Genomic DNA, 56,959 nt, shown 5'->3' with positions numbered 1-56,959 from the left:
GGGGCACCGGGCGTACGCCGGAAGGGGGGTCGGCCCGTGACTGAGCCAACCGCGCCCGAACCGACCGGGCGAGTCGACCTGGAGCAACTCGCCGCCGAGGCGGGCGAGAAGCTGGAGGAGGCGAGCGCCCTGGAGATCCTCCGGTGGGCCGCCGGCACCTTCGGCACCCGCTTGTGCGTCACCTCCTCCATGGCGGACGCCGTGGTCGCGCACCTCGCCGCGCGCGCGCTGCCCGGCGTGGACGTGGTCTTCCTCGACACCGGCTACCACTTCCCCGAGACCATCGGCACCCGCGACGCGGTGGCGGCGGTGATGGACGTCAACGTCCTGACCCTCACGCCCAAGCAGTCCGTCGCCGAGCAGGACGCGCAGTACGGGCCGAAGCTGCACGACCGCGACCCCGACCTGTGCTGCGCCCTGCGCAAGGTCGAGCCGCTGGAGCGGGCCCTGTCCGGCTACGACGCCTGGGCCACCGGGCTGCGCCGCGACGAGTCCCCGACCAGGGCGAACACCCCGGTCGTCGCCTGGGACGCCCGGCGCCGCAAGGTGAAGCTCGCCCCGATCGCGCGCTGGACGCAGGAGGACGTGGAGCGCTACGTGGCCGAGCACGGGGTGCTGGCCAACCCGCTGCTGACCGACGGCTACGCCTCGGTGGGCTGCGCGCCGTGCACCCGGCGCGTCGCGGCGGGCGAGGACGCGCGGGCCGGGCGCTGGGCCGGGCTGGCCAAGACGGAATGCGGGATACACACATGAGCGCGGCCACCGGAGCCACCGTCTGGCTCACCGGCCTGCCCAGCGCGGGCAAGACCACCCTGGCGCGCGAGCTCGCCGGCCGGCTGGGCGTCCAGGGGCGCCGGGTGGAGGTGCTGGACGGCGACGAGATCCGCGAGTTCCTCTCCGCCGGGCTGGGCTTCACCCGCGAGGACCGGCACACCAACGTCCAGCGCATCGGCTTCGTCGCCGAACTCCTCGCCTCCCACGGCGTGCTGGTGCTGGTGCCGGTCATCGCGCCGTACGCGGACAGCCGCGAGTCCGTACGCAAACGGCACCAGGCGCACGGCACGCCCTATCTGGAGGTGCACGTGGCCACGCCCGTGGAGGTGTGCTCGGTGCGCGACGTGAAGGGGCTCTACGCCCGCCAGGCCGCCGGTGAACTGAGCGGCCTGACCGGTGTGGACGACCCCTACGAGCCGCCCCGGGACCCCGACCTGCGGATCCCGGCGCACGAACAGAGCGTCGCGGACTCCGCCGGGGCGCTCCACCGACTGCTGACGGAGAGGGGCCTGCTGTGAGCACCGTATCGACCGGGACCGCGCTCGCCGAGGAGACCGGCAGCCCGTACGCCCTGACCCACCTCGACGCCCTGGAGTCCGAGGCGGTCCACATCTTCCGCGAGGTGGCGGGGGAGTTCGAGCGGCCGGTGATCCTCTTCTCCGGCGGCAAGGACTCCATCGTGATGCTGCACCTGGCGCTGAAGGCGTTCGCGCCGGCACCGCTGCCGTTCGCGCTGCTGCACGTGGACACCGGGCACAACTTCCCCGAGGTGCTGGCCTACCGGGACCGCGCGGTCGCCGAGCACGGGCTGCGGCTGCACGTGGCGGGCGTGCAGGAGTACATCGACCGCGGCGAGCTGCGCGAGCGCCCCGACGGCACCCGCAACCCGCTGCAGACGGTGCCGCTCACCGACGCCATCCGCGCACTGCGCTTCGACGCCGTCTTCGGCGGCGGGCGGCGCGACGAGGAGAAGGCGCGGGCCAAGGAGCGGGTGTTCTCGCTGCGCGACGAGTTCTCCCAGTGGGACCCGCGCCGCCAGCGCCCCGAGCTGTGGCAGCTCTACAACGGCCGCCACGCGCCCGGCGAGCACGTGCGCGTCTTCCCGCTGTCGAACTGGACCGAGCTGGACGTGTGGCAGTACATCGCCCGCGAGGGCATCGAGCTGCCGGAGATCTACTTCGCCCACGAGCGCGAGGTGTTCCAGCGCTCCGGGATGTGGCTGACGGCGGGCGACTGGGGCGGGCCGCGCGAGGACGAGCCGGTGGAGCGCCGCCTGGTGCGCTACCGCACCGTGGGCGACATGTCCTGCACCGGCGCGGTGGACTCCGACGCCGTCGACCTGGACAGCGTGATCGCCGAGATCGCCGCCTCCCGGCTCACCGAGCGGGGTGCGACGCGCGCCGACGACAAGATGTCCGAGGCCGCCATGGAGGACCGCAAGCGCGAGGGGTACTTCTGATGACGACCGCTGTTTCGGACACGAGCACCACCACGCTGCTGCGCTTCGCCACCGCCGGCTCGGTGGACGACGGCAAGTCGACGCTGGTGGGGCGGCTGCTGCACGACTCCAAGTCGGTGCTGAGCGACCAGTTGGAGGCGGTCTCGCTGGCCTCGCGCAACCGGGGCCAGGACGCCCCGGACCTGGCGCTGCTCACCGACGGGCTGCGCGCGGAGCGCGAGCAGGGCATCACCATCGACGTGGCCTACCGCTACTTCGCCACCGCGCGGCGGCGCTTCATCCTCGCCGACACCCCCGGGCACGTGCAGTACACCCGCAACATGGTCACCGGGGCGTCCACCGCCGAGCTGGCGATCATCCTGGTGGACGCCCGCCACGGCGTGGTCGAGCAGACCCGCCGGCACGCGGCGGTGGCGGCGCTGCTGCGGGTGCCGCACGTGGTGCTGGCCGTCAACAAGATGGACCTGGTGGACTTCGCGGAGCCCCGATTCGCGTCCATCGCCGAGGAGTTCACCTCGTACGCGCTGGGGCTGGGCGTGGCGGAGGTCACCGCGATCCCGATCTCCGCGCTGGGCGGCGACAACGTGGTGGAGCCCTCGGCGCGGATGGACTGGTACGGCGGGCCGACCGTGCTGGAGCACCTGGAGACGGTGCCGGTCAGCCACGACCTCACCGGCTGCCCGGCCCGCTTCCCCGTGCAGTACGTGATCCGCCCGCAGAGCGCCGAGCAGCCCGACTACCGGGGGTACGCGGGGCAGATCGCCTCCGGGATCCTGCGGGTCGGCGAGCAGGTCACCGTACTGCCCTCGGGGCTGACCTCGACCATCGAGGGGATCGACGCGCTGGGGCGGGAGGTCGACGTGGCCTGGGCGCCGCAGTCGGTGACGCTGCGCCTGGCCGACGACCTGGACGTCTCGCGCGGCGACCTGATCGCCCCCTCGGCGGCGGCGCCCCGTACCGGCCGGGACATCGAGGCCACCGTCTGCCACGTCGCGGACCGACCGCTGACGGTGGGCGCGCGGGTGCTGCTCAAGCACGCCACGCGCACGGTGAAGGCGATCGTCGGGGACATCCCCTCGCGGCTGACCCTGGACGACCTCTCCCAGCACCCGGCGCCGGGCTCGCTCGCCGCCAACGACATCGGGCGCGTGGTGATCCGCACCGCGGAGCCGCTGCCCGTGGACGCCTACGCCGACTCGCGGCGTACGGGGTCCTTCCTGCTGATCGACCCGGCGGACGGCACCACGCTGACCGCCGGCATGGCGGGAGACGCCTTCGCCGCGCACAGCGCGCCGGCGCGGGAGACGTCCGCCACCGACGACGAGGGGTGGGATTTCTGATCATGGCCACAGAGGTGTTCTCGGGCTTCGCCAAGGAGGGCGGCCGGGTCGGCAGCGGCCGGCTGGGCAGCGGTTGCGGCGGTACGGGGCGATGTGTGCGCTAACGCCGCGCACCACACGAGTCCGTACCCGAAGCCGTCCGTATCCCAAGATCCGCCCCTGTGAGAGGAACGACCTCCCCATGACCACTTCCCGCCGCCTCCGTGCGTTCAGACGCGCCCTCGTCGCCATCACCGCGCTGCCGGTGCTGAGCGTCGCCGCCTGCGGCTACGGCTCCGACGCGAAGGACGAGCCCAAGGCCCCCGTCGCCGCCAAGGGCGCGAAGCTCTCCGCCGACTCGGTCCGGATCGGCTACTTCCCCAACCTCACCCACGCCACCGCCCTGGTGGGCATCGAGAAGGGCCTGATCCAGAAGGAGTTGGGCGGCACGGTCGTCAAGCCGTCCACCTTCAACGCCGGCCCCTCCGAGATCGAGGCGCTCAACGCCGGCTCCCTCGACATCGGCTTCATCGGCCCCTCCCCGTCGATCAACGGCTACACCAAGTCGGGCGGGAAGAACCTGCGGATCGTCTCCGGCTCGGCCTCCGGCGGCGTGAAGCTGGTCGTGAACCCGAAGAAGATCAAGACCCTGGACGACCTGCGGGGCAAGAAGATCGCCACCCCGCAGCTCGGCAACACCCAGGACGTCGCCTTCCTCAACTGGATCGCGGAGAAGGGCTGGAAGGCCGACGCCCAGTCCGGCAAGGGCGACGTCTCCGTGGTCCGTACGGACAACAAGGTCACCCCCGACGCCTACAAGTCGGGCTCCATCGACGGCGCCTGGGTCCCCGAGCCGACCGCCTCCAAGCTGGTCGCCGAGGGCGGGAAGGTGCTGCTGGACGAGACGACCCTGTGGCCCGACGGGAAGTTCGTCATCACGAACGTGATCGTCTCGCAGAAGTTCCTCGCCGCGCACCCGGACGTGGTCGAGGCCGTGCTGAAGGGCACGGTCGCCACCAACGCGTGGATCAACGCCCACCCCCAGGACGCCAAGGCCGCCGCGAACGCGGCGCTGGAGGAGCTGAGCGGCAAGGCGCTGCCCGCCGAGGTCCTCGACCCGGCGTGGGAGTCCATCGCCATCACCGACGACCCGCTGGCCGCCACCTTGAACACCCAGGCGGAGCACGCGGTCAAGGCGGGGCTGCTGGAGGCGCCCGACCTGGCCGGGATCTACGACCTGCGGCCGCTCAACAAGGTGCTGAAGGCCGCGGGCGGGGCCGAGGTGGCCGACGCCGGCCTCGGCGTGAAGTAACCCCGACCGCGACCGACCCCCAGGAGGTGACGACCATGGTGACAGCGCTCGCCAAGGTGCCCGCGGCCGGCCGGGCCGGCGGCCCGGGCACGGCACAGGACGCAGCGCACGCCGCGCGCATCGAGCACGTCTCGAAGTCCTTCGGCGACCAGCTCGTCCTGGACGACATCAGCCTCGATGTCGCCCCCGGCGAGTTCGTCACCCTCCTGGGGGCCTCGGGCTGCGGCAAGTCCACCCTGCTCAACCTGGTGGCGGGGCTCGACGCCCCGTCCGCCGGGAGCATCGCCACCCCGGGCGGCCGGCCGGCGCTGATGTTCCAGGAGCACGCGCTCTTCCCCTGGCTGACGGCGGGGAGGAACGTCGAACTCGCCCTGAGGCTCCGGGGGGTGGCGCGCGCCGAGCGCCGCACCCGGGCGCAGGAGCTGCTCGAACTCGTCCGGCTGGGCGGCGCGTACGGCAAGCGGGTGCACGAGCTGTCCGGCGGGATGCGCCAGCGCGTCGCCCTGGCCCGCGCCCTCGCCCAGGACAGCCGGCTGCTGCTGATGGACGAGCCCTTCGCGGCACTGGACGCCATCACCCGCGACGTGCTGCACGACGAACTGACCCGGATCTGGGCCGAGACGAGCGTCTCGGTGCTGTTCGTCACCCACAACGTGCGCGAGGCCGTGCGCCTCGCCCAGCGCGTGGTGCTGCTCTCCTCCCGGCCGGGCCGCGTCACCCGGACCTGGGAGGTGGGCATCCCCCAGCCGCGCCGGATCGAGGACGCGGCCGTCGCGGAGCTGTCCGTGGAGATCACCGAGGAACTGCGCAAGGAGATCCGCCGCCATGGCCGCCACTGAGCTGGGGACCGACCCGAAGGACGCCGGCGCCCCGCCCCCCGCGCAGGGCGACGCAGGCCTCGACGCCCTGGAGGCGGGCCTGGACGCGCTGGAGGCCGTACCCGCCGCCGCGCGCCGGCCGGTGCGCGAGGTGCTGCTGCGCAAGGTGCTGCCGCCGCTGACGGCGGTGGCGCTGGTGCTGGGGGTCTGGGAGCTGCTGGTACGGGCCGAGGTGACGGAGGCGTACAAGCTGCCGCCGCCCTCGGCGGTCTGGGACTCGGTCGCCGAACTATGGCTGCGCGGCGAGCTGCTGGAGGTCGTGTGGACCTCCGTCTCGCGCGGTCTGCTGGGCTTCCTGCTGGCGCTGGCCATCGGCACCCCGCTGGGGCTGCTGGTGGCGCGGGTGCGGTTCGTGCGGGCGGCGATCGGGCCGATCCTCTCCGGACTGCAGTCGCTGCCCTCGGTGGCGTGGGTGCCGCCGGCGGTGATCTGGCTGGGTCTCAACAACCAGATGATGTACGCGGTGATCCTGCTCGGCGCGGTGCCGTCCATCGCCAACGGGCTGGTCTCCGGTGTCGACCAGGTCCCGCCGCTCTTCCTGCGGGCCGGGCGCACGATGGGCGCGACCGGCCTGCGGGAGGCCCGCCACGTGGTGATGCCGGCCGCGCTGCCCGGCTACCTGGCGGGGCTGAAGCAGGGCTGGGCGTTCTCCTGGCGCTCCCTGATGGCGGCGGAGATCATCGCCTCCTCGCCCGATCTGGGCGTCGGCCTGGGCCAGTTGCTGGAGAACGGCCGCAACAACGCGGACATGGCGGGGGTGTTCCTCGCCATCATCCTGATCCTGCTCATCGGCATCGCGATCGACCTCCTCGTCTTCAGCCCGCTGGAGCGCTGGGTGCTGCGCGGGCGCGGGCTGCTGGTGAAGAGCTGATGCGGCCCGTCCGCCACGGGGCCGTCCCGCCCCCGGCCCTCCTGCTCGTCGCCCACGGCAGCCGCGACCCCCGCCACGGGGCGACGGTGGCGGCGCTGGCCGCGCGGGTACGGGCCCGGCTGGCGGGCGTCGCGGTGGCGGTGTCGTACCTGGACTTCGACGCCCCGCGCGTACCGCAGGCGCTGGCGGCGCTCGCGGCGGCCGGGCACCGCCGGGCGGTGGCCGTACCGCTGCTGCTGACGCGGGCGTTCCACGCGAAGTGGGACGTGCCCTCGGTGCTGGCGGCGGCGCGGCCGCCCGGCCTGGAGGTGTGCCAGGCGCCGGTGCTGGGCCCCTCCGCGCTGCTGACCGCGGCGCTGGAGCGCCGGCTGGCGCAGGTCGGCGTACGGACGGCGGACGCCCCCTCGACCGGCATCGTGCTCGCCGCGGCGGGCTCCTCGGACCCGGAGGCGATCGCGGGGATCGCACACGTCGCGCGGGAGTGGCGGCGCAGGTCGGGTTGGTGCGCCGTGCGCCCCGCCTTCGCCTCCGCGGCGCTGCCCACCCCGGCGGAGGCCGTACGCGCCCTGCGCGCCGACGGCGTCCGCCGGGTGGCGGTGGCCCCGTACGTCCTCGCCCCCGGCCGCCTCCCGGACCGCGTCGCGGCGGGCGCGGCGGAGACGGGAGCGCTGCTCGCACCCGTGCTGGGCGCGGCGCCGGAGGTTGCGGAACTGGTCGTTTCGCGCTATTCGGAATTCCTTCCGAAGGAAATCCGGGACGGTTTTACTGCGGGCTCTTTTGCCACGGGCTCATTTGTTACGGGCTCACTGCACGCCCGTGAATACGCGGTTTCACTGCCGACTGTCGCACTCTGAGGTCTTTGACCTGCACGTATAGATCCAATTGACGACGGTTGAATTCCCTGCGAGGGTGAACACATGCCTCACGGACAACAGCTGCACGCCCGACTGCACGTGGACCTGGTCCGCACCGCAGCCGCGCTGTGTCGGAGTCGCGAAAGCCGCGCCCCCGACCCCTTCGCAGCCCCGATGAGGACCCATGACGACCACCGCACCGGCCCCCCTTGCCCCGCTGACCCTCACGATGCTCGCCGACCGCGTGCGCCGCATCGCCCGCACCCCCGCGCTCTGGCGCGAGAAGGTGCGCTTCGATGCGGAGCAGCGCTGGTTCACCAGGCTGGAGCAGTCCGAGGCGTACGAGATCTGGCTGCTGAGCTGGCTCCCCGGGCAGGGCACCGAGGTGCATGACCACGGCGGTTCCCGCGGCGCCTTCGCGGTGGCCGCCGGGCAGTTGAGCGAGCGGACGTACGCGGCGGGGCGCCCGGCGATCCCGCGCCCGGCGCCCTGGCACCTGCCGACGGGCGCGATCCGGGGCTTCGGCCCCCGGCACGTGCACGAGGTGGCGAACCGGGGCAGCCGCCCGGCCGTCAGCGTGCACGCGTACTCCCCCGCGCTGACCTCGATGTCCTATTACACCGAGCAGTCCGGCGGCGGACTGCTGCGCGTCCGTACCGACCTGGTGGAGGAGTAGAGCGCATGTCGATCGACGACAAGCTCGATGCGGCCCGGCGGACCCTGGACCGGGTGCACCCGGTCCAGGCGGCGGCCGAGGCCGTGCGGGGCGCGGTGCTGGTGGACACCCGCCCCGAGTCGATGCGCCGGGCCGACGGGACGATCCCGGGCGCGCTGATCGTCGAGCGCAACCACCTGGAGTGGCGCTGCGACCCCGACTGCGAGGCGCGCCTCCCGCAGGCCGTCGACCACGAGGTGCGCTGGATCGTCTTCTGCGACGAGGGCTACGCCTCCTCCCTCGCCGCCGCCTCCCTGCGCTGGATCGGTCTGAACCGGGCGACGGACCTGGTCGGCGGCTTCCAGGCATGGCGGCGGGCGGGCCTGCCGGTGGAGCCGGCGGAGGCGTCGCCGTGGCTCGACTCGCTGTGCGTGTAAGGGACATGTAGGGGCCGGGCCGCCCCGGGTAGGGGACGCACCCCTTCCCGGGGATGAGGGCGCGCCCCTCCCCAGGGGGGAGAGCCCGCCGTCCGGTTCACCGGCCAGCACGATGGGATCGCCCCCTTCCCGCCCCTAGTTTCGAGGGAGTGGGCGGGGACAGCGGGTTCCCGCCGCGGGGACCTCTCGTCCCCGCTGCCGGACGAGGGGGCATTGCCGTGGCGGACCGCCGCTTGGAGTCAAGCCGTACACATGGAGGGGGTGGCCGCTCCGGGCCGCGCGGCCTCGCGGCGCGCATCGGCGGCTGGAGTGTCACGCACCGCTGGGCGGCCGTCGGGATCTGGGTGCTCTTCGTCGTCGGGGCGATGCTCGCGGGCGGGGCGGCGGGGACGGTCGAGGTCCGCCAGAGCGACTCGCTGCCGGGCGAGATGCACGACTCGCTGAAGATCCTGGAGGACGCGGGAATCGAGGAGCCGGCCGGTGAGACCGTGCTGGTGCAGAGCACCGCCTCAGGGCCCAAGGCCACCGCGCCGGAGTTCCGGGCGGCGGTGGACCAGGTCATCAGCGCGGTGCGCGGCACCGGGAAGGTGACCTCGGTCGTCTCGCCGTACGAGGCCGACACCATCTCCCGGGACGGGCGTTCCGCGCTGGTGCAGTTCGCGGTCAAGGGTGATCCGGAGACCGCGCTGGAGCGGGTCGAGCCGGTACTGAAGGCCGTCGAGGGTGTGCAGAAGCAGTACGAGGGCGAGTTGGTGATCGAGGAGATCGGCGCCGCCTCCATGAACAAGACCTTCGAGGACGCCTTCGGCAGCGACTTCAAGAAGGCCGAGTACTCGGCGGTGCCGGTCGCCTTCGGCATTCTGCTGATCGCCTTCGGCGCGCTGGTGGCGGCGCTGCTGCCGGTGGTGCTGGCGATCACCGCGATCATGGCGACCTTCGGTCTGATGGGTGTGGTCAGCCACTTCCAGCCGATGAGCGACACCGCCAACTCGGTGATGCTGCTGGTGGGTCTGGCCGTCGGCGTGGACTACTGCCTGTTCTACCTGCGCCGTGAGCGCGAGGAGCGCCAGAAGGGCCGCGACGCCCGTACGGCGCTGGAGATCGCCGCCGCCACCTCCGGGCGCGCGATCCTCGTCTCCGGTGTCACGGTGATCGTGGCGATGGCGGGGATGCTCTTCACCGGGCTGACGGAGTTCGAGTCGATGGGCGTGGCCTCGCTGGTGGTGGTGGCCGTCGCCATGGTGGGCTCGGTGACCGTGCTGCCGGCGCTGATGTCGCTGCTGGGCGAGCGGGTGGAGAAGGGCCGCGTGCCGTTCCTCAGCCGGCTCAAGGACCGCAACGGCGGCGAGAGCCGGGTGTGGGCCGCGGTGCTCTCGCGGGTGCTGCGCGCACCGAAGACCGCGCTGGCGCTCTCGGCCGGTGCGCTGCTGGCCATCGCGCTGCCGGCGGTGGGGATGAACACCGCCAACCTCACCCTGGACCAGGAGTTCGGCGACTCACTGCCGATCGTGAAGACCTACGAGCGCGTCAACGCGGCCTTCCCCGGCGGCTCGGACCCGGCGCAGGTGGTGGTACGGGCCGGCGACATCGACTCCCCCGAAGTACGGGGCGCCATCGCCGAGTTCAAGGAGCGGGCGCTGAGCAGCGGGGCCTCCAGGGGCCCGGTGGAGATCACCACGCACGCGAAGGAGAACGTCGCGGTCATCGACGTGCCGCTGGTGGGCGGCTCGGACCGGGAGGTGGCGGAGCGGAGCCTGACGCTGCTGCGCGACGAGATCCGCCCGGAGACGCTGGGCACGGTCACGGGCGTCGAGGCGCCGATCGGCGGCCAGGTCGCGGCGTCCAAGGACTTCAACGACAAACTGGTGGGCGCGGTGGTGCCGGTCTTCGCCTTCGTCGTGGTCTTCGCCTTCCTCCTCATGCTGATGTCCTTCCGCTCCCTGACCGTCGCCGTCACCTCCATCGTGCTGAACCTGCTGTCGGTGGGCGCCGCCTACGGCATCCTCACCATCGTCTTCCAGCACGGCTGGGGCGCGGGTCTGGTGGGCGCCGAGGGAGTGGGGGCGATCATCTCCTGGCTGCCGCTCTTCCTCTTCGTGATCCTCTTCGGCCTGTCGATGGACTACCACGTCTTCGTGGTCTCGCGGATCCGCGAGGCCCGGCAGCAGGGCCGCTCCACCCGGGACGCCATCGCCCACGGGGTCATCACCACGGCCGGCGTGGTGACCAGCGCGGCAGTGATCATGGTGGCGGTGTTCGCGATCTTCGGCACCCTGTCCATGCAGTCCATGAAGCAGATGGGGGTGGGCCTGGCGGCAGCGGTGCTCATCGACGCGACGCTCATCCGCGGCGTACTCCTCCCCGCGGTCATGGCCCTGCTGGACGACCGCAACTGGTACCTCCCCCGCTGGCTCGACTGGCTCCCGGACCTGACCCACGACGAGCCGGCGGATCCCGCGGGCCTGGCAAAGCCAACGACCGCGACCACCCACGACGACGACCGCATCCCGGTCTGAGCGTAGGACCGACCGGCAACCAGGGGGGCGGGCCCGTACGGCCGCCCCCCTGCACCCGTAGGAAAGGCCGCGCGGCTACCGCTCCCCCACCGGCTCGCGCAGCGGCCACCCCGCGTCCACGTCATCCCCCGACCGCCCCTGCGACCGCAGCCAGTGCCGATACCCGGCGGCCCAGTCCGCGTACCAGCCCACCTGCCGCCGATGCAGCTCCCAGACCGACGCCCTCGCAACCTCCGGATGCCGCAGGGCAACCGCCCGGGCGACCCGGACCGCGGCCAGCGCGTCCGCCCCCGCCTCGTGCGCGGCGTCCAGCACCACCCCGTACTCCACGCACACCGCCTCCAGCGTGCGCTTGCCCTTTCGGTAGCGGTCCACCGCCCGGTCTATCGTCAGCGGATCGACCACCGGCCCCGGCTCACCGCCGCCCATCCGCTCCCCGAGCGACGGCAGCCCGTACCGCCCCAGCTCGGCGGCCAGCAGACTCAGATCGAAGGCCGCGTTGTACGCCACGACGGGCCGCCCGGCCCGCCAGTGCCGCACCAGCTCCGCCGCGACCTCCTCGACCACCTCCGCCGCCGGCCGGCCCTCAGCGGCGGCCCGCGCGTCCGTGATCCCGTGGATGGCGACCGTCGCCGCGGGGATGGGCACACCCGGGTCGGCCAGCCACTCCCGCCGCGCCGTCGGCTCCCCCGCGCGGGTCTCGATCACGGCGGCCGTGACGATCCGCGCCTCGCGCGGATCCGTCCCCGTCGTCTCCAGGTCGAAGCCGATCAGCTCTCCGGCGTGCCAGCCCATGCGTCCTCCCCATCCGGTGGTACGTCCCCCTCGTGCCTCCACACTCCCACGCGGGTCTGACAATCCCGGAGCAGGAGACCACCGGATCCCCCGTTCAGGAGACCGGCCGGGAGTCCCCCCACGCCTCCTGGAACTCCTCGCGGTAGGTCTCGAAGAGCCCCGGCTCCCCGCCACCGTGCCCGTGCACCAGCTCACGCCCCGCGGAGCGCAGCACCAGCGCGGGTGTCTCCATCGCCCGGGTGCGCCGCAGATAGGTCTGCACCACGCCGACACCGTCCGGCCGGTCGCCGTCGACCAGGTACGCGGTGAAGCGCGGGGTGTCGTCGAAGACCCGTATCTCGAAGGCGCTGCCCGGATCCTGGCCGACGGCCATCCGCACCCGGGAGCGCACCCGGCGCATGTAGCGGATGTTCAGCTCCACCGACCGCGACAACTCGCCCTTGCGCAGCCCCAGTTCGCGCTCGCGGCGGCGCACCGCGCTGCCGGCCGGGTTGAGGAAGAGCAGCCGCACCCGGCAGCCGGCCTCCACCAGGCGCACCAGCCGGCGGCCCGAGTAGTTCTGCACGAGGAGGTTGAGCGAGACGCCCACCGCGTCGATCCGCCGGGCGTCGCTGAAGAGGTCCTCCACCGGCAGCTGCCGCTGCAGGCGCACCCGGTCGGGGTGGACGCCGACCACGTCGGCGTAGCGGTCGCCGGCCATCTCCTCCACGGCGTCGACCGCCAGGCGCCCGGCGGCGGGTATCGCGCCGGCGCCGGGCGCGGTGCCGCCGAGCAGGTCCAGGGCGCGGGCGGCGGCCCGTTCGGCCTGGGCGAGGACGGCCTCGGTGAGGGCCCGGTTGCGGGAGACGACGTTGCGGGCCACCTCCAGCTCGTCCAGGGACAGTTCCAGGGCGCGCCGGTCGGCGAGGAAGGGCTCGAAGCAGGGCCAGTGCTGGACGAGCAGCTCGCGCAGCTGCGGCAGGGTGAGGAAGACGAGGAGCTGGTCGTCGGCGGGGTCCAGGAGGTAGCCCTTGCGCCGGCTCACCTCGTGGACGGCGACGGCCCGTTGGACCCATTCCTGGCCGGCGGGTCCGGCGGCGGCGACCACCCACTCCTCGCCGTGCACGGGCTCGTATATCGGGCGCAGTACCGAGCCGACCACGGAGCGCAGCCGCTGCTCCACGAGGTTGAGCCAGATGTACGCGCGCCCCGCCCGGCTCGCCCGGGTGCGCACCTCGCCCCAGGCCTCCGCACCCCACTGCACCAGGCCCGCCCCTGCTCCCGTCTGCACGGGGCGTACCACGGTGACCGCTCCCGGCGTCGTCCCGCCGCCCGCCTCCCCGCCCCGCGCGCTGCCGCCCGAGGCGCCGGGTGGGAGCTCAAGACCTCCCGGACTCAACGCCGCACCGCCCCTCGACTCCCCCGTCCATACGATCACCGCAGCGTACTGCGCCCCGGGGGTGAGCGCAGCCCGATCCCCCGGTTGGCCACGGCGTCCGCGCCCCGCCGCCGTAGGATGACGCGGGCCGTGGAAGAGGCAGTTGACGGGGAAAGCCATCCAAAGGAAGCAGCCGGGCACAGCAGCCGGGGGGAGGCCGCCATCATGCAGGTCTGGCCGGGTCGGGCGTATCCGCTGGGCGCCGTCTACGACGGGGCGGGGACCAACTTCGCCGTGTTCTCCGAGGCGGCCCGGCGGGTGGAGCTGTGCCTGCTGCACGACGACGGCTCCGAGACGGCGGTGGAGCTGCGGGAGAGCGACGCGTTCGTGCGGCACGCCTATCTGCCGGGGGTGATGCCGGGGCAGCGCTACGGGTTCCGGGTGCACGGTCCGTACGAGCCCGGGCGCGGTCTGCGCTGCAACTCGGCCAAGCTGCTGCTGGATCCGTACGCGAAGGCCGTGAGCGGGGCGATCGCCTGGGACGAGTCGGTGTACGGCTACCACTTCGACCGCCCGGAGGTGCGCAACGACCTGGACTCGGCGCCGCACACGATGGCCTCGGTGGTGGTGAACCCGTACTTCGACTGGGGCGACGACCGCCCGCCGCGCACCGACTACCACGAGACAGTGGTCTACGAGGCGCACGTCAAGGGCCTGACGATGCGGCACCCGCAGCTGCCCGAGGAGGTGCGCGGGACGTACGCCGCGCTCGCGCACCCCGCCGTGCTGGAGCACCTCACCTCGCTGGGCGTCACGGCCGTCGAGTTGATGCCGGTGCACCAGTTCGTCGACGACCACCGGCTCGCGGACCTGGGGCTGCGCAACTACTGGGGCTACAACACGATCGGCTTCTTCGCCCCGCACAACGCCTACGCCTCCTGGGGCGACCGGGGCGAGCAGGTGCTGGAGTTCAAGTCGGCGGTGCGCGCCCTGCACGCGGCCGGCATCGAGGTGATCCTCGACGTCGTCTACAACCACACCGCCGAGGGAAACCACCTGGGCCCCACGCTCTCCTTCCGGGGGCTGGACAACGCCTCGTACTACCGGCTGACCGACGACCGCCGCCACTACATGGACACCACCGGCACCGGCAACTCCCTGCTGATGCGCAGTCCGCACGTCCTCCAGATGATCATGGACTCGCTGCGCTACTGGGTGACGGAGATGCGCGTCGACGGCTTCCGCTTCGATCTGGCGGCCACGCTGGCGCGGCAGTTCCACGAGGTGGACCGGCTCTCGTCGTTCTTCGACCTGGTGCAGCAGGACCCGGTGGTCAGCCAGGTGAAGCTGATCGCCGAGCCCTGGGACCTGGGCGAGGGTGGCTACCAGGTGGGCAACTTCCCGCCGCTGTGGACGGAGTGGAACGGCCGGTACCGCGACACGGTGCGCGACCTGTGGCGGGGCGAGCCGCGCACGCTGGCGGAGTTCGCCTCCCGGCTGACGGGGTCCTCCGACCTCTACCAGGACGACGGGCGCCGGCCGATCGCCTCGGTCAACTTCGTCACCTGCCACGACGGTTTCACGCTGCGCGACCTCGTCAGCTACGACCGCAAGCACAACGAGGCCAACGGGGAGGGCGATCGGGACGGCGAGAGCCACAACCGCTCGTGGAACTGCGGGGTGGAGGGGGACACGGACGAGGCGGCCGTACGGGAGCTGCGGGCCCGGCAGATGCGCAACTTCACGGCCACGCTGCTGCTGTCGCAGGGGGTGCCGATGATCAGCCACGGGGACGAGTTCGCCCGTACGCAGCGGGGCAACAACAACGTCTACTGCCAGGACAACGAGCTGTCGTGGGTGCGCTGGCCCGTCCCCGAGGGCGCCGACGGCTTCGGCGAGGAGGACCGGACGGCGCACGATCTGCACGCCTTCACGCAGGCGATGATCAGGCTGCGGCGCGAGCACCCGGTCTTCCGGCGGCGGCGCTTCTTCCACGGGCGGCCGGTGAGCGGGACGCACGACGAGCTGTCGGACATCGCGTGGTTCACGCCGGAGGGTGCGGAGATGACCGGGGAGGACTGGCAGGCGGCGCAGGCGACGTGCCTGACGGTCTTCCTCAACGGGAGCGCGATCTCCGAGCCGGGGCCGCGGGGGGAGCGGATCACGGACGACCTGTTCCTGCTGATGTTCAACGCGGGCGCGCAGCCGAGGGAGTTCACGGTGCCGGTCGGCCATGGTTCGGGGTGGCAGGTGGTCGTGGACACCGCGCGTCCGGATCCGGTGCCGCCCGGGGAGGGGGCGAAGGTGGCGGCCGGGGAGCGGCTGGTGCTGGTGGACCGGGCGGTGACGGTGCTGCGGCGGCCCGGCGAGGGGTGACTTCCCTGCCCGCATGGGTAGTTGCGTGACATGCCCGCTTCCGTGACCCCTTCGTATCCGGTGCCCACCGCCACCTACCGGCTGCAGCTCCAGCCCGGTTTCGGCTTCGCGGAGGCGGCGGAGGCGGTGCCCTACCTCGCCTCGCTGGGCGTCTCGCACCTGCACCTGTCGCCGGTGCTGGAGGCGGTGCCCGGCTCCACGCACGGCTACGACGTGGTCGACCACACGGCGGTACGGGCCGAGTTGGGCGGCGAGCGGGGGCTGCGCGCGCTGGCCGCCGCGGCGCGGGGGCACGGGCTGGGGCTGGTGGCCGACCTCGTGCCCAACCACATGGCCGTCCCCGCGCCCGAGCGGCTCAACGCGCCGCTGTGGGAGGTGCTGCGGGAGGGGCGCGCCTCGCCGTACGCGCGCTGGTTCGACATCGACTGGTCGCAACACGGCGGCCGGCTGCTGATGCCGGTGCTGGCCGGTCCGCTCGGGGAGGAACTGGAGCGCATCGAGGTCGGCGGGGGCGTACTGCGCTACCACGAGCACGAGTTCCCGCTGCGGGCCGGCACGGAGGGGCTGGCGCTGCCCGCTCTGCTGGCGGCCCAGCACTACCGGCTGTCCTGGTGGCGGCTGGCGCGGACCGAGCTGAACTACCGGCGCTTCTTCACGGTCTCCTCGCTGATCGGCGTGCGGGTGGAGGATCCGGAGGTCTTCGAGGCCACGCACGCCACGATCGTGCGGCTCGTACGGGAGGGGGTGCTGGCGGGCCTGCGGATCGACCACCCGGACGGACTGGCGGACCCGGCGGGCTATCTGGCGCGGCTGCGGGCGGCGACGGGCGGCCGGTGCTGGACGGTCGTGGAGAAGATCCTCGCGGACGGCGAGCGGCTGCCCGGGGACTGGCCGGTGGCGGGGACGACGGGGTACGAGGCGCTGCGGCAGGTGGACGGGGTGCTCGTACCGGCGGCCGGGGCGGCCGAACTGGCCGACCACTACCGGGAGTTCACGGGGGTCGCCCCCGACCGGGGCGGCGCGTGGGATCCGACGCGCCGCCGGGCCGCGTACCGGGTGGTGACGCGGGAGCTGGCGGCGGAGGTCGCCCGGCTGGTGCGTACGGCGGGGCGGATCTGCGCCGGCGACCCCCGGTTGGCGGACCACGCGCCGTGGGCGCTGGAGCGGGCGGTGCGCGAGACGCTGGTACGGCTGCCGGTCTACCGCCCGTACGTGGCACCGGGCGGTGAACCCCGGCCGCAGGACGTGCGGTTGCTGACGGAGGCGGCGGAGGGCGCCCGCGCGGCCTTCCGCGTACCGCAGGAGGCGACGGCGGTGGACGTGGTCCGCGAGGCGGCGCTGGGACGGCTCGGGGACGGCCCCGAACACGCGGACTTCCGCGCCAGGTTCGCCCAGACGGCCTCGGCACTGCGCGCCAAGTCGGTGGAGGACACGGCGTTCTACCGCTACACCCCCCTGCTGTCCGCCTGCGAGGTCGGCGGCTGTCCGCAGGCGCCGGCAATCACGCCGGAGTCCTTCCACGCCCACTGCGCGTACGTCCAGCGGGAGTGGCCGCACACGGGCACGGTGCTCACCACGCACGACACGAAACGCAGCGCGGACGTCCGGGCCCGCACGGCGGTGCTGGCCCAGTACCCGGCGCAGTGGGCCGCCTTCCTCGCCTCGCTGCGGCCCGGCCCCACCCCGCCGCCGGACGCGCACCTGGCCTGGACGGCCTGGCAGACCTCGTACGGCATCGGCTTCCCGCACCCGGACGCGGTGGTGCCGGCGCTGCTGAAGTCCGTACGGGAGGCCGCGCTGCGCACGACGTGGACCGAGCCCGACGCCGCGTACGAGGCGGCGGTGCGCGCGTTCACCGAGGCGGGCCCGTGCGGGCCGGGGGCGTACATGACGTCCTTGTTCGCCAACGAACGCGCGGCGGCGATCGACGCCAACGAACTGGGCGCCGCGCTCCTGCACCTGACGATGCCGGGCATACCGGACCTCTACCAGGGCACGGAGTCGCGCTACCTCGCCCTGGTCGACCCGGACAACCGCCGCATCCCCCACTTCCCCCCGCGCCCCCACGAGCCGGGAGCAGGCCCGCAGGACGGTAAACGCGACCTGACGGCGACGGCGCTGCGACTGCGGCGGACACACCCGGACTGGTTCGACCACCGGGGGACGTACGCGCCCCTCCCCGCCGCAGGCCCGGCAGCGGACCACCTGCTGGCGTTCACCCGCTCCGACGAGGTGATCACCGCGGTCACGCGGCTGGCGGGCGTCCTGGAGCGGGCGGGCGGCTGGCGCGACACGGCGCTCCCCCTCCCGGCGGGCGACTGGCACGACACCCTGCGCCCCGCCGCACCACCACTGCACGGCCGCGTCCGGGCGGCGGAGCTGTTCGCCGGATCACCGGTGGCGCTGCTCGTACGGACCGCGCCCCGGGACCGGCAGCAGGACCGGCCCCAGAACCGGCCCTAGCAGCCCACCGCCCTGCCCGTTTTCCTCTCTCCTGTGCGGGAACGCCGTACGCTGCCCGGCGAAGTGCGGCGAAATCGTGACGGGAGCGCCCACAGCGTTGTCAGTGCCCCGGGTTAGATTGCGCTTGCCCGCGGGGGCGGGTGAGGTACGGGGAAACGGGGTGGGCGGATGCGTTCCGCTGGGAAATGGCTGCTCGGGCTGGTCGTCGTCGCCATGGTGGCGCTGGCCGGGCTGGGGGTCTACAACATCATGGGCGGCCTGGGCGGCTCGTCCGCGTCCGGTTCGGAGCGGCGGACGGGGCCGCTGACGCGCGACGAGGTCGCGGACGCGGCACAGGCGTTCCTCACCGCCTGGTCGAAGGGCGAGCTGCCCAAGGCCGCCGCGCTCACGGACGCGGACGCGGCGGCGCTGACGGGGCTGCGGGGGTACGGCGCGGAGGCCCTGATCAAGAAGCCGGTCTTCACGCCGAAGCCGCCGCAGGGGGCCGAGGTCGCCTTCGGTGTGAAGGCGAAGGTCGTCTACCGCAGGATAAGCAAGCCGCTGTCGTACGAGTCGAAGCTGACGGTCGTACGGGGCTCGGTGACGGGCAGGCCGCTCGTCAAGTGGCAGCCCTCGGTGCTCCACCCCGAGCTGGGCGCCGGCGAGTCGCTGGTGACGGGCGAGGCGCAGGCCCCGCAGGTGGACGCGGTGGACCGCAACGGCCAGTCCCTGGACCCGGCGAAGTACCCCTCGCTGCGGCCGGTGCTGGCGGGGCTGCGGGAGACCTACGCGGGCAAGTTCTCCGGTGAGCCCGGGGTGGAGCTGGGCATCCGGGGCGGGGAGAGCGGCAAGACGCTGCTGACCGTGGCGAAGGGCAGGCCGGCGCGGCTGGAGACGACGCTCGACGCGGGCGTGCAGGCGGCGGCGGAGAAGGCCGTCGGGCGCTACGACGACGCCTCGGTGGCGGCCGTCGACCCGGCCACGGGCCGGGTGCTGGCCGTGGCGAACTCCGGCGACGTCGACTTCAACGCCGCGTTCATGGGCGGGCGGGCGCCGGGGTCGACGTTCAAGATCGTCACGGCGGCGGCGCTCTTCACCGCCTCCCCCTCGACCACGCCGCGCAGCACCACCAAGTGCTTCGACAGCCTGTCCATCAAGAACGGCAAGTCCTTCCGCAACGACGAGGGGCTGGTCGGTATCGACGGGGACTCCACCCTCATGGAGAACTTCGCCCGCTCGTGCAACACCGGGTTCCTCCACTACGCCAACCTCTCCGCCCCCCTCGGCGACAGCGCCCTCTCCGAGACCGCGAGCCGCTACTTCGGGCTGGGGCGCAACGACTGGACCACGGGCATCAAGTCCGCCGACGGAAGCGTTCCGACCGGCAGCGGCGACGCCAAGTGGGCGGCGCTGATCGGCCAGGGCGCCGTCACGATGAACCCGCTCAACATGGCCTCCGTGTCGGCCACCGTCAGCCGGGGCGCCTTCCACCAGCCGGTGCTGCTGCCCGAGGTCGGCAAGCCCCTCGCCCAGGCCAGCCCGCTCCCCGGCACCGTGGGCGGCTACCTGCGGGACATGATGCGCCAGGCCGTGCGGACCGGCACGGCGGCCGGGCTGGGGCTGCCCCCGGGCTCGGGCGCCAAGACCGGCACGGCGGAGGTCGACGGGGCGAAGGCCGACAGCTGGTTCACGGCCTTCAGCGGCGACGGGCGCATAGCCGCCGCCGCGTGGGTGCAGGGCGGCGGGCACGGGCGCGACGCGGCGGGTCCGATCGTGGTGAAGGTGCTCAACGCACGCTGATTCGAATTCGGTTGAGAAACGCGCACAGTGCGGCGAGAGTGAGCGCTCACCTTCCGGAAGGAAAACCCTGTGACCGATCTGGTCATCCGCTCCCTCGCCGCCGGCGAGGAGCACCTGTTCCAGCAGATCCCCGACCACCCCGCCCTGGGCAAGAGCGCGTTCGGCCACCCCTGGGCGAGCCTCGCGCAGGGCGGTGAGTACCGCCTCGACTGGTGCTGGGTCGCCCTGCGCGGCGAGCGCGTCGTCGCCCGCGCCGCCTGGTGGGCGGGCCCGAAGGACGAGGAGCCGATCTCCCTCGACTGGTTCGACTTCACCGACGCCGAGGCCGCCGTGCAACTGCTGCGCACGGCGCCGCTGCGCGCCGAGTACGTGCAGCTGCTGCCGGCGCACTGGCGGGACGACCCTGCCGTGCGCGCGCAGGCGCAGGCCCGTATCGACGCCGCGTCGGCCGCCGGGATGAAGCCGCTCGTGGAGCGCTTCCAGTACGAGTGGACGCCCGACTGCGGGCTGCCCGAGCGCCCCGGACGCCTGGAGTTCCGCGCCGAGCCCGACGACGAGAGGATCCTCGACGTCCTGCGCCTGGTCGAGCAGGGCACCCTCGACGCGCACGCCCGCAGAGCGATCGACGAGGGCGGCGTCGAGCAGGCGGCGCGCGAGGAGCTGGAGTTCTTCCAGTGGTGCCCCTCGCCGCGCGAGTGGTGGCAGCTCGCGTACACGAAGCAGGGCGAGCTGGTGGGGCTGCACATCCCGGCCCGCAACCAGACCAACCCCATCGTCGGCTTCATCGGCGTCGTCCCCGCTCAGCGCGGCCACGGCTACGCCTACGACCTGCTGGCCGAGACGACGCACGTGCTGGCGGAGGCCGGCGTACCGAAGATCGTCGCCTCGACGGACTTCGGCAACGCGCCGATGGCCCGCAACTTCGAGAAGGCGGGGTATCCCATCGTCCAGGAGCGTTACTTCATGCACTGAGGCGTGATGTCCGAGGCGCCGTGGCGCAGTTGCATCTCCGCCCCCACCATGGGGGAATGCTGTTCGAGGTGTGGGCGCCGCGCGCCCGGCGGGTGGAGTTGGTGCTCGCGGGGCGGGCTCGGCCCCTGCGGGCGCGGGGGCGGGGCTGGTGGGAGGTCGAGGCGCCGGCCGGGGACGGCGACCCGTACGGGTTCCGGCTGGACGGCGGCCCGCTGCTGCCCGACCCGCGCTCGCGCCGGCAGCCGGCGGGGGTGGACGGCCCCAGCGCGGTGTACGACCACGGCCGCTACCCCTGGCGCCATCCGTGGCCGGGGCGCCCGCTGCCCGGCGCGGTGCTGTACGAGCTGCACGTGGGCACGTACACCCGCGACGGCACCCTCGACGCGGCGGCGGACCACCTCGGCGAGCCGGCCGAACTCGGCGTGACACACGTGCAGTTGATGCCCCTGTCCCCCTTCCCGGGCGTCCACGGCTGGGGCTACGACGGGGTGGGCCCGTGGGCCGTGCACGAACCCTACGGCGGCCCGGAGGCGCTGAAGCGTTTTGTCGACACGGCCCACGGCCACGGCCTGGGCGTGGTGCTGGACGTGGTCCACAACCACCTCGGACCGCACGGCAACCACCTCCCCGCCTTCGGCCCCTACTTCACCGACGGCCGGCAGACCCCGTGGGGCGCGGCGGTGAACCTCGACGGACCGGGGTCGGACGAGGTGCGGGCGTACTTCGCCGGCAGTGCGCTCTCCTGGCTGCGCGACTACCGCCTCGACGGTCTGCGCCTGGACGCCGTCCACGCCCTGCACGACACCCGCGCCACGCACTTCCTCGCCGAGCTGTCAGCCCAAGTCGACGCGCTTTCAGCCGAGTTGGGCCGCCCCCTCTTCCTGATCGCCGAGTCAGACCTCAACGACCCCCGCACCACCACCCCGCGCGCGTCCGGCGGCCTGGGCGTCCACGCCCAATGGAACGACGACCTCCACCACGCCCTGCACGCCACCCTGACCGGCGAGTCCACCGGCTACTACGCCGACTTCGCCGCCGACCCCGCCCGCGCCCTGGCCAAGACCCTCACCGGCGGTTTCTTCCACGACGGCACGTACTCCTCCTTCCGGGCCCGCCCCCACGGCGCCCCGCTGGACCGCGCCGCCGTGCCCGCGTACCGCCTCCTGTCCTACGCCCAGACGCACGACCAGATCGGCAACCGCGCCCAGGGCGACCGCCTGGCGGCGAAGCTCCCGCCGGGCCGACTGGCGTGCGCGGCGGCGCTGGTCCTGCTGGGCCCGTACACGCCGATGCTGTTCATGGGCGAGGAGTGGGGTGCGCGCACGCCCTGGCAGTACTTCACCGACCACACGGACCCGGAGCTGGCGGAGGCTGTACGCCGGGGCCGCCGCCGGGAGTTCGCGGCACACGGCTGGGCGGCGGAGGAGATCCCCGACCCCCAGGACCCTGCCACCCGCACCCGCTCCTGCCTGGACCGGACGGAACGGACCCGCTCCCCGCACGCAGCCCTCCTCTCCTGGCACCACCGCCTCATCGCCCTACGCCGCACCCACCCCGCCTTCACAGACCCGGACCTGACGCGCCTACGCGTGGACGTAACGCCAGGCCCGGTGGTCCGGCTGGGACGCGGCGACGTCGAGGTGGCGGTGAACCTCGGCCCGGAAGCAGTCCACCTGGAGACGGCCGCCACCCTGATCGAGAACTGGGGCGTACCCGAACGCCCCGCGGGAAGCGGCACGTTGACCCTCCCCCCGAACTCCGTGGCCGTACTGCGCCGCACCTCCTAGCATGATCGCCATGCGCACTCCGCGAACAGCCGCCCGCCTCGCGATCCTCGACCCGGCGGGCGCCGTCCTCCTCTTCCGCTATCCGCCCGGCGAGATCCCCACCTACTGGGCGATGCCCGGCGGCGGTCTGGAGCCGGGGGAGTCGCCGCTCGACGGCGTGCTACGCGAGGTCGAGGAGGAGACCGGCTGGACGGACCTCAAGCCCGGCCCGCTGCTGTGCACCTGGACCCACGACTTCACCCGCCAGGGCGTGCCGGTGCGCCAGTCCGAGCACATCTACCTGGCCCGCGGCCCGCACCGCGAACCGACCCCCGGGGCGGTCGCCCGCCACGCGGACGACGACATCCTCACCTGGAAGTGGTGGACGCCCGGGGAGCTGGCCACCGCGACCGAGGACCTGTGGCCGCCGCACCTCCCCGGTCTCCTCGCCGCGTTGCCCGCCCCGCCGGTCGACCTCGGCTACGTACCGAACCCCTGAGCTACTCCAACGACAGGCTCCCCGGCCCCACTTCGGCCACCGAGGAGTGCCCCGACAGGCCCAGTGTCAGGTCCAGGTCGGCCAGCAGGCTCCGCAGGACGTGGCGTACGCCGTCCTCGCCGCCGAGCGCCAGTCCGTAGGCGTACGGGCGCCCGTACAGCACGGCCTTCGCGCCCAGCGCCAGCGCCTTGAGCACGTCGGCGCCGGTGCGCACGCCCGAGTCGAAGAGGACGTCGAGCCGCTCGCCCACGGCCGCCGCGATCGGCTCCAGCGCGTCCAGTGAGGCGACGGCGCCGTCGACCTGCCGGCCGCCGTGGTTGGAGACGACGATGCCGTCCATGCCGGCGGCGGCGGCGCGGCGGGCGTCGCCGACGTGCTGGATCCCCTTCAGCACGATGGGCCCCTCCCAGTGCCGGCGCAGGAAGGGCAGCCGGTCCCAGGTCTTGTCCGTGCCGGTGAAGGTGGGCACCCACTTCAGCACGGCCGAGAGGACGTCCTCCTCCGGCGGCTTGGCCAGCCCGGCGCGGAAGGCCGGGTCGGAGAAGGGGATGGCGCAGCCGACGCCGCGGATGAAGGGCAGGTAGGACTGGTCGAGGTCGCGGGGGCGCCAGGCCAGGGTCCAGGTGTCGAGGGTGACGACGAGGGTGGTGAAGCCGGCCCTGCGCGCGCGGTCGAGGATGCTGACCGTGACGTCGTCGTCGTTGGGCCAGTACAGCTGGTACCAGCGCTGCCCCGCGCCGTTCGCCTGCGCGACGTCCTCGATGGTGTGCGAGGAGGCGGTGGAGAGCACCATCGGCACCCCGACGCCGGCGGCGGCGCGGGCGGTGGCCAGCTCCCCGTCCTCGTGCAGGATGCCCTGCACCCCGACGGGCGCGAGCAGGACGGGCGCGGCCAGCTCCTCGCCCAGCACGGTGGTAGCGAGGCTGCGCTCGGTGGCGCCGGTCAGCATCCTGGGGACGAGCCGGCGGCGGTCGAAGGCCGCGCGGTTGGCCCGCTCGGTCGCCCCCGACCCGGCCGCCCCCGCCACGTACCAGTACGGCCCGTCCGCCAGCCGCTCCCGGGCGGCCTCGGCCAGCCGCGTGGGGTCGGTGGTGAACGGGGGCGTCTGGTCGGCCAGCCCGTTGAGGTAGATCTCGGGCTGGTAGTTACCGTACGACTGGCTCACGACGAGCTCCTCCCTGCTCCGCAAGGATTCTCCGCCACCGCGCCCCACTTGACTACCCGCCGGTACGGATCACCTCGCCGTACGGTCACACCCCCGCCGCCCCCGCGAGCAGCCGCGCCTGGCGCATCGCCTCCGCTCCCCCGCCCCGATCCCCCCGGTCGGCCAGCCACAGCGCCGTCTCCACCCGCCGCGCCGTCCCCCACGCCGCCAGCCGCCGCGCGTCCTCGTCCAGTACGTCCGCCAGCAGCGCCAGCCGCTCGGCGAGCACCCGGTCGGGGGACGGCAGCGCGTAGGGGTCGTCGATCTGCTCCAGCAGCGGGTACACGTCGTAACCCGGGTCCCCCACCATGGGTTTGGCGTCGATGGCCAGCCACGGCAGGCGCTCGGCGGCCAGTACGTTGCCGGGGTTGAAGTCGCCGTGGACGACGGCCGAGCGGGTGGCGGAGGCGGGCAGCTCGCGCAGCAGCGCCGCGCCGCGCGCCACGAGGCCGGGGTCGTAGCCGGGGGACAGCCGCGCCATCCGCTCCTCCACCAGCCGCGCCCAGCCGGACGTCACCGCGCCGAGCAGCGGCAGCCCGTGCCCGGTCGGCACCGCGACGCCCCACAGCCCCCGCAGCACCGCCGCGCCCAGCCCGAGGCGCGTCCCGGCGGGGAGGTGGTCGGCGCGGGCCAGTGCTCCGCCGGGGGTGCAGCGCTCCACCAGGAGTGCGAAGTCGGCCGGTTCGGCCCGCAGCGCGCGTACGGCGAAGTGGCCGTCCCAGATGCGCAGTCCCTCGGCCTCTCCCGCGGCCTCGGGGTGGGGCCAGGTCAGCTTGAGGACCGCGGGTGCGCCGTCGGCTGTCTCGACCGGGGCGACCCACGAGCAACTGCCGCCGCGATAGGGGCGCTTCAGCCGCAGCGACCAGGCGTCGCGGTACGCGGCGACGAGCGCGGGCAGCCCGTCGAGCCACGCGCGGGCGCGCGGCTCGCGGCGGCCCAGCTCCGTGAAGACCGGCAGGTCCGGGGGGAACAGTTCCGCGTCCCCCACCTCCGCGCCCCTCACCCCTCCCGATCCGCCTCCTGCGCCAGCCGCTCCAGGACCTGCTGGAGGTCCACGCCCACCGTGACCGTCACCGTGCCCTCGGCCATCTCGCTGAGCTGGGTGAGCAGTCCGCCGCGCCACCAGTAGATGTGCGGGCTGACGGGGCCGACCGCGTCCTCGTGGCCGGCCGCCGCGTAGCGTGCCATGCCGCCGAGGCTCGGGATGACGTGGATGTCCTCGATGGGGTGGAAGACCAGCTGGTGGCGGAAGGGCATCGCCACCAGCGCGCCGTCCGGGCCCAGGGGGCGGCCGGTGACGCGCTGGACCAGCTCGTCCAGCAGCAGCACCCGGCTCGCGGTGAAGAAGGAGTCGCCCATCACCACGTGGAAGCGCTGCCCGTCGCCCTGGTCGACCGCCTCGTGCCCCTCGACGGGCAACTCCCGCAGATTGCGCACGGCTTGGGCGCGCAGCGCCGCCGCGCCGCCCAGCGGGTCCAGCGCCTCGTCGTTGAGCAGCATCACGCTCTCCGGCAGGTCGAGCGCGAGCACCTCCGACAGGCCGGGGGTCAGCTGCCGGGCGTAGTCGAAGGGGCCGCGCTCGACCAGCGCGGACTCCACGACCCGGGGGTAGACGCGCCCGAGCAGCTGCTCGGGCGCCATCGTCTCCAGCGCGGAGGGGCCGTCGAGGGTGCGCAGCAGTACGGAGATGTGCCGGCGCACCAGCTGCGGCCACAATCGCACGCCGCGCTCGTCGTGGTGGCAGCTGGCCGCCAGGTTGTTCAGCCCGAACTCGCGGCCGGTGTCGTCCACGGCGTGCTCGGCGTAGAGCGTCACCTCCAGGCCGTGCTCGGCGAACGCCTCGCGCACCGAGCGGCGGAAGAGCGCGCCCTCGGTGGCGGAGAAGAACTCGAAAGCGGTGTCGCGCGGCGCGGCGCGCCCGTCGCGGCGCTCACCGCGTCCCCAGCGGAATACCCCCATGGCGCCCCCCACTCGCACGCGCGATCTTGAAGCGATCCTACCCGTGGTACGGGCCCGCTATCCGTGCCGTTGTGCCCCCTCTATGCCCCGCCGCGGGCACGCAGGAACGCTTCGAGCCCCGCCAGGTCGTCCGTGTTGAGGTGGTCGACGCCGGCGGCGAGCAGTTCGCTCCACACGGCGTCGCGGGCCTCGCCCGCCACGTCGGGGGTCGCCCAGAAGCGCAGCCGCTGGCCGCGCGCGTGGCACAACCCGGCTATGCGGTGGAGCAGTTCGCGCTGGTCGGCGGGCATCTCGCCGACGCCCTGCCAGGTGAAGCCGGCATTCCAGTTGCCGCTGACCAGGGGGATGAAGGAGGCGGGTGCGTCCGTCTCCAGGTCGGTGAGGCGGCCGTCGTAGAAGGCGTAGCGCACCCGCTCGGCCTCCATCGGCACACGTGCCGCGCGGTCGCCGGAGATGACGGCGGTGACGGCACGCGGGTGGACGCGGCCGTCGACGGCGTAGCTGAACAGCCCCCGGTAGCGCCGCAGTACGCGGGCCAGCTCCAGGTACGTCGCCTCGCCCCGGTCCTTGATGTCGACGAGCAGCTGCACGGGATGGGGGTAACCGGCGTACACGCTCCCCCGGTTGAGGGCGACGCGCCGCGCCAGCGGCTGGAGGTAGAGCGCTTCGAGCGTACGGGCCGGGTCGAGGGTCGCCTCCTCGTGCGCGACGAGGAGGCGCCCGTCCCGCAGGAAGATGTCCGCCTCGACGGAGGTGAAGCCGTGCCCGAGGGCGTCGAGCAGCGGCCGCGCGTGCAGGTAGTCGTTGTGGGCGTGCGCACGCCGCAGGGGGGTCGCGCCGGCCTCGTGGGCGGCGGCGCGGGGAGCGGGCAGCACGAGTCCGGCCGCAGCGCCGCCGAGGGCGGCGGTCAGGGTGGCGACGGCTTGGCGGCGGGTGGGACGGTACACGGTTTCCTCCCGGGATCGACGACGCGGCGGCCTCGCACCGGGCGCGCGGAGCCAGCCATGAGCATGACCCGCCCCGAGCCCGCACAGAAGACGCCCACCGGAAGTTCCGTATCCCGTCGACCGCCGTTCGCCCGCACGCCGGAGGGCCGCGGCATCCCGCGGCCCTCCGGTCCCGCCTGCGCGCCGGGTGTCCGGCGCCCCGCCTACTCCCCGTCCCGCGGCGCCAACCGCAGCGAGACGCTGTTGATGCAGTAGCGCTGGTCCGTCGGGGTCGGGTAGCCCTCGCCCTCGAAGACGTGGCCCAGGTGGGAGCCGCACGTCGCGCAGCGGACCTCGGTGCGCTTCATGCCGAGCGAGTGGTCCTCGATCAGCTCGACCGCCTCGGAGCGGGCGGGGTCGTAGAAGCTCGGCCAGCCGCAGTGGCTGTCGAACTTCTCCGTCGAGCGGAACAGCTCCGCCCCGCAGCCGCGGCAGTCGTAGACGCCTTCCGTCTTGGTGTCGGTGTACTCACCGACACCCGGCGGCTCGGTGCCGGCCTCGCGCAGCACCTGGTACTCCTGCGGCGTCAGCTCCGCACGCCACTGCTCGTCCGACTTCTCGATCTCGTACGACATCGACTCACGCCTCCAGAGCGGTCAGGATTCCCGGCCCGAGGTCGGTCACGTCCCCGGCGCCCATGGTCAGGACGAGGTCCCCGGGCTTGGCCATCGCGGCCAGCACCCCGGGAGCGGCCTCCTTGGCCAGCACGGGCGTGACGTCCGCGCCCGCCGCCCGCGCCGCGTCCACGATCAGCGCCGACGTCACGCCGGGGACCGGGTCCTCGCGGGCCGGGTAGATGTCAAGGACCACCGAGGCGTCCGCGAGGGCCAGCGCCTCGCCCATCTCCCGGCCCAACTCCTGGGTACGGGAGAAGAGATGGGGCTGGAAGAGCACCAGGATGCGCCCCTCGTCGCCGACGGCCGCGCGCATCGCCTCCAGGTCCGCCGTCATCTCGGTGGGGTGGTGCGCGTAGGAGTCGATGACCTGGACGCCGGCCGCGCTGCCCTTCAGCTGCAGCCTGCGCTTGACCCCGGTGTACGAGCCGAGCGCCGCCGCGAGTTCGGCGGCCGGGATGCCCGCCGCGGCGCCCGCGGCGAGGGCGGCGACGGCGTTGAGGGCGTAGTGGCGGCCGGGGACGCTGACGGTGAACGCCAGCTCCTCGCCGTCGAGCAGCACGGTGACCTCGCTGGTCAGCCCGCGCGGGGTGATGGACAGCACCCGCACGTCGGCGTCGGCGGCCTCGCCGTAGGTGGTGACGGCCAACTCCGGTGCCAGGCGCCCGCGCAGCTCGCGTGCGCCGTCCTGGTCGGCGGCCAGGACGAGGGTGCCGCCGGGGGTGATGCGGCGGGTGAAGATCTCGAAGGATTCGTAGATCTCGTCCATCGAGGCGTAGTTGGCGTGGTGGTCCAGCTCCACGTTGAGGATGATCGCGACCTCGGGCGCGTACGTGTGGAAGCTGCGGTCGCTCTCGTCGGCCTCGGCGACGAAGAACTCCCCGGCGCCGTTCTCGGCGTTGGAGCCGGGCTCGTCGAGGTCGCCGCCGATCGCGTACGAGGGGGAGAGCCCCAGCGTGCGCAGGGCGACACCGAGCATGGAGGTGGTGGTGGTCTTGCCGTGCGTGCCGGCCACGGCGATCGGACGCAGCCCGTCCATCAGCGCGGCGAGGGCGTCGGAGCGGTGGACCACCGGGATGCCGGCGGCGCGGGCGGCGGCCAGCTCCGGGTTGTCGGCGCGGATGGCGGAGGAGACGACGACGGCGGTGGTGTCCGGCGTGAGGTGCGCGGCGTCGTGGCCGATGTGCACGGTGGCGCCGTGCGCGCGCAGCGCCTCGGCGGTCGGCGACTCCCTGGCGTCGCTGCCGGCGACCCGGGCACCGCGCTGGGCGAGGATCTTGGCGATACCGGACATCCCGGCTCCGCCGATACCGATGAAGTGCGGCCGGTCCATCGTGGGCGGGATCGCCGGTGCCATGCGCGTCTCCTAGCTTGGGGGGTCCGGACCGATTCTCGCACTACGGCCGCGGGCGGCACGGGCGGCCGTACGTCCGCTCGCGTGCCGCCTACACGTCGTTGTGGGCGAAGAGTTTCAAAACGGGCACCCCCACCTTGTGCCGCGCCCGTGAGGCCCAGTCGCGGTGGAAGAACTCCTCCACCTGGTGCGGCGCCGTCAGCACGATGACCTCGTCGGCCTTGTGCTCGGCGACGGCCTTGCGCAGCGTCTCCAGCGGATCGCCCTCGACGATCTCCCCGGACGCCTTCGCCCCCGCGTCCCGCAGTGCCTTCACCGAGTGCTTCAGTGCGGTCTCGGCCGGGGAGACGGCCGCCTCGCCCTCGGGGACGTGCCCCTCGTGCACCGCCTCGTCGAACTCGCCCAGGACGACGTCGTCGAGGGAGCGCAGCAGCCGGTCCTGGTTCCCGCGCGGCTGCAGCAGCACGTAGAAGGTCACCGGCTCGTCGCCGTGGAGCCGCGTCACCATCTCCACGTCCACGGGAACCAGGGGTTTCTCGATCATCAGCACTGTGGTGATCACGGCGTGCGTCCTCCATGCCTGCGGCGCCCCCTCGGCGAGGGGTGCTCCAGAAACGATCCTGCGGCTCCAGTCTGCCCAGTCCGCACTAAACGGAACGAGATATTCCGCGAAACGGAACGGGGTATTCCGCTCATTGTCAGCTCCGACGGTAGCGGGTGAAGAGGAAGCCGGCCTCCTCCATGAGCGAGCCGAGGGCGAAGTCCCGGGGGACGGGCAGCTCCGTCTTCCCCTCCATCACCCGCGGCGCGTCGCCGAGCGCCACCCGGGGCGCCAGCGTCAGGCACAGCTCGTCCAGCGCCCCGGCCGCGGCGAAGGAGGCGAGCACCCGGGGCCCGCCCTCGCAGAGGATCCGGCCCAGGCCCCGGTCGGCGAGGGCCCGTACGGCGTCGAGCGGGGCCGCCCCGGCGCCCGGCCCGGCGAGGACGACCTGCGCGCCCGCCGCCCGCGCCGCCTCGACCCGCTCGGCCGGGGCCCGCTCGCCCGTCAGGATGAGCGTGGGCGTCAGCGGCTCGGTGAAGAGGGGTTGGCCGAAGTCGAGGTCGAGGCTCACGCTCAGGACGGCGATCGCGGGCGCCGGGGTCTGGCCGCGCTCGCGGCGCCGCGCGGCGAAGGCCTCTCGGGCGCGGGCGGGGCGGTAGCCCTCCTGGCGAACCGTTTCCGCACCGACGACCACCACGTCCGCCAGCGCCCGCAGCACACCGAAGATCCGCATGTCGGCCTCGCTGGAGAGCGGCTGCGAGCGGCTGCCGACATGGGCCGCGCCGTCCAGCGAGGAGACCATGTTCGCCCGCAGCCAGACGGGGGCGTCCTCGGGGTACGCGTAGACCTCGGCGAGTTCGGTGAGGCTCCACTCGCGGTCGGCGGCGGCGAAATCACTCGAAACGGGGAACAGACGTCGCATGGGAGGCAGTGTGGCACGGCCCGCTCGGGCCCGAACCTCCGCGCACACCTCGGCATCCGGGCACCTACCATGGACAGGTGCCATCCTCCAGCCCTTCGCCCATACCCGCCGCCACTCCCCCATCCGGGGCGCCCGGAACGTCCGGTACGTCCGGGACCGCCGGGACCGCCGGAGCCCCCTCGGCGCCCGGTGCGCTGAGCGAGCGCCGCCCGCAGGTGCCGGCCGAGCGGCTGGTGGCCGAGATGGTGCCGCCGCCGCGCTTCGACTCGGTGCGCTTCGCCACGTACGTCCCCGACGCCTCCCAGCCCAGCCAGACCGAGGCGGTACGGGTCCTGTCGGACTTCGCCAGCGGCCTCGGCGGCGGCGCCACGGCGGTCGGCGGCGGGGTGAAGCGCTGGTTCCGCAAGGCCCCCGCCGCTCCCGCGGGCCCGCGCGGCGTCTATCTCGACGGCGGCTACGGCGTCGGCAAGACCCATCTGCTCGCCTCGCTCTGGCACGCGACGCCCGCCGCCCCGCAGCTCAAGGCGTTCGGCACCTTCGTGGAGCTGACGAACCTGGTCGGCGCGCTGGGCTTCCAGCAGACCGTGGCCACGCTCAGCGGCCACCGGCTGCTGTGCATCGACGAGTTCGAGCTGGACGACCCCGGCGACACGGTGCTCGTCTCCACGCTGCTGGGCCGGCTCGTGGACGCGGGCGTCGCCCTGGCGGCCACCTCCAACACGCTGCCCGGCAAGCTCGGCGAGGGCCGCTTCGCGGCGGCCGACTTCCTGCGCGAGATCCAGGGCCTCTCGGCGCGCTTCCGCCCCCTGCGCATCGACGGCGAGGACTACCGCCACCGGGGCCTGCCCCAGGCGCCCGCGCCGTTCTCCACCGAGACGGTCACCCGGGTGGCCCACACGACGCCGGGCGCGACACTGGACGCCTTCCCGGCGCTGCTGGAGCACCTGGCCTCGGTGCACCCGAGCCGCTACGGCGCGATGACGGACGACGTCGCGGCGGTCTGCCTGACGGGCGTCAAGGAGGTCCCCGACCAGTCGACGGCGCTGCGCCTGGTGGTGCTGGCCGACCGGCTCTACGACCGCGAGGTGCCGGTGCTGGCCTCGGGGCTGCCGTTCGACGCGATCTTCAGCGGGGAGATGCTGGCCGGCGGCTACCGGAAGAAGTACTTCCGCGCGATCTCCCGCCTCACCGCGCTGGCCCGGGACGCGGGGCCGCTGGCGGCGGCGCGGGGCTGAGCGCGGGGCGACACGCTGAGGCGCCGGGCGCACGCCCCGTTCACATGCCGTTCATCAAGTGGTAGACACGACCCCGCACATCTCCTGTCCTCCAGCAGGAAGTTGACCTGACTCAGATGACGTCACGACGTGAACTCCTCGCCCGTACCGGCGCCGCCGGCGTGGGCATCGCCTTCGCCGGGGCCGTCGGCGAACTCTTCACCGGCTCCAGCGCCGCCGCCCGGGGCATGGGCACGGGGGCGGGCTACGGCCCCCTCGTACCCGATCCGACCGGACTGCTCGACCTGCCGGAGGGCTTCGCCTACCGCGTCCTGTCCCGCACCGGCGACCCGCTGCGCTCCGGCGAGGGCCCGGTGCCGGGCAACTGCGACGGCATGGCCGCCTTCGCCCTGGGCCGCGGCTCGGTGGCGCTGGTGCGCAACCACGAGAACCGCCCCACCGCGAAGTACCCGGTGCCGGCGATCGACGGCCTGACCTACGACCCGGGGGCCAAGGGGGGTTGTACGACGATCCACCTCGACCGGCGCGGCGAGGTCACCGACGAGCGGGTGTCGATCGCCGGTACGGCCGTGAACTGCGCCGGCGGCCCCTCCCTCTGGGGGACCTGGCTGACCTGCGAGGAGAACGAGGACCGGGCCGGCACCAACGGCTACACCAAGGACCACGGCTTCGTCTTCGAGGTCGACGCCCGCGACCCGTACCGCAGCGGCGCCGTCCCGCTCACCGCGATGGGCCGCTTCCAGCACGAGGCGGTGGCCATCGACCCGCGCACGGGGGTGGTGTACGAGACGGAGGACGCCTTCGCCTCCCCCTTCGGCCTCTTCTACCGCTTCCTGCCGGCCAAGCCGCTCGGCGGCCCCGGCTCGCTGCGGGCGGGCGGGCGGCTGCAGGCGATGCGGGTGCCCGGGGTCGCGGACCTCTCCTCCGTACAGGAGACCGGCACGGTCTTCCACGGCATCGAGTGGGTCGACGTCCCCGACCCGCTCGCCGCCCAAACCCCCATCCGCGACCAGGACTTCGGCCCGCTCGGCATCACCCACGGGCAGAAGCTCGAGGGCTGCTACTGGGGCGGCCGCAGCGTCTACTTCGTCTGCAGCTTCGCCCGCGCCGCGGACGGCTCGGCGGCGACGCACTTCGGCCAGGTCTGGCGCTACGACCCGCAGGCGCGCACGCTCAAGCTGGTCATCGCCTTCGGCCCGGACACCGACGTGCAGCTGCCGGGCGAGGAGCCCGACAACATCGCCCTGGCCCCCGACGGCGGCCTGATGGTCTGCGAGGACGGCGAGGGCGTCCAGCACGTGTACGGGCTGACGCGCGGCGGCGAGGTCTACCCGATGGCGCGCAACGCGCAGAACATCGGCACTCCCGAGGCCCCGGAGTGGGGCGAGTTCGCGGGGGTGACCTTCTCCCCGGACGGCCGGACGATGTACGTCAACGCGTACACGCCCGGGACGACCTTCGCGGTCACCGGGCCCTGGTGAGCGGGCCGGTCGGCCTTTCGGCGTAACCCCCTGCGCCGCCCGGGGCGCCGCCGTCACCGCCTGCACGAAAACCACATAAGTCGTACTTACGCTCCGGGGCATGACCACCGTGCCCCGGAGCGTCCGCACGCTGACCCTGCTCATCACCGCCGCCGCACTGCTGGCGGGCTGCGGCGGCCCGGCACCCGACGAGGACGCCCGGGGCGGCGCCGGGCACCCCGGCAAGCGCGTCGAAAAACACGCCGCCGAGGCGCCGCGGCGCGCCGCGCAGGCGCCCCGCACCCCCCGCACCGTCACCCCCGTGCGCGCGCACGGCGCCCGGCAGGGCCGGCGCGTGGCGCTGACCTTCGACGCGGACATGATGTCCGACCAGGTGGAGCGGGCCGCCGGCGGCGAGCGCTTCGACAACCCCGAGCTGATCGCCACCCTGCGGCGGCTGCGGGTGCCCTCGACGGTGTTCATGACCGGCGCCTGGGCCGAGCAGTACCCGCGCCAGGCCCGCGCGATCGGCGGCGACCCGCTCTTCGAGGTCGCCAACCACTCCTACAGCCACCACGCCTTCACCACCCCCTGCTACGGGCTGCCCGCCGTCGACCCGGCGGCGATGCGCGCCGACGTGGAGCGGGCCTTCGCCGCCTTCCGGCGGGCGGGCGTACCGGACGTGGTGCCCTACTTCCGCTTCCCGGGCGGCTGCTACGACGCGGCGGCGCTGAAGGCCCTCGCCCCGACGGGGGTCACGGCGGTGCAGTGGGACGTGGCGAGCGGCGACGCCTTCGCGACGGACGCGGCGGCGGTGGCAGACGAGGTGCTGGCGCAGGTGCGGCCGGGCTCGGTGGTGGTGCTGCACTGTACGAAAAGCGCGGCACCGGCCACCGAGGCGGCCGTACGGACGATCGTGCCGGAGCTGCGCCGGCGCGGCTTCGCGTTCGCGAAGGTGTCGGAGCTGCTGGCGGCGCGCTGACGGCCGCCGCTCAGTGCGCCGCCGGGACGGGACGGGACTCGCTCGGCCGGACGATCACGAACCCCTCGCCGTCCAGCCGCAGTTGCATCGCCTCGCCCGAGCCGCCGCGCAGCATCGAGCCGAAGGACTGCGAGCGGTGCAGCGAGGTCTGGAGCTGGGCGCTCCAGCCGACCACCGCGTCGGTGTCGACGAAGACCGGGTACTGCGGCGAGACGGGGATGACGACGGGCGTCCCCTCGCAGATGACGGCGAGCCGGCCCTGTCCGGTGAAGACGCTGTTGAAGAGGCCGCCGCCGATCATGCCGGCGCCCTTGACCATCTTTATGTCGTAGCTGAGCGTCGGGTCGAAGCACAGGACGTTGCGCCCGTTGACGGTGAGCGCGTCGCCGGGGGCCATGTCGATGATGAAGCAGTTCGCCGCCTCGTGCGCGAACCACGCCTCGCCCTGGCCGCGCACCGCCATCAGCGCCAGCCCCTCGCCCGTGACGGCGCGCTTGAGGAACTGGCCGGCCCCCTGGCCCTTCTTCTCGAACTGCAGATTGCCCCGGAAGGCGATCATCGCGCCCTGGCGGGCGAGGCATTCGCCGTTGACGGCGTACTTGACGCACTTGGCGTTCTGCAGCGTCATACCGGGAGCCGTCGCCGGCTCGGCCATGTGCTCCTTGGCGAAGATGTCGCTATGCATGGGGTGATCCTCCGCCGGAACCACCCCCTCCGACAAGCCCGTCAGCGGGCCCGTTTCGCACCTGGCAGACTTGGCGCCGATGACCAGCACCGATGCCTCCAGCCCCGTCACCCCTGCCGAGACCGAACGCGACGGGAAGCCGCAGTACGTGCTCCCGCTCGTGGTCCACCTCGAGAAGACCGCTCCCCCGGCCCGTACGGACGCGCTGGAGACGGCCGCCCGCGCGGTGCTGTCGCTGCTGGAGGACGAGCGGGTGACGGCCGCCGACGGCGAGTGGGCCGAGGCGGTGGAGCACTGGCAGGACGCCCGGATCCGCAAGGTTGTGCGCCGGGCCCGGGGCGCGGAGTGGCGGCGGGCGCGGGAGCTGCCCGGACTCACGGTCGTCGGGACGGGCGCCGAGGTGCGCGTCTTCCCGCCCGTCCCCCTGGACGGCTGGCCGAAGGAGCTGGCGAAACTCCAGGTCTCCGGCACCGAGTTGGCCGATCCCGTACCACCGGGTGCGCCCGCGCCCGGCGTCCCCGTGCTGTGGCTGGCGCCGGGGCTGGAGATGTCGGCGGGCAAGGCGATGGCGCAGGCCGGCCACGGCGCGCAGCTCGCCTGGTGGGAGCTGCGCGAGGCCGACCGCGCGATCTGGCGCGAGTCGGGCTTCGAGCTGGCGGTACGCACCGCCGCCCCCGCCCAGTGGGAGGAACTGGTCCGCAGCGGGCTGCCGGTGGTCCGCGACGCGGGCTTCACGGAGATCGCGCCGGGCAGCTGCACGGTGGTGGCGGAGCATCCGGCGCTGCGCGGCTCGCATAAGCCGCTTGACCGGCCCTGACCTGAGGCGCTCCCATGGCCCGATGAACGAGGAACTCCTGATCCGCGAGGCCGTGCCGTCCGACACCGAGGGGGTACGGGCCGTCGGGCTGGCCGCGTGGCCGCCCACCTACACGCCGCTGGCGGGCGCGCGGTACGTGGAGTCGCGGTTGGCGGTGTGGTGGTCGACGCAGTCCACGGCGCGGGGGATCGCGGCGGGGAACGTGCTGGTGGCGGAGGTGGCGGGCGGGCCCGAGGCGTCCGGTGCCGGCAGCCGGATCGTCGGGATGGCGGGGCTCGGGGAGCGCGGCGGCGTCCCGGTGCTGTGGAAGCTGTACGTGCTGCCCTCGTACCACGGCCGGGGTGTCGGCTCGGCGCTCATGGCGGCGGTGCGCGCCCGGCTGAAGGCGGCCGGCGCCGAGCGGCTGCACCTGGAGTACATGGCCGGCAACGAGCGGGCGGCGGCCTTCTACCGCGCCCAGGGCTTCCGGGAGTTCGCCCGCACTCCGGACCCCGACCACCCCGAACTGCCGGACGACGTGTGGATGGAGGCGGCGCTGTAGCGCCCTGCGGGGATCCTCGCGCCCTGCTTCCGGTGGAATTGTCAGTGGGTCGTCCTACGCTTCTTCCATGGTGACCCGGCCGCCCGGTGCCGGACCGTCCGGCAGTGTTGGTGCGCAACCTCAAGTTTCGCTCTGAACTGCCCGGTCAGCGGTTCGGGGGCGTCGGTCGCGGCCATCATGACTGCACGCGGGTGAGTGTGACCGGGGGGTCACTGCGGTAAACGGGGAGGCGGGGCGCAATGGAGTCGCTGGGGACGGGGATCGGCTGGCGGCCGGAGATCGCGGGGGAGATCGCGGGGCTGGCCGGGATCGACTGGGTCGAGGTCGTCGCGGAGAACATCTGCCCGGGTCATCTGCCGCCCGCGCTGGAGGAGTTGCGCGGGCGCGGGGTACGGGTCGTGCCGCACGGGGTGGGACTGGGGCTCGGCGGCGCCGAACGCCCCGATCCGGCGCGGCTGATGGCGCTGGCCGAGCGGGCGGAGGCGCTGGACGCGCCGCTCGTCACCGAGCACCTCGCCTTCGTGCGGGCCGGGGGGCCGCTGACCGCCTCGCCGCGGCTGGAGGCCGGGCACCTGCTGCCCGTGCCCCGGACGCGCGACGCGCTGGACGTGCTGTGTGCCAACATACGCATCGCCCAGGAGGCGCTGCCGGTGCCGCTGGCCGTGGAGAACATCGCGGCGCTCTTCTCCTGGCCGGACGAGGAGTTCACCGAGGGGCAGTTCCTCGCCGAGCTGGTGGAACGTACGGGCGTGGGGCTGCTGATCGACGTGGCCAATCTGCACACCAACCACGTCAACCGCGGTGAGGACCCCCTCGCCGCCCTCGACGCGCTGCCCCTGGAGGCCCTCGCCTACGTCCATGTCGCCGGCGGTTTCGAGCGCGACGGCGTCTGGCACGACAGCCACGCGCACGCCGTGCCCCAGCCGGTGTTCGACGTGCTGGCGGCGCTCTGCGAGCGCACCGCGCCGCCGGGTGTGCTGCTGGAGCGCGACGACAACTTCCCCTCCCCGAGCTCTCCGAGCGGGGGATGCCCCATGTCCGGTGAGCTGGCCGCCGAGCTGGCGGCGATCACCGCGGTGGTGGAGTCCAGGAGGATCGCGCATGTCTGACACGGGGGTGTCGATGACGAAGCAGAGCACGCGGACGACGCAGAGCACGCCGACCGCTCGGAACGCGACGCAAAACGCCCAGGACCGGGCGCTGGACGCCGCGCGCGAGCGGCTCGCGCTGCGGCAGACGGCGCTGCTCTCGGCGCTGGTGGCGGGGACACCGGTGCCGGAGGGCTTCGACGGGGCGCGGCTGCGGGTGCAGTCGCGGGCGCTGGCGGCCAAGCGCGCGGACGTGGTGGCGAAGGTCGCGCCCGAACTGCCGCGCATCCTGGGCGCCCAGTACCGCCGCGCCTATCTCGACTACGCGGCCCGCCGGCCGCTGACCGGCGGCTACCGGCACGACGCGCTCGCCTTCGTACGGGAGTTGCTGGACGCGGGGCGGCCCGCCGATCCCGGGGTGCGGCGCGAGCTGACGCTGTGGTGGCGCGAGCGCGCGGCCCCGGCCCCGCACCGCACCCGTGAGCTGCTGCGCCGGGCGCGCGGCGTGCTGGGGAGGAGGTGAGCGCCGTGGCCCTCGTCATGGCGGTGGTGCAGCTGGCGGCGCTGGCTTGGCTCGCGGTGACGGCGGTCCGGGCGCGGGCGTCGGCACGCGGCAGCTGGGGCTGGCAGCCGACCGACGTACTGGAGGCGGCTTTCCTGGCCGGCGGTCCGGGCCGGGTGGCCGACACGGTGCTGGCGGTGATGCACGAGGGCGGGCTGATCCGGGTCACGACGGCGCCGGGCGGCTCGCGTGTCGACGTGCTGCGTCCGACGGCGCGCGAGCCGGTCGAGCGGGCCGTGCTGGCCGCCGTCGGCGGGGACTGGTCGGCGCCGCTGGCGGCGGTGCGGGCCCAGGTCATGCGCGATCCGTCCGTCCAGGAGATAGGCGACTCGCTGGCCGCCGCCGGGCTGCTGTACCCGCCGCCCGTGCTGCGCCACTGGCGGCGGGTGGCGCTGGTGTTCACCCTGGTCGTCTTCGCCACGATCCCCCTCAGTGTGCTGGCGGCGATCCTCACCACGGCGCCGGGCCCCGCCCTGGGCATCCTCACCGCCTTCGTCACGCTGGTCGTCGGCGGGCTCGCCTTCGCCCCGCGGTCCGCGCGGACCACGCCCGCCGGCCGGGAGGCGCTGCGCGGGCTGCGTGCCCGCAACCCGTGGGCCCCGCCCGGCACGGTGGCGGTCGGCGGCGCGGTGGCGGGGGTCGTGGCTGTCGCCGGGGTGGGCGAGTTGGTGGACGCGGCGCTGCGCGAGCAGCTCATGGCGGTGCACCGGACGCCGGTGAGCGTGTACGTCCCGGGCACCTCCACCTCGTACACCGAGTCCTCCAGCCCGGCCTGGTGCGGCTCCTCCGGAGGCGGCTCGTCCTGCGGAGGCGGCGGTGGGGCGGGCGGCGAGGGCGGTTTCAGCGGCGGCTCATCCTGCGGCGGTAGCAGCGGTTCGTCCTGTGGCGGCAGCAGTGGCGGCTCGTCCTGCGGAGGCGGGAGCAGCAGTTGACGGCCGCACCGTCGTTCGCATACCGGACATGCACTGGCGCGGACCCGTCTCCATGGCGTAGAACACCGCCATGTGGGTGATGTTCGTCTTCCTGGCCTGGGTCGTCGCCGCGACCAGCTGCCTGCGTCTGTGCCGCACCGCCGCTCGGGTGGGACGCCTGTCCGACCCGGCGGAGGCGGAGCGCGACTCCACCACGCAACTCTCCCTGTACGAAACGGCGTTCCTCGCCGGCGGCCCGCGCCGGGTGGTCGACCTGGCGCTCGTCCGGATGGCCCGCGAGCGCCGGCTGCTGCTCGCGCACACCGGCTGGGTCACCGTCGCGGCCCCGGAGGCGGACGACGCCCTGGAGCGCGCGGTGCTCACCGCGATCGGACCGCAGGGCCAGGCCCGTATCCCCCGGGTCCGTGAGCAGGCGGCCGGCTCCGCGCCCGTGCTCGCGCTCGGCGAGGACCTGGCGCGCGACGGCCTCGCCGTCCCGGCGTCCCTCCACGTCCAACTGGCCTCGGGGGTGCGGCAGGTGCGCCTCGCGGCGCCGGTGGTGGCCGTCCTGTGGCTCACCGCCGTCGGCGTCGCCCCGCCGGGCACGTCCGGGGCACCGGTCGGGGGCTGGTTCGTGCTGCCGCTGCTGATGATCGGCGGCTGCCTGCTCATCGCCCGCATCGAGATCCACCCGCACACCCGCTGGGCCACCGTGACCGGCCAACAGGCCCTCGCCCGCCTCGGCATCCCCCGCCGGCGCGCCGCCGAGACCGACCCGGACGACAGCACCCTGCTCACGGCCCTGGCGGTCCGCGGCCCCCGTGCCCTTCCCGAACCGGACCTGCGCGCCGCACTGGAGAACCGCGCACGCGACTGAGACCGTCCAGCGGTCGCAGCGGGCCGGAGGCCATCCGGACGCGCCGGCTGGGCGGATCGGACGGAGTTTCCCCCACCCCCCACCGACACCCCGCTGACCTCCTTTACTTCCTCAATTGGCCGACGAACTATCCCTTTTCAATGTCTTCGTGAAGGGATACGCCAGTGAGAGCAGCACTGTTGTACGGGGTTCTCGGTTCACTCGCTCTCACCGGTCTGGCAGGAGCCCCCGCCACGGCCGCCCCGCCACCGGAGAGCCAGTCCCCCGCGCAACTGCGCCAGGGCGTCAGGATCGCCGTCCGCGCCGCCGAGCGCGCGGGCGTGGACTTCGGCTCCTGCCCGGCCTCCGAGCACCTCCCCAGGAGCGTCGACTGCGGCACGGTCAAGGTGCCCCTCGACTACGACGACCCCCGCGGCGAGCAGATCAAGCTGCTGGTCAGCCGCACACCCGCCAGGAGGAGTGTCCCCGCGGGCGGCGCCGGCCCGGCGAAGAGGAGCATGGGCGCGCTGGTCTTCAACCCCGGCGGACCGGGCGCCTCGGGCACGTACTTCCCGCTGCTGGCGAACCTGCCGGAGTGGCGCAACCTCTCCCACGCCTACGACTTCGTCGGCTACGCCCCGCGCGGCGTCTCCCCCTCCGCGCCGCTGTCCTGCCAGGACCCGGCGGCATTCGCCAAGGCGCCCTCGCACAGCCCCGCCCGCCCGACCGCGCGGGAGAAGGCCGAACGCGTCGAGCGCGCCAAGGCGTACGCGGCGGGCTGCGCCGCCAACCGCGGCGTGGAGCACTACACCTCCGTCAACAACGCCCGCGACCTGGAGGTGCTGCGCGCCGCGCTGCACCAGCCGAAGCTCAACTACCTCGGCGCCTCCTACGGCACCTACTTCGGCGCCCTGTACGCGACGGCCTTCCCCGACCGCGTCGGCCGCTTCGTCCTGGACGGCCCGGTCGACCCCGCCCCGAACCGCGTCTGGTACGCCAACAACCTGCTGCAGTCGGTGGCGTTCGAGGACCGCTGGCGCGACTTCCGCCACTGGGCCGCCAAGGGCGACCCGGTGTACGGGCTCGGCGCCACCCCCCACGAGGTGCTGCGCAGTTACGAGAAGGTGCGCGCGGCGGTGGAGAAGAAGCCGGCCGGCGGCCGGATCGGCACCGCCCAACTGCACGCCGCGATGCTGAAGACGGGCTACGCGGACGACTACTGGCCGATCGCGGCGACCGCGCTGGCGGAGTACCTGGAGGGCTCGCCCCGGGCGCTGGTGGAGTTCGCGGACATCGCGCCGCAGGACTACGCGGGCGAGGAGAACGGCAACGCGGTCTACACGACGGTGGAGTGCAACGACGCCGAGTGGCCCACGAGTTGGGCGACCTGGGACCAGGACGCCTCGCACGTGGCCCGGATGGCCCCGTTCGAGACGTGGGACAACACGTGGATGAACCTGCCGTGCGCCTTCTGGAAGTCCCCCCGCCAGCAGCCGGTGGACGTCAACATCCCGCAGGGGGAGCTGCCGCCGGTGCTGATCCTCGCCGCCGAGCGCGACGCGGCCACCCCGTACGCCGGCGCCCGCTCGCTGCACCGCCGGCTGGGCGGCTCCACGCTGGTCACCGAGCGCGGCTCGGGCTCGCACGGCATCGCGGGCGGTGCGAACGCCTGCGTGAACACGTACGTGGACAGGTTCCTGCTGGAGGGCCGCACCCCCGGCCCCCGGGCCGACTGCGCCCCGCACGCGCTGCCGACGGCGGAGCGCAGGTCGCTGCGCGACTGAGGGACACCTGAGACGGCGACTGCGACGACAACTGCGACGCCGACTGCAATGACGGAGGGCCCGCCCGGCACCCGGGCGGGCCCTCCGTCGCAGGCGAAAGCTCAGGCGAGCCCGGCCACCAGCTCCGCCACCGACCGGCGGCGCCCGGTGTAGAACGGCACCTCCTCGCGGACGTGCATCCGCGCCTCGGAGGCACGCAGATGGCGCATCAGGTCCACGATCCGGTACAGCTCGTCGGCCTCGAAGGCGAGGAGCCACTCGTAGTCGCCCAGCGAGAAGGACGCCACGGTGTTGGCCCGCACGTCCGGGTAGCCGCGCGCCATCCTGCCGTGGTCGGCGAGCATCCGGCGCCGGTCCTCGTCGGGCAGCAGGTACCAGTCGTACGAGCGGACGAAGGGGTAGACCGAGACGTAGTCGCGGGGCGTCTCGTCGGCCAGGAAGGCGGGGATGTGCGAGCGGTTGAACTCGGCGGGCCGGTGCAGCGCCATGTTCGACCACACGGGCTCCAGGGCGCGCCCCAGCCGGGTGCGGCGGAAGAGGTTGTACGCCTCCTGCAGGGCGTCCGAGGTCTCGGCGTGCCACCAGATCATGACGTCCGCGTCGGCGCGCAGCCCGGAGACGTCGTAGGTGCCGCGCACGGTGATGTCCTTGGCGGCGAGCTGGTCGAACAGCCCCTGCACCTCGTCGGCGTAGCCGGTGCGGTCCTCGGGGAGGACGTCGCGGAGTCTGAACACCGACCACAGGGTGTAGCGGATGACCTCGTTGAGGTCCTTGGCCTTCTTGCCGGCGTTGGGGGTGCGTTCGGGTGCAGCAGTCATGCGCCCATTATCCCAGGTCCCCCGGCCGCCCCCGGGTCCCGGGCCCCGCGCAGCAGTCCGGCCGCCGCCCGCCGCCCGCCCGCGACGCAGGCGGGGATGCCCACACCCTCGTAGAGCGCCCCGCAGAGCGCGAGCCCGGCGGGCAGCGCGCCCCGCACCCGCTCCACCAGGGCGGTGTGCCCCACCTCGTACTGGGGCAGCCCGCCCGCCCAGCGGCTGACGAGCGAGGCGACCGGCTTGGCGGCCAGCCCGGTGGCCAGGCGCAGGTCGCGCAGGGCGAGCCCGACCAGCTCCTCGTCGTCGCGCTCCAGGTCGGCGGTGTCGCCGTGGCGTCCGACGGAGGCGCGCAGCAGGAACAGCTCCCGGTCGCCCGTCCAGGCCCACTTGCGGGAGGAGAAGGTGGCCGCCTTGATCACGCGCCCCTCGACGGGCGGCACCAGGAAGCCGCTGCCGGCCGGCAGCGCCGCCTCGGCCTCCGCGCGCCGCAGCGCCACCGTGACCAGGGCCATCGAGGCGTACGCCACCGCGTCCAGCGCGCCAGCCGAGGCGGGCGCCGCCGTACGCAGCAGCCGGGCGGCGGCCGGGGCGGGCAGCGCCACGACCACCGCGTCGGCGTCGAAGTCCCGCTCCCCCGCGCTGACCCGCCAGCGCCCGTCCACCCGCCGCAGCCCGGTGGCGGCGCACCCGGTGAGCACCGTCCCGCCGCCGGCGGCCACCTCGGCCGCGACGGCGCCGGGCAGCCGCCCCACTCCCCCCTCGATCCCGAGGAAGACGGGTCCGGAGGCGGCGGGCGCGGCCTGCTGTACGGCCCGGACGGCGCCGGTGAGGGTACGTCCCTCGCGCAGCGCCGCGTAGAGCGCGGGGACGGCGGCGCGCATCGAGATCCGGTACGCGTCCCCGGCGTAGACCCCGCCGAGCAGCGGCTCCACCAGCCGGTCGACGACCTCGCGGCCCATCCGCGCGGCGACGTACTCCCCCACCGCGACGTCCTCGCCCACGTCGGCCGGCGCCAGCGAGTCCTCCCGGGCGACGCGCTCCAGCGCCTCGGCGGTGACCAGGCCGGACGAGGCGGCCAGCGCCGCGGCCGAGGCGGGCACGCCCATCACCTGCCCCTTGGGCAGCGGGCGCAGGGAGCGGCCGCTCCACACGGCGGCGCCGGCCGTGGCGACCGGCCGAAGCGCGTCGCCCAGTCCCACGGCCCGCGCCAGCTCCACGGCCTCGGGGCGCCGCGCCAGCATCGACTCGGCGCCCAGGTCGACGGGCAGCCCCTCGATCTCCCCGGCGTGCAGCTTCCCGCCGACCCGCCCGGCGGCCTCCAGCACCGTGACCCGGGCGCCGCCGCGCACCAGTTCCCACGCCGCGGCCAGTCCCGCGATCCCGCCACCGATCACCACGCACTCCATGCCCCCACTGTCGCAGAACACGATCCGTGACCACTTCGCAACCCGGTACGGCAACCCGCGCCGGTTCGCCCACGTCACAGGGGCACGACTCAACACCCCAGGGGGGCAAGGACGATGATGCGTACCAGAGCGATCCCGGCACTGACCGCGCTGCTCCTGGCGGCGGCGCTCACGGTGACGGGCTGCGGCGGCAGCGACAGCGGCAGCAACAAGGGCGCCTCCTCCACGGACCAGCAGGACGCGGCCCAGGACGGGGCGAAGTCCGCCCCGTTGGAGGCGTCCGCGAAGGACGACGCCCAGCGCGAGGCCCAGGGCGGCCGCCTCAAGCTCACCCCCACCGCGCTGATCCGCACCGCGCAGATCACCGTCAGCGCGAAGGACGTCGCGGCGGCGGTCGAGGACGCGCGGACCACGGCGGAGACGGCCGGCGGCTACGTGGGCCACGAGTCCACCTCGTCCGACGAGGGTGACGAACACGCCGCGCTCACCCTCAGGATCCCCGCCGCCGCCTACGACGAGACCCTGGAGGAGGCGGCCGGCCTGGGCGACAGGCTGCTGAGCCGCGAGGTCAAGGTCGAGGACGTGACCGAGCAGGTGGTGGACGTGGACAGCCGGGTGAAGTCCGCGAAGGCCAGCGTGGTCCGCACCCGCGCGCTCATGGACAAAGCTACGGCCCTGACCGACATCGTCACCCTGGAGAACGAACTCTCCACCCGCCAGGCCAACGTGGAGGCCCTGCTCGCCCAGCAGACCTCCCTGAAGGACCGCACCAGCATGGGCACGATCAAACTGACCGTCTACGCACCGGACAAGGCCCCCGAGACGAAGGACGACCCCACGGTCCTCTCCGCGCTCAAGGGCGGCTGGACGGCCTTCACCACCACCCTCCTGTGGATCGCGATGATCCTGGCGGCGACCCTGCCCTTCGCCGCCCTGGCGGCCCTGCTGTACGCAGTCGCCCGCCGCTTCGTCCGCCCCCGCCGGAACTCGCCGCCGGAACTCGCCGCCACGGCAGGGGAGCCCACCCTCTAAGACCGACCGGCACATGGGGGGTGGGAGAAGGAGCGGGTTCTGGTGCGTGCAGCTGCAAGGCGGAGGAGGGAGTCATGGCGGAGCCATGGCGACCGACGACAACGCGGCAGATGTGCGTGCCAGAACCCGCGACGCCGCCCCCCATGTGCCGGTCGGTCTAAGCTGCACTCGACCACGCCCACCTTGGGAGGACGAGATGCCCGCGAAGCAACGCCTGCTCGTCATCGGCGGCGACGCCGCGGGCATGTCCGCCGCCTCGCAGGCCCGCAGGCTCAGGTCCGAGGACGAGTTGGAGATCACCGCCTTCGAGCGCGGCCACTTCTCCTCGTACTCGGCCTGCGGCATCCCCTACTGGGTCGGCGGCGAGGTCACCGACCGCCGCGACCTCGTCGCCCGCACCCCGCAGGAGCACCGCCACCGGGGCATCGACCTGCGGATGCGCACCGAGGTGACGGCCATCGACCTGGACCGCCAGTGCGTCCGTACGAGAGACCTCGACGCCCCCGACCTGGACGAACGCTGGCACGGCTTCGACCAGTTGGTCATCGCCACCGGCGCCGTCCCCCGGCGCCCCGACCTCCCGGGCATCGATGCCGAGGGGGTGCACGGCGTGCAGGACCTGGACGACGGCAGCGCCCTCCTCGACGCCCTGGACAAGGAGCGTCCGCGCCGCGCGGTCGTCATCGGCGCCGGCTACATCGGCGTCGAGATGGCGGAGGCGCTGCGCCACCGGGGCCTGGACGTCACGGTCCTGGAGGCGGCCCCGGAGCCGATGAGCACGCTCGACCCCGACATGGGCCGCCTGGTGCGGGCGGCGATGAACGGCATGGGCATCCGTACGGTCACGGGCGCCCGCGTCACGCGGATCCGTACCGACGACGACGGCCGCGTCAGCGCGGTCGCCACCCAGGACGCCGAGTACCCGGCGGACCTGGTGGTCCTGGGCCTGGGCGTGCGCCCGCGCACCGAACTGGCGCGCGCGGCGGGGCTGCCGCTCGGCGCGAGCGGCGGACTGCTCACGGACTTCGCGATGCGCGTACGCGGCCACGACAACATCTGGGCCGGCGGCGACTGCGTGGAGGTCCACGACCTGGTCTCGGGCCGCGAGCGCTACGTCCCGCTGGGCACGCACGCCAACAAGCAGGGCCAGATCATCGGTACGAACGTGGGCGGCGGCTACGCGGTCTTCCCCGGCGTGGTCGGCACGGCGGTCTCGAAGGTCTGCGAGCTGGAGATCGCCCGCACCGGCCTGCTGGAGGCGCAGGCGCGGGAGCTGGGGCTGCGGTTCGTGGCGGTGACGGTCGAGTCGACCAGCCGCGCCGGCTACTACCCGGGCGCGGCCCCGCTCACGGTCAAGATGCTCGCCGAGCGCCGTACGGGCCGACTGCTCGGCGTCCAGATCGTCGGCCGCGAGGGCGCGGCCAAGCGCGTGGACATCGCGGCGGTGGCGCTGACGGCGGGGATGACGGTGGAGCAGATGACCGCGCTGGACCTCGGCTACGCACCGCCGTTCTCGCCGGTGTGGGACCCGGTCCTGGTGGCGGCGCGCAAGGCGGTCGCGGCGGTGGCGCGGGGCTGAGGGGTACGGCCCCGCGCGCCGCCGGAGTCCGTCAGCGGGCGGTGCGCTCGTGTACGTACTCCACGAGCGCGGTCAGCGCGGCGGGGTCGGTGTCGGGCAGGACCCCGTGTCCGAGGTTGAACACGTGCCCCTCCAGTCCGGCCGCCGCGTCGAGCACCTGGTCCGCCTGCGCCCGCAGCGCCTCGCGCGGCGCGAAGAGCACCGCCGGGTCGAGGTTGCCCTGCAGCGCCCGGCCGGGGCCGACCCGCCGGGCGGCCTCGTCCAGCGGGATGCGCCAGTCCACGCCGACGACGTCCGCGCCGGCCTCGCCCATCAGCCCGAGCAGCTCGCCCGTACCGACGCCGAAGTGGATGCGCGGCACGCCGTAGCCGGCGACCGACTCGAAGACCTTCGCGGAGTGCGGCATGACCCGCTCGCGGTAGTCGGCGGGCTTCAGCGCGCCGACCCAGGAGTCGAAGAGCTGCACGGCCGAGGCGCCGGCCTCGATCTGCACCTTCAGGAAGGCGGAGGTGATGACCGCGAGGCGGTCCAGCAGCTCGGACCACAGCTGCGGGTCGCCGTACATCAGGGCCTTGGTGTGCTCGTGGTTGCGCGAGGGGCCGCCCTCCACGAGATAGCTGGCCAGCGTGAAGGGCGCGCCGGCGAAGCCGATCAGCGGGGTGGCGCCCAGCTCGGCGACGAGCATCCGGATGGCCTCGGTGACGTAGGAGACGTCGTCGGGCTCCAGGGCGCGCAGCTGCGCGAGGTCGGCGCGCGAGCGGATGGGGTGGGCGACGACGGGGCCGACGCCGGGCTTGATGTCGAGGTCGACGCCGATGGCCTTCAGCGGCACCACGATGTCGCTGAAGTAGATGGCGGCGTCCACGCCGTGGCGGCGCACGGGCTGCAAAGTGATCTCGGTGACCAGCTCCGGCATCATGCACGACTCGAGCATCGCCGTGCCCCGGCGCACCTCGCGGTACTCGGGCAGGGAGCGGCCGGCCTGCCGCATGAACCACACGGGGGTGTGCGGGACGGGCTCGCGCCGGCACGCCTTCAGGAAAGCGGAATCCCGCGCGGCGCTGTTCGGGACGGCGGAGGCGGGGTGCTCGAAACCAAGAGAACTCACCCCGGCATCTTCGCACGCGCGTCGGACGGCCCCGTACCCGAGGCCGGGCCCGGCCCGGCGCCCGCGGTGAGCGCACAGTTCAGGCCATGCTCGGCGATATCGCTCCCCGGCCCGCGTGGTTGGCGTCCGCTTCCCCCGGTCAGGCCCTACTCTTCCCGCATGGCAGCGGCTCCTGGACACCTGGCTGATGATCCTTTGAATCTCCCCCCGGACGACGGAGCCCCGCTTCCGTTCCGGCAGGCGGTGGAGGCGCTGCGCCTCGCGCCGCTGCCCGCGGGGGTACGGCTGGACGTGACCGGGGCCCCGCGCAGGCTGGCCCCGTACGCGCACGCGCTGGAGGCGACGGTCGTCGTGGACGCCTCGCCGGACGCGCCGGAGGAGGAGCTGGCCGACGGCCGGCTGGTGCTGCTGCACGATCCGCAGGGGCACGACGCCTGGCACGGCACCTTCCGCCTGGTGACGCTGGTACGGGCGGACCTGGAGCCGGAGATGGCCGCGGACCCGCTGCTGCCGGAGGTGTGCTGGTCGTGGCTGACGGGCGCGCTGGACACCCGGGGCGTCACCTACCGGGAGCCGAGCGGCACGGTGACGCGGTCCTCCTCGTACCACTTCGGCGGGATGGCGGGGCGCCCCGCGTCGACGCGGATGGAGATCCGCGCCTCGTGGACGCCGAACGAGCCGCCGACCGCGCTGGGCGCCCACCTCACGGCGTGGTGCGAACTCCTGCGCCAGTGCGCGGGCCTGCCCCCGGCCCCGCTGCCGTTCCCCGGCCCGTCCGGCGGCGCGGTGGTCGCGCTTCCGCAGCGCCGGGAGCCGCGGGCGCGGCGGTAGGGCGCGAGGTCCGCGACGGCGAAGGCGCCGCCCCCGGGTGCGGGGGCGGCGCCTTCGCCGTGTCCGCGGCCGGCGGTCAGCCCTTGGCGGTCTTCTTCGCCGCCTCGGGGAGCGGCTGGTCGTTGCGCAGGGCCTCCCAGACCTGGCCGGCGAGCGGCTCCCTGGCCACCACGCGGTTGGGGTCGCGCTTGTCGTACTCCACCGGCATCATGACCATGTCCATGTTCGCGGTGTCCAGCCCCTGGAGGCTCCTGCCGAAGGAGGCGAGCTTGGTGACGGAGCCCAGCCCCTCGTCGGTGGTGAGGGTCTCGGTCGCCGTGTCGGCGATCTTGTAGAGCTTGGTGGGGCTGGTGGCGAGGTCCTGGTTCTTGACCTCGCCCAGCAGCGCCAGGATGAACTGCTGCTGCAGCCCTATGCGTCCGAGGTCGCTGCCGTCGCCGTAGCCGTAGCGGGTGCGGACGAAGGCGAGGGACTGCGTACCGTCGAGCCGGTGGCTGCCGGGCTCCAGGTCCAGGCCGGTCTTGGGGCTGTGCAGGGGCTGGTCGAGATCGACGGTGACGCCGCCGAGGGCGTCGACCAGCTCCTTGAAGCCGGAGAAGTCGATCTCCATGTAGTGGTCCATGCGCACCTTGGTCATGGCCTCGACGGTCTTCGTCACACAGGCCGGACCGCCCAGCGCGTACACGGAGTTGAACATCACGCGCTCGGCCCTGGGCAGCGTGGAGCCGTCGGCCCTGGTGCAGTCGGGCCGGGTGACGAGGGTGTCGCGCGGAATGCTCACCACGGTGGCGCGCTCCCGCCCGGCGGGTATGTGCACGACCATGGTGGTGTCGGAGCGCCCCCCGCTCACGTTCCCCCCGCCGCCGAGCGCCTTGTTGTCCCCCCCGGCCCGCGAGTCGGACCCGACGACGAGAATGTCCCGCGCCCCGGTCTCCACCTTGGCCGGCCGGTCGTCCCCGAGCGCCTGGTCCAGGTCGACGCTGTCGATGTTCCCGTCGATGCTGGAGTAGACCCAGTACAGGGAGCCGCAGCTGAGCAGCAGCAGCGCGAGCAGACAGAGCGCGACGATCCGCCCGGTCCGCCGCCGCTTCTTGGGCGCGCGGCGGCTCGGCTGGAACGACTGCTGGGCAGCGTGGCTCACAAAGGGTCCTTTCCATGACCGTCAGGGGTGACGGAGGGCGCGGCTCGGGGATCAGGTGTCCGCGGATGGCGCCACGAGTCCGCCTCCGTGCTCCGACTTATCCGAGGCGACAACGGTTGTACGAAAACGGCTGTGATTTTTCCGACGGCCGCCATGACGCGATCGCCTTTGACTATCGACATAAAATTTCCCGGTCGTTCATGCGTACGATAGACGGTCTTGTTCGTAGAGGGAGGGGAAGGTTGGGCATCGCCTCAGCACCGCCCCCCACTCCGAACTGGCTCTTCCGCGGGACCGACGGCCGACTCATTGCGTTCGCACCCACCGAGGGCGGCGTGGTCAGGTGGACCGAGCAGGCCGGCGGCGCCTCCTACGGGGCACTGCGGTGGTCCGGCCCCGAGTTGGTCGACGCACCCGGTCTCGAGTCCTGGCTGGGCTTCGCCCAGGACTTCAACGGCTACGTCCACTTGTTCGCCCGGAGGCGACGCGAGAAGGCCGACGGGACGGTCGCGGTCGATGTCGTACACGCCACGCAGTACCAGCCGGGCAAGGCGCTGCTGGGCTGGCGGTCCTTGGGAAACCCCCTGAAGGACGAAACCGCGACCGAGATCGGCGTCCCCGTCGCGGCGGTCGACGGTACGGGCGCCCTGCACGTCATGGTCCACCGGCACGGAACCGGACTGATGGCACGCCACCAGCCGGCCGGAGGGTCGTGGACGACCTGGTCCTCCCTGGAGGGGCGCTGGGTACGCGATCCCGGCGTACTCACCGTCATCGGGCCGACCTGCCGGATGGAGTTCCTCGCGCCCTACCGAGGCGGAGCCGTGCACTGGCTCCAGCAGCAACCCGGCGCCCCCTACCGCTGGGGCAGCAAGCTGGGCGTGGACGCCGAGCCCGGCTCAGTGGCCGCATTCGACTCCGGTCAGGACCGGATGACGTGCCTGTGGCGGGACGCGTCGAGCGGGATGCTGCTCGCGTTCCGCCCACCGGGGGCCGGTCGTCCGCCCGAGGGTCCCTTCGTCATCGATCCCGTTGCGGAGTCCGGGGGTCTGGGACCGGTGGCCGCCCAACGCGCACTGATAGACGGCTACGACTACACGGTCCTGGCCCGCACCCGGCCCGACGGCACGGTGCTCTTCGCGGCCTACGCCACCGGCTACGAACAGGCCGGCGTCTGGTGGTCCGAACTGGGTGGCCCTAGTGCCGCCGGACCGCCCGCGCTGGCCTTCGACGCCCGCGGGCTCCTGGTAGTCGCCCTCGTGTCGCAGGACGGCCGCCTGTGGACCACCCGCCAGAAGAACACCGGCGGCGGCCTCTCCTTCGAGAAATGGACCACTACATGAGCAGCTGCGACGGCGCAGCGGTGATCAGGACCGCCAGGCACCGCGCAGCCAAGCGGTTCAAGTCAGAGAGGGACGTGTAGATGGCTCCCAGGCTGAGTGTCATCGTCCCCTTCCAGGACGTGGAGACCTACCTCGACGACTGCCTGCAGTCGATCGCGCTGCAGACGTTCACGGACTTCGAAGTCATCATGGTCGACGACGGCTCCACGGACGACTCGACCCGGATCGCCGCCGGCTACTGCCACCGCGACCCGCGCTTCAAGCTGATCCGCCAGGAAGGCCAGGGTCCCGGCCACGCCCGCAACACCGGCATCCAGACCTGCCATCCCGAGGCCGAGTTCCTCGCCTTCGTCGATGGCGACGACGTCATCCCCGACTACACGTACTCCCTGCTCATCAAGACCCTCGAAGGGTCCGGTTCGGACTTCGTCTCCGGCAACGTACGGATGATGAACTCCACCACGATGTGGCAGTCCCCGCTGCACAAGGCGCCGATGAAGGCGAACAAGCGCGGTACGCACATCACCCGGCACCGGGAGCTGATCTACGACCGGACGGTGTGGAACAAGGTGTTCCGCCGATCCTTCTGGGACTACAACCAGATCGCGTTCCCCGAAGGCGTGCTCTACGAGGACTCCTGGGTCAACATGTACGCCCACTTCCGGGCGGAGAAGGTCGACGTCGTCACCGACTTCGTCTACTACTGGCGGCGCCGCGACGGCAAGGCCGCACCCTCGATCACCCAGCGCTACACCGAGATGGACAACCTGCGCGACCGCTTCGCGGCCGTGGACTCGGTCAGCACCTTCCTCGGCCAGCACCGCTCCAAGGCGTACACGGACTACAAGCGCTGGTACGACGAGATCTGCCTGAAGTCCGACCTCCTCATCCACCTCAAGGTGCTCCCCGACGCCGACCAGGAGTACCGCGACGCGTTCATGTACTGGGCCAACGACTTCCTGGACCAGGTCGACCCGGTGATCATCGACGGACTGCCCGCCGCGGACCGGGTCAAGTGGGCGCTGGTGCGCGAGGGGCGGCTGGAAGAGCTGCTGGAAACACTGGAGTTCGAGCGCAAGGGCGGCCCGATGCCGGTACGCCGCCGGCTGCGCCGCTACGCCGACCTGCCCCACCTGGGTAACCGGTCCACCGGCGTCGACAAGGACGCGTACCGGATGGACAAGGAGTTCGCCGTCTCCAGCCGGCTCTCCTCCGCCTCCTGGGAGGACGGCAGGCTGCACCTCACCGGCACGGCCTACATCCGGCTGCTCAACGTGCACAAGCGCCACATGTCGCGCAAGGCGATCGCGCTGCGCAAGCAGAAGACCAGGCAGTTCACCGTCATTCCGGCGAAGACGACGTACGCGCCGAACGCCACCGAGCACTCCAACCAGAGCCGCTACTGCTACGACTGGGCCGGCTTCGACACGGTGGTCAACCCTGAGCGGCTGAAGGAGAAGGGCAACTGGGTCGAGGGGACCTGGGACGTCGCCGCCGGCGTCTTCAGCCGCGGCCTCTTCCGCTACAAGGGGATCGCCACCGGTGACTCGGGCAGCGGCTCGCACCCGCCCGCGCTGTATGTCGACAACAACACGCGGGTGCTGCCGCTGTTCCGCAACGGTGTGCTGAAGATCCGCGTCGAGGTGGTGCGCTGCCGGATCGTCCGTCACGAGGTCAGCGACACGCATGTGCTCCTGTACGGCGTACTGCTGCACAGCGAGGTCCCCGAGCACGGCACCTTCAGGCTGCGCAGTCTGACCGGCGCGGCGCAGTTCGACGCACCCGTGTGGTTCACCTACGGCGGCGAGGGCTGGTGCCACTTCACCACCCGCATTCCCTTCGACAAGCTGGTGCCGCCCGGCCGCCGCGAGACCGCGGGCCAGAAGCCCAAGGCGTGGGCGATGGACACCAACGGCTGGAAGACGACCCTGGTGCTCCGCGGCCGCAAGCGGCCCCTGTACCCGGTGATGGCCGAGGACGTGGAGGACGGCCGTCATCTCACCCCGGCGCATCTGCAGTCCCGGTTCGGCGACCGCGAACTGGTGATCCACCGCAACGGTTCCGGCTACGTGGTGCTGTTCGAACGCGCGGCGCTGCCCACCGCGCACAGTTTCCGCTGGCGCGAGGACGGCACGCTGGGCATCTGGGGTACGTACCACGCCGCGGGGCGGCTCGATCCGCGGGAGCGGGCCGGTACGACAGTGGTGATGCGCTCCCGGGCCGGTGGCGTGGAGAAGGTCTTCCCGGTGAACTGGGAGGGCGACGGGTTCCACTTCACCTGCTCCCCCTCCCAGGTGCCCTCGCTGGCCGGACGCATACCGCTGGCCTCCGGCCGCTGGGACTTCTTCCTGCGGGTGCCCGGCGGGGACCGCGAGGACCTCATGCTCAAGACCGAGCGGGAGCTGATCGAGGACCTTCCCGCTGACATCGAAACGGGCGGGCGCCGCTACGAACTGCAGAGCCAGTCCTACGACCGCCTGACCCTCCTGGTGCACTCCGCGATGCCGGACCACGCCCGCGGCCCGTACCGGCAGAAGGAGCTGCGCGGCTCGCTCTACCCGGCGCAGCGCCGTGGCGCACTGCGGGAGACCGTGCTGTTCGACTCCTTCAAGGGCACGCAGTTCTCCGACAGTCCGCGGGCGGTGCTGGAGGAGCTGGTACGCCGGGGCGGCTGCGGGCTCGCACCGCAGTGGGTCGTACGCGACGACCAGGTCACCGTCCCGCCCGGGGTGGAGCCGGTGCGGATGTGGTCGCCCGAGTGGTACGAGGCGCTCGCCCGCAGCCGCTACATCGTCGCCAACAACCACCTGCCCGACTGGTTCGAGCGCCGCGAGGGCCAGATCGTGGTGCAGACCTGGCACGGCACCCCGCTGAAGAAGATCGGCCACGACATCGAGGCCGTGCACTTCGCCGACAAGCGCTACCTCGAACGGCTGGAGAAGGAGGTCCGCCAGTGGAGCATGCTGGTCTCCCCCAACAGCTTCAGCTCGCCCATCCTGCGCCGCGCCTTCGGCTTCGAGGGCGAGCTGGTCGAGACGGGCTATCCCCGTAACGACATCCTGCGTCGCCGCAACAACAGCGCCCGGGCCCGCCAGGTCCGGGAGTGGATCGGGATACCGCCCGGCAAGCGGGTCGTGCTGTACGCCCCCACCTGGCGCGACGACCAGTACCACTCCGCAGGCCGCTACAAGTTCGACTTCCGGATCGACCTCCAGCGCTTCCGGGAGGTGCTCGGCCACGACCATGTTCTGCTGGTGCGCCGCCATCCCAACGTCGTCGACCCGGTTCCGGAGGCAGGCGACGGATTCGTCTGGGACGTCTCCGAGTACCCGGACATGGCGGAGCTCTCACTGATCACCGATGTGCTGGTGACGGACTACTCCTCCCTGATGTTCGACTTCGCGAACACCGGTCGTCCGATGCTGTTCTTCACCTACGACCTGGAGCACTACCGCGACACCCTGCGGGGCTTCTACTTCGACTTCGAGCGCAGTGCCCCCGGCCCGCTCGTACGGACCTCGGAGGACCTCCTCGCCGGGATCCGGCACATCGACCAGGTGGCGGCGCACTACGCGAACGCCTACCGCTGGTTCCAGCAGCAGTTCTGCGATCTGGACGACGGCCGGGCCGCCCCCCGGCTGCTGGACCGGATGCTGGCGGCCGGCGGCCAGGAGGCGGCCTCGGGGACGAACCTCGCCGTCCCCCGCTCCACCACCGCCTACCGGGCGGCGGTATGAGGTTGCGGGCGTGGCCGGTACTGCTGGCCGCCGGGCTGATGGCTCCGGCGGCCTGCGGTGCTCCGGCTGCATCCGACGCTCCGGTTTTGGCGTCCACTCTGACGGTGCTGACCTGGAACATGTGCGGAGTGGAGCGCTGGAACGGCTGCGCCGGCACCGGGTCCGCGGCGGAGAAGGCCGCGGAACTGGTGCGGACGGTGCGAACCCAGCGGGCCGACGCCGTACTGCTGCAGGAGGCCTGTGAGCGCACCGCCGGACGGCTGCGCGAGGAGCGGAACGGGGAAAGCACTCGCTGGCAGGTGGCTTTCGAGCCCTACCGGACGCCGACGGGTGCGGCGGTCCGCTGTACGCGCGGCTCCGGCCGGGCGGGGATCGCGCTGGCCGTGCGGGGGCGGCTGGAAGACGTGCGCTACGTAGCCGCCCCGCAGCCGCACGACGATATACGGCGGGGCGTCCTGTGCGCCGCGCGCGCCGGGGACGGGGTGGAGCTGTGCACCGCCCATCTCACCCCGCACTTCGCCGCCACCCCGGGCCCCGACCCGCGTCCGGCTCAGTTGGCCGCCCTCGCCGCCGCGGCGGACGCCTCGCCGGCCGCCGTCTTCGGCGGGGATCTGAACACGCTGCCCCCCAAGGCGGAGGGCGGCGTCATGCCGTCGGGAGTCTGGCCGTCCACGCTGTACGACCGCTACCGGGAGTGCGGGCAGCACGGTCGGCGGGGCGGTCCGGCGACACCCACCCATGCCGGCGGATTCAAGATCGACTACCTGTTCACCGATCTTCGGAGGCAGGGTTGCCGCACCCTCGGCACCGCCTTCTCCGATCACGCAATGCTGTTGATGAGAGTAGAGCCCCACCATGTCTAAAGCTCCGGCCAAGAAGGGCAACCGTCCCCTGACCAACGGGATCGACGCGTCGGGAGCCTTCCCGGTCGAGTACCGTTTCGCCCACGCGAAGGGCGGCAACCGGCACCTCGTCGTCGTCTTCGCCAACTTCTCCGCACCCGACGACTACGGCTGGTCGAACGGCGTCTTCGACAACGTGCGGGCCAACATCCTGTGGATCCGGGACCGGTTCGACGGGATGAACAGCTACTACCTCTGCCGCGACATGGACTTCTCCCTCGAGCAGTCCGTCATGGGCGTCATCACCAACGTCATGCGCTCGCTGGGGCTCACTCCCGACGACGTCACGATGTGGGGCGGCTCCAAGGGCGGCAGCGCCGCGCTCTACTTCGGGCTGCGCTACGGCTTCCGCAACATCGTCTCGATCGTCCCGCAGTTCCAGATCGGCACATACGTGGCGACGGTCCACCCGAAGGTGGCCCGCTACATGCTGGGAGAGGGCGTACCCGCGCAGAACGTGCGGGCGGTGGATGCCGTACTACCCGAGCTGGTCCGTTCGGAGGTGAACCGCGAGGCCAACGTCTACCTGCTCTCCTCGCCGCAGGACGAGCAGTACAAGACGCAGGTGGAGCCGTTCCTGGGGCTGTTCCAGCGCTACGAGAACTTCAACTTCTTCTACAGCGAGTCCCCGACCATCACCGATCACACCCAGGTGACACGTCGCAACGTCCCCGTGCTGATCGGCCTGCTGAACTTCCTCGCCGACGGTCTCGCCCCCCGCCTGGGCTTCGTACGCAACGGCTACGAGGATCCCGACCACGACAGGTCGGCCATCCACGGCTACCTGAAGTCGACCTCCCTGGTGAAGGACAACTCCGTCTTCCCACCACCCGCGGTCCTCGACCCCGCCCCCCAGAGCATCCTGGGTTCCGGGCGCATCCGGTTCACCGGCTCCGCCCCCCGCGCGGTGCGGGTGAGCCTGTGGGAGCACGGCAAGTTCCTCGGCTCGCCGCCCGTGGCCGTGGACGGCTCGTGGACGTGGGAGCTGGAGCGGCCGTGGACCGCGGGCAAGCATCTGCTCCGCCTGTTCGGCGTGGATGCGGCAGGCTTCCACTCCGAGCGCACGGAGTTCCAGTTCACGGTGTCGCAGGGGGCGCCGCAGCAGCATCCGCAGCCCGCGCCGAACGCTGCCGCCCCCGTGGATCCTTCCTGGCGTGCCCAGGGCCTGACACCCCCCGTGGTCGCACAACCGGGGAACTACGAGCAGTTGGCGGCCGGACGGATCCGCTTCGCCGGGCAGGCGGCCGGCGCCTCCCAGGTCGGAGTCCGCGCTGACGGGCGACTGCTGGGCGGCTGCCGGGTCGCTCCGGACGGCAACTGGGTCTGGGAGGCCGAATGGGCGTGGCCCGAGGGGACCCACACGGTCGAGGTCGTCGCCGCGGACAGCACGGGAACCGAGTCCCCGGGCGTGCCGGTCGTCTTCTCGGTCATGCCCGTAGCGGTGCACTCCGGATACGGCGACCGCCGGTTCTGAGCAGCACA

The 56,959-nt window shown here is 73.1% G+C and carries 48 protein-coding genes and 2 pseudogenes (1 of these 50 only partly in view); 35 read left to right on the top strand and 15 right to left on the bottom strand.

All coding sequences use genetic code 11. The annotated features are described in order from the left end of the window. The 13 genes and pseudogenes from ACFQLX_RS09655 to ACFQLX_RS09595 all read left to right on the top strand — a co-directional run. Window positions 1–44: the 3' end of a hypothetical protein gene (locus ACFQLX_RS09655; RefSeq protein WP_386413781.1), read on the top strand. Its footprint begins 139 nt before the window's first position; the window shows 44 of its 183 coding nt (coding positions 140–183); the start codon falls outside the window, past its left edge; it ends in the stop codon at window positions 42–44. Beyond that, window positions 37–753, top strand: coding sequence for a phosphoadenylyl-sulfate reductase (locus ACFQLX_RS09650; protein WP_386413780.1), 717 nt, complete (start codon window positions 37–39; stop codon window positions 751–753). Before ACFQLX_RS09655 ends, ACFQLX_RS09650 begins: the two co-directional genes overlap by 8 nt. After that, the gene (gene cysC / locus ACFQLX_RS09645) at window positions 750–1,292 is read left to right on the top strand and encodes an adenylyl-sulfate kinase (protein WP_386413779.1); all 543 of its coding nucleotides are present in this window, start codon (window positions 750–752) and stop codon (window positions 1,290–1,292) included. Before ACFQLX_RS09650 ends, cysC begins: the two co-directional genes overlap by 4 nt. Continuing rightward, the gene (cysD, locus tag ACFQLX_RS09640; protein WP_386413778.1) at window positions 1,289–2,233 is read left to right on the top strand and encodes a sulfate adenylyltransferase subunit CysD; all 945 of its coding nucleotides are present in this window, start codon (window positions 1,289–1,291) and stop codon (window positions 2,231–2,233) included. The genes cysC and cysD overlap by 4 nt, the downstream gene beginning before the upstream one ends. Further along, window positions 2,233–3,573, top strand: coding sequence for a sulfate adenylyltransferase subunit 1 (locus ACFQLX_RS09635; RefSeq protein ID WP_386413777.1), 1,341 nt, complete (start codon window positions 2,233–2,235; stop codon window positions 3,571–3,573). Before cysD ends, ACFQLX_RS09635 begins: the two co-directional genes overlap by 1 nt. Window positions 3,574–3,754: 181 nt before the next feature. Continuing rightward, on the top strand, window positions 3,755–4,864 hold the full coding sequence (locus tag ACFQLX_RS09630) for an aliphatic sulfonate ABC transporter substrate-binding protein (protein WP_386413776.1): 1,110 nt from the start codon (window positions 3,755–3,757) through the stop codon (window positions 4,862–4,864). Window positions 4,865–4,899: 35 nt separating this feature from the next. Further along, window positions 4,900–5,703, top strand: coding sequence for an ABC transporter ATP-binding protein (locus ACFQLX_RS09625; protein WP_386413775.1), 804 nt, complete (start codon window positions 4,900–4,902; stop codon window positions 5,701–5,703). Continuing rightward, a complete protein-coding gene (locus tag ACFQLX_RS09620) occupies window positions 5,690–6,613 on the top strand; it encodes an ABC transporter permease (RefSeq protein WP_386413774.1) in 924 nt (307 codons plus the stop codon). The genes ACFQLX_RS09625 and ACFQLX_RS09620 overlap by 14 nt, the downstream gene beginning before the upstream one ends. Beyond that, entirely contained in the window at window positions 6,613–7,467 is an 855-nt protein-coding gene (locus tag ACFQLX_RS09615) for a sirohydrochlorin chelatase (protein WP_386413773.1), read from the top strand. The genes ACFQLX_RS09620 and ACFQLX_RS09615 overlap by 1 nt, the downstream gene beginning before the upstream one ends. Window positions 7,468–7,530: 63 nt before the next feature. Further along, a pseudogene (locus ACFQLX_RS09610) lies at window positions 7,531–7,599 on the top strand (putative leader peptide); the annotation flags it as partial. Window positions 7,600–7,651: 52 nt separating this feature from the next. Next, on the top strand, window positions 7,652–8,143 hold the full coding sequence (locus ACFQLX_RS09605; RefSeq protein WP_386413772.1) for a cysteine dioxygenase: 492 nt from the start codon (window positions 7,652–7,654) through the stop codon (window positions 8,141–8,143). A gap of 5 nt (window positions 8,144–8,148) precedes the next feature. Then, the gene (locus ACFQLX_RS09600; RefSeq protein ID WP_386413771.1) at window positions 8,149–8,559 is read left to right on the top strand and encodes a rhodanese-like domain-containing protein; all 411 of its coding nucleotides are present in this window, start codon (window positions 8,149–8,151) and stop codon (window positions 8,557–8,559) included. Window positions 8,560–8,792: 233 nt separating this feature from the next. After that, window positions 8,793–11,075 (top strand): MMPL family transporter, encoded by a 2,283-nt coding sequence (locus tag ACFQLX_RS09595; RefSeq protein ID WP_386413770.1) that lies wholly within the window; start codon window positions 8,793–8,795, stop codon window positions 11,073–11,075. 75 nt (window positions 11,076–11,150) lie between these two features. On the opposite strand, the gene ACFQLX_RS09590 is transcribed toward ACFQLX_RS09595, so the two are convergent. Beyond that, window positions 11,151–11,870, bottom strand: a complete 720-nt coding sequence (locus ACFQLX_RS09590; RefSeq protein WP_386413769.1) for an exonuclease domain-containing protein — start codon at window positions 11,868–11,870, stop codon at window positions 11,151–11,153. Window positions 11,871–11,964: 94 nt separating this feature from the next. Beyond that, the gene (locus ACFQLX_RS09585) at window positions 11,965–13,248 is read right to left on the bottom strand and encodes an SAV2148 family HEPN domain-containing protein (RefSeq protein ID WP_386413768.1); all 1,284 of its coding nucleotides are present in this window, start codon (window positions 13,246–13,248) and stop codon (window positions 11,965–11,967) included. Window positions 13,249–13,452: 204 nt separating this feature from the next. Here ACFQLX_RS09585 and glgX point away from each other — a divergent pair, with 204 nt between their 5' ends. From glgX to ACFQLX_RS09555, 6 genes are all read left to right on the top strand, one after another. Next, the gene (glgX, locus tag ACFQLX_RS09580) at window positions 13,453–15,603 is read left to right on the top strand and encodes a glycogen debranching protein GlgX (protein ID WP_386413803.1); all 2,151 of its coding nucleotides are present in this window, start codon (window positions 13,453–13,455) and stop codon (window positions 15,601–15,603) included. A 30-nt stretch (window positions 15,604–15,633) separates the two neighbouring features. Beyond that, window positions 15,634–18,066 carry a malto-oligosyltrehalose synthase gene (gene treY / locus ACFQLX_RS09575; protein ID WP_386413767.1) on the top strand — a complete coding sequence of 811 codons (2,433 nt, stop codon included), beginning with the start codon at window positions 15,634–15,636 and terminating at the stop codon, window positions 18,064–18,066. Window positions 18,067–18,234: 168 nt separating this feature from the next. After that, a complete protein-coding gene (locus ACFQLX_RS09570; RefSeq protein WP_386413766.1) occupies window positions 18,235–19,845 on the top strand; it encodes a penicillin-binding transpeptidase domain-containing protein in 1,611 nt (536 codons plus the stop codon). A 69-nt stretch (window positions 19,846–19,914) separates the two neighbouring features. Continuing rightward, a complete protein-coding gene (locus tag ACFQLX_RS09565) occupies window positions 19,915–20,817 on the top strand; it encodes a GNAT family N-acetyltransferase (RefSeq protein WP_386413765.1) in 903 nt (300 codons plus the stop codon). Window positions 20,818–20,873: 56 nt separating this feature from the next. Beyond that, on the top strand, window positions 20,874–22,604 hold the full coding sequence (treZ, locus tag ACFQLX_RS09560) for a malto-oligosyltrehalose trehalohydrolase (RefSeq protein ID WP_386413764.1): 1,731 nt from the start codon (window positions 20,874–20,876) through the stop codon (window positions 22,602–22,604). A 10-nt stretch (window positions 22,605–22,614) separates the two neighbouring features. Continuing rightward, on the top strand, window positions 22,615–23,082 hold the full coding sequence (locus tag ACFQLX_RS09555) for an NUDIX hydrolase (protein WP_386413763.1): 468 nt from the start codon (window positions 22,615–22,617) through the stop codon (window positions 23,080–23,082). Between the two features lies 1 nt (window position 23,083). On the opposite strand, the gene ACFQLX_RS09550 is transcribed toward ACFQLX_RS09555, so the two are convergent. The 8 genes from ACFQLX_RS09550 to ACFQLX_RS09515 form a co-directional block, all read right to left on the bottom strand. Continuing rightward, window positions 23,084–24,247 (bottom strand): lactate 2-monooxygenase, encoded by a 1,164-nt coding sequence (locus ACFQLX_RS09550; RefSeq protein WP_386413762.1) that lies wholly within the window; start codon window positions 24,245–24,247, stop codon window positions 23,084–23,086. Window positions 24,248–24,332: 85 nt separating this feature from the next. Beyond that, entirely contained in the window at window positions 24,333–25,274 is a 942-nt protein-coding gene (locus ACFQLX_RS09545) for an aminoglycoside phosphotransferase family protein (RefSeq protein ID WP_386413761.1), read from the bottom strand. A gap of 11 nt (window positions 25,275–25,285) precedes the next feature. Then, window positions 25,286–26,245: a hypothetical protein gene (locus ACFQLX_RS09540; RefSeq protein WP_386413760.1), complete on the bottom strand. Its 960-nt coding sequence runs from the start codon at window positions 26,243–26,245 to the stop codon at window positions 25,286–25,288. Window positions 26,246–26,325: 80 nt separating this feature from the next. Beyond that, the gene (locus ACFQLX_RS09535) at window positions 26,326–27,192 is read right to left on the bottom strand and encodes a phosphatidylinositol-specific phospholipase C/glycerophosphodiester phosphodiesterase family protein (RefSeq protein WP_386413759.1); all 867 of its coding nucleotides are present in this window, start codon (window positions 27,190–27,192) and stop codon (window positions 26,326–26,328) included. Window positions 27,193–27,395: 203 nt separating this feature from the next. Next, window positions 27,396–27,806 (bottom strand): peptide-methionine (R)-S-oxide reductase MsrB, encoded by a 411-nt coding sequence (gene msrB / locus ACFQLX_RS09530; protein ID WP_386413758.1) that lies wholly within the window; start codon window positions 27,804–27,806, stop codon window positions 27,396–27,398. Window positions 27,807–27,810: 4 nt separating this feature from the next. Then, window positions 27,811–29,202 carry a UDP-N-acetylmuramate--L-alanine ligase gene (murC, locus tag ACFQLX_RS09525; RefSeq protein WP_386413757.1) on the bottom strand — a complete coding sequence of 464 codons (1,392 nt, stop codon included), beginning with the start codon at window positions 29,200–29,202 and terminating at the stop codon, window positions 27,811–27,813. An 88-nt stretch (window positions 29,203–29,290) separates the two neighbouring features. Next, window positions 29,291–29,761, bottom strand: coding sequence for an indole-3-glycerol phosphate synthase (locus ACFQLX_RS09520; protein WP_386413756.1), 471 nt, complete (start codon window positions 29,759–29,761; stop codon window positions 29,291–29,293). Between the two features lie 136 nt (window positions 29,762–29,897). Next, window positions 29,898–30,662 carry a pyrimidine reductase family protein gene (locus ACFQLX_RS09515; RefSeq protein ID WP_386413755.1) on the bottom strand — a complete coding sequence of 255 codons (765 nt, stop codon included), beginning with the start codon at window positions 30,660–30,662 and terminating at the stop codon, window positions 29,898–29,900. 194 nt (window positions 30,663–30,856) lie between these two features. Between ACFQLX_RS09515 and zapE the strand changes: the two genes are divergently transcribed. The 3 genes from zapE (at window position 30,857) to ACFQLX_RS09500 (ending at window position 34,339) form a co-directional block, all read left to right on the top strand. Next, window positions 30,857–31,897 (top strand): cell division protein ZapE, encoded by a 1,041-nt coding sequence (gene zapE / locus ACFQLX_RS09510; protein WP_386413802.1) that lies wholly within the window; start codon window positions 30,857–30,859, stop codon window positions 31,895–31,897. 116 nt (window positions 31,898–32,013) lie between these two features. Continuing rightward, window positions 32,014–33,378, top strand: coding sequence for an alkaline phosphatase PhoX (locus ACFQLX_RS09505; protein ID WP_386413754.1), 1,365 nt, complete (start codon window positions 32,014–32,016; stop codon window positions 33,376–33,378). 100 nt (window positions 33,379–33,478) lie between these two features. Then, window positions 33,479–34,339, top strand: coding sequence for a polysaccharide deacetylase family protein (locus ACFQLX_RS09500; RefSeq protein WP_386413753.1), 861 nt, complete (start codon window positions 33,479–33,481; stop codon window positions 34,337–34,339). A 10-nt stretch (window positions 34,340–34,349) separates the two neighbouring features. Here ACFQLX_RS09500 and ACFQLX_RS09495 read toward each other — a convergent pair whose 3' ends face one another. Continuing rightward, the gene (locus ACFQLX_RS09495; protein WP_386413752.1) at window positions 34,350–35,024 is read right to left on the bottom strand and encodes an AIM24 family protein; all 675 of its coding nucleotides are present in this window, start codon (window positions 35,022–35,024) and stop codon (window positions 34,350–34,352) included. A gap of 79 nt (window positions 35,025–35,103) precedes the next feature. Here ACFQLX_RS09495 and ACFQLX_RS09490 point away from each other — a divergent pair, with 79 nt between their 5' ends. The 6 genes and pseudogenes from ACFQLX_RS09490 (at window position 35,104) to ACFQLX_RS09465 (ending at window position 41,583) form a co-directional block, all read left to right on the top strand. Continuing rightward, a complete protein-coding gene (locus tag ACFQLX_RS09490) occupies window positions 35,104–35,841 on the top strand; it encodes an aminoacyl-tRNA hydrolase (protein ID WP_386413751.1) in 738 nt (245 codons plus the stop codon). Window positions 35,842–35,863: 22 nt separating this feature from the next. After that, window positions 35,864–36,382 carry a GNAT family N-acetyltransferase gene (locus ACFQLX_RS09485; protein ID WP_386413750.1) on the top strand — a complete coding sequence of 173 codons (519 nt, stop codon included), beginning with the start codon at window positions 35,864–35,866 and terminating at the stop codon, window positions 36,380–36,382. A gap of 239 nt (window positions 36,383–36,621) precedes the next feature. Further along, window positions 36,622–37,993 (top strand): annotated as a pseudogene (locus ACFQLX_RS09480) (MbnB/TglH/ChrH family RiPP precursor modification enzyme). Further along, window positions 37,990–38,964 (top strand): TIGR04222 domain-containing membrane protein, encoded by a 975-nt coding sequence (locus tag ACFQLX_RS09475; RefSeq protein ID WP_386413749.1) that lies wholly within the window; start codon window positions 37,990–37,992, stop codon window positions 38,962–38,964. Before ACFQLX_RS09480 ends, ACFQLX_RS09475 begins: the two are co-directional and overlap by 4 nt. Before the next feature lie 70 nt (window positions 38,965–39,034). Continuing rightward, the gene (locus ACFQLX_RS09470; protein WP_386413748.1) at window positions 39,035–39,820 is read left to right on the top strand and encodes a TIGR04222 domain-containing membrane protein; all 786 of its coding nucleotides are present in this window, start codon (window positions 39,035–39,037) and stop codon (window positions 39,818–39,820) included. Between the two features lie 164 nt (window positions 39,821–39,984). Continuing rightward, the gene (locus ACFQLX_RS09465; RefSeq protein WP_386413747.1) at window positions 39,985–41,583 is read left to right on the top strand and encodes an alpha/beta hydrolase; all 1,599 of its coding nucleotides are present in this window, start codon (window positions 39,985–39,987) and stop codon (window positions 41,581–41,583) included. 101 nt (window positions 41,584–41,684) lie between these two features. Here the strand turns inward: ACFQLX_RS09465 and hemQ are convergent, their stop codons facing one another. Together hemQ and hemG are read right to left on the bottom strand one after the other, a co-directional pair. Continuing rightward, window positions 41,685–42,401: a hydrogen peroxide-dependent heme synthase gene (hemQ, locus tag ACFQLX_RS09460; protein ID WP_386413746.1), complete on the bottom strand. Its 717-nt coding sequence runs from the start codon at window positions 42,399–42,401 to the stop codon at window positions 41,685–41,687. Next, window positions 42,398–43,804, bottom strand: a complete 1,407-nt coding sequence (hemG, locus tag ACFQLX_RS09455) for a protoporphyrinogen oxidase (protein WP_386413745.1) — start codon at window positions 43,802–43,804, stop codon at window positions 42,398–42,400. The genes hemQ and hemG overlap by 4 nt, the downstream gene beginning before the upstream one ends. Before the next feature lie 114 nt (window positions 43,805–43,918). On the opposite strand from hemG, the gene ACFQLX_RS09450 reads away from it, so the two are divergent. Then, entirely contained in the window at window positions 43,919–44,836 is a 918-nt protein-coding gene (locus ACFQLX_RS09450; protein WP_386413744.1) for a DUF4349 domain-containing protein, read from the top strand. A gap of 196 nt (window positions 44,837–45,032) precedes the next feature. Next, window positions 45,033–46,415 carry an FAD-dependent oxidoreductase gene (locus ACFQLX_RS09445; protein WP_386413743.1) on the top strand — a complete coding sequence of 461 codons (1,383 nt, stop codon included), beginning with the start codon at window positions 45,033–45,035 and terminating at the stop codon, window positions 46,413–46,415. A 31-nt stretch (window positions 46,416–46,446) separates the two neighbouring features. Here the strand turns inward: ACFQLX_RS09445 and hemE are convergent, their stop codons facing one another. After that, entirely contained in the window at window positions 46,447–47,523 is a 1,077-nt protein-coding gene (hemE, locus tag ACFQLX_RS09440) for a uroporphyrinogen decarboxylase (protein WP_386413742.1), read from the bottom strand. A gap of 159 nt (window positions 47,524–47,682) precedes the next feature. Between hemE and ACFQLX_RS09435 the strand changes: the two genes are divergently transcribed. Continuing rightward, window positions 47,683–48,354 (top strand): DUF3000 domain-containing protein, encoded by a 672-nt coding sequence (locus tag ACFQLX_RS09435; protein ID WP_386413741.1) that lies wholly within the window; start codon window positions 47,683–47,685, stop codon window positions 48,352–48,354. Between the two features lie 76 nt (window positions 48,355–48,430). Here ACFQLX_RS09435 and ACFQLX_RS09430 read toward each other — a convergent pair whose 3' ends face one another. Further along, window positions 48,431–49,495 (bottom strand): LCP family protein, encoded by a 1,065-nt coding sequence (locus ACFQLX_RS09430; protein ID WP_386413740.1) that lies wholly within the window; start codon window positions 49,493–49,495, stop codon window positions 48,431–48,433. A gap of 335 nt (window positions 49,496–49,830) precedes the next feature. Between ACFQLX_RS09430 and ACFQLX_RS09425 the strand changes: the two genes are divergently transcribed. The 4 genes from ACFQLX_RS09425 to ACFQLX_RS09410 all read left to right on the top strand — a co-directional run bounded on the left by ACFQLX_RS09425 (window position 49,831) and on the right by ACFQLX_RS09410 (window position 56,951). Beyond that, a complete protein-coding gene (locus tag ACFQLX_RS09425; protein WP_386413739.1) occupies window positions 49,831–50,838 on the top strand; it encodes a PLL family lectin in 1,008 nt (335 codons plus the stop codon). Between the two features lie 80 nt (window positions 50,839–50,918). Next, window positions 50,919–54,575: a bifunctional glycosyltransferase/CDP-glycerol:glycerophosphate glycerophosphotransferase gene (locus ACFQLX_RS09420; protein WP_386413738.1), complete on the top strand. Its 3,657-nt coding sequence runs from the start codon at window positions 50,919–50,921 to the stop codon at window positions 54,573–54,575. Between the two features lie 86 nt (window positions 54,576–54,661). After that, a complete protein-coding gene (locus tag ACFQLX_RS09415) occupies window positions 54,662–55,438 on the top strand; it encodes an endonuclease/exonuclease/phosphatase family protein (RefSeq protein ID WP_386413737.1) in 777 nt (258 codons plus the stop codon). After that, window positions 55,431–56,951, top strand: coding sequence for a hypothetical protein (locus tag ACFQLX_RS09410; RefSeq protein ID WP_386413736.1), 1,521 nt, complete (start codon window positions 55,431–55,433; stop codon window positions 56,949–56,951). The genes ACFQLX_RS09415 and ACFQLX_RS09410 overlap by 8 nt, the downstream gene beginning before the upstream one ends. The last annotated feature ends 8 nt before the right edge of the window (window positions 56,952–56,959 follow it).

The organism is Streptomyces polyrhachis (genome assembly GCF_042663125.1).
Taxonomy (GTDB): Bacteria; Actinomycetota; Actinomycetes; order Streptomycetales; family Streptomycetaceae; genus Streptomyces; species Streptomyces polyrhachii.
This window is presented reverse-complemented; position numbering and strand designations above follow the sequence as displayed.

Bases quoted from the DNA above. Each gene is read 5' to 3' on its own strand.
- cysC (WP_386413779.1), top strand. From the start codon at position 750: ATGAGCGCGGCCACCGGAGCCACCGTCTGGCTCACCGGCCTGCCCAGC.
- hemQ (WP_386413746.1), bottom strand. From the start codon at position 42,401: ATGACTGCTGCACCCGAACGCACCCCCAACGCCGGCAAGAAGGCCAAG.
- ACFQLX_RS09630 (WP_386413776.1), top strand. From the start codon at position 3,755: ATGACCACTTCCCGCCGCCTCCGTGCGTTCAGACGCGCCCTCGTCGCC.
- ACFQLX_RS09515 (WP_386413755.1), bottom strand. From the start codon at position 30,662: ATGCGACGTCTGTTCCCCGTTTCGAGTGATTTCGCCGCCGCCGACCGC.
- ACFQLX_RS09435 (WP_386413741.1), top strand. From the start codon at position 47,683: ATGGCAGCGGCTCCTGGACACCTGGCTGATGATCCTTTGAATCTCCCC.
- ACFQLX_RS09605 (WP_386413772.1), top strand. From the start codon at position 7,652: ATGACGACCACCGCACCGGCCCCCCTTGCCCCGCTGACCCTCACGATG.
- hemG (WP_386413745.1), bottom strand. From the start codon at position 43,804: ATGGAGTGCGTGGTGATCGGTGGCGGGATCGCGGGACTGGCCGCGGCG.
- ACFQLX_RS09555 (WP_386413763.1), top strand. From the start codon at position 22,615: ATGCGCACTCCGCGAACAGCCGCCCGCCTCGCGATCCTCGACCCGGCG.
- ACFQLX_RS09495 (WP_386413752.1), bottom strand. From the start codon at position 35,024: ATGCATAGCGACATCTTCGCCAAGGAGCACATGGCCGAGCCGGCGACG.
- ACFQLX_RS09470 (WP_386413748.1), top strand. From the start codon at position 39,035: ATGTGGGTGATGTTCGTCTTCCTGGCCTGGGTCGTCGCCGCGACCAGC.
- ACFQLX_RS09540 (WP_386413760.1), bottom strand. From the start codon at position 26,245: ATGGGGGTATTCCGCTGGGGACGCGGTGAGCGCCGCGACGGGCGCGCC.
- ACFQLX_RS09410 (WP_386413736.1), top strand. From the start codon at position 55,431: ATGTCTAAAGCTCCGGCCAAGAAGGGCAACCGTCCCCTGACCAACGGG.
- ACFQLX_RS09570 (WP_386413766.1), top strand. From the start codon at position 18,235: ATGCGTTCCGCTGGGAAATGGCTGCTCGGGCTGGTCGTCGTCGCCATG.
- ACFQLX_RS09420 (WP_386413738.1), top strand. From the start codon at position 50,919: ATGGCTCCCAGGCTGAGTGTCATCGTCCCCTTCCAGGACGTGGAGACC.
- ACFQLX_RS09625 (WP_386413775.1), top strand. From the start codon at position 4,900: ATGGTGACAGCGCTCGCCAAGGTGCCCGCGGCCGGCCGGGCCGGCGGC.
- glgX (WP_386413803.1), top strand. From the start codon at position 13,453: ATGCAGGTCTGGCCGGGTCGGGCGTATCCGCTGGGCGCCGTCTACGAC.
- treY (WP_386413767.1), top strand. From the start codon at position 15,634: ATGCCCGCTTCCGTGACCCCTTCGTATCCGGTGCCCACCGCCACCTAC.
- ACFQLX_RS09505 (WP_386413754.1), top strand. From the start codon at position 32,014: ATGACGTCACGACGTGAACTCCTCGCCCGTACCGGCGCCGCCGGCGTG.
- murC (WP_386413757.1), bottom strand. From the start codon at position 29,202: ATGGCACCGGCGATCCCGCCCACGATGGACCGGCCGCACTTCATCGGT.
- msrB (WP_386413758.1), bottom strand. From the start codon at position 27,806: ATGTCGTACGAGATCGAGAAGTCGGACGAGCAGTGGCGTGCGGAGCTG.
- treZ (WP_386413764.1), top strand. From the start codon at position 20,874: ATGCTGTTCGAGGTGTGGGCGCCGCGCGCCCGGCGGGTGGAGTTGGTG.
- ACFQLX_RS09590 (WP_386413769.1), bottom strand. From the start codon at position 11,870: ATGGGCTGGCACGCCGGAGAGCTGATCGGCTTCGACCTGGAGACGACG.
- ACFQLX_RS09620 (WP_386413774.1), top strand. From the start codon at position 5,690: ATGGCCGCCACTGAGCTGGGGACCGACCCGAAGGACGCCGGCGCCCCG.
- ACFQLX_RS09600 (WP_386413771.1), top strand. From the start codon at position 8,149: ATGTCGATCGACGACAAGCTCGATGCGGCCCGGCGGACCCTGGACCGG.
- ACFQLX_RS09450 (WP_386413744.1), top strand. From the start codon at position 43,919: ATGATGCGTACCAGAGCGATCCCGGCACTGACCGCGCTGCTCCTGGCG.
- ACFQLX_RS09485 (WP_386413750.1), top strand. From the start codon at position 35,864: ATGAACGAGGAACTCCTGATCCGCGAGGCCGTGCCGTCCGACACCGAG.
- ACFQLX_RS09500 (WP_386413753.1), top strand. From the start codon at position 33,479: ATGACCACCGTGCCCCGGAGCGTCCGCACGCTGACCCTGCTCATCACC.
- ACFQLX_RS09490 (WP_386413751.1), top strand. From the start codon at position 35,104: ATGACCAGCACCGATGCCTCCAGCCCCGTCACCCCTGCCGAGACCGAA.
- ACFQLX_RS09445 (WP_386413743.1), top strand. From the start codon at position 45,033: ATGCCCGCGAAGCAACGCCTGCTCGTCATCGGCGGCGACGCCGCGGGC.
- ACFQLX_RS09635 (WP_386413777.1), top strand. From the start codon at position 2,233: ATGACGACCGCTGTTTCGGACACGAGCACCACCACGCTGCTGCGCTTC.
- ACFQLX_RS09615 (WP_386413773.1), top strand. From the start codon at position 6,613: ATGCGGCCCGTCCGCCACGGGGCCGTCCCGCCCCCGGCCCTCCTGCTC.